This is a genomic window from Pseudomonas sp. Soil_N_39, assembly GCF_057655955.1.
This window is the reverse complement of record NZ_JBDGLI010000018.1, coordinates 56067-111022: the sequence shown is the minus strand read 5'-3', so window position 1 is coordinate 111022 and position 54956 is coordinate 56067. Positions and strand designations below refer to the sequence as shown.

Genomic DNA, 54956 nt, shown 5'->3' with positions numbered 1-54956 from the left:
TTCGCCAACCTGCGTACAGTTGCCACCTTCGTTTGGCGACGATTAGGTGGTGAAACTTTTCCAGTGGAGCTTACTTATGAATCAATACATGGGCCTTACCAGCAACGCCGACGACCAACCCCTCTACGTCGATACCGCCGCCCCGCTACACATCCTGCTCGACTCAGCCGCCTACCGAATCCGTGCCGCCACCCAGTTCCTGGAAAACTTGGCAATGCGCGATGAACTGACCATCGACCCCGCGACTTTGCAAGATTTGGCACAACTTTGCTGCATCCCGCTGCGTGACGGGTGCGACGTGATGGATGTGATTGCACGACGATTGGATGCGGCACCGGCAGGTTCCACTCTATAAGCCTGCCAACCGACAACCCGTGGCGAGGGAGCTTGCTCCCGCTGGGCTGCGCAGCGGCCCCTTTTGTGAGCGCTGCGCACTCAAACGGGAGCAAGCTCCCTCGCCACTGACTCATCGTTTTCTTAAGCACACAGAATTACGACCGCACCACGACATTTTTGAAACAAGCCATTGATCTATACAGCACACCACGGAGATGCTTTACCCATAGCCCGTGGAGACAGAAAAACAGCCCCATGCTATGGTTTGGCCGTGAGTAGAGGACTTTCCAATGACCCAAACAGCTACTGCTAGCGTCGCGACTCAGGTCCGAAAGCTTGCTAAAGCCCACAATGTCACTGCTGAACTTGACGGTATGAGTCGCATGGCTGCGACCATCACTCGTCTGGCTGGGGATGTCGTCGAGCTGGATGGCATCGAACAGTTGCTTGTCAATCTCAAGAGAAAAGGTGTTCTGAGTAAGTCGCAGATCCTGACGCTGCAAGGCGAGTACCTTCAGGAGAAAAGACGCGCCAAGAAACGTAGCGCATGAGTTTTGATCCGTTCGGTGATTTCGGAACCGCCGGGTATCTTCAAAACTCATTGCGACTTAAAGATCCTATAGAAGTAAAAGAATCTGAGCATCTTTCCTTCGAGGCAAGTATCGAAGATGCTCTTGCTTGTCTGGCGAAAAGGAGACCCATTACCTTCCAGACAGTGCTCGAAGTTCACAAAATTTTATTTTCGGGCTTTTATCCTTGGGCAGGGAAAGATCGAAACGAGCTCGTACCTCACCTAGCCGTCTTCAAAGGTTCCCATAACGATCCCCGCAGTACGGCTTTCGAGCGCCCGGAACTCATTAAGAGGTCTGTCGACTATGCACTTAAACTGGCAGCCGATAAGAAACACTTCAAAGAGCATCCTGGCGAGGTGATGGGTCAACTGGCTTTCGCGCACCCCTTTCTTGACGGCAATGGACGTACGATTCTATTAGTCTTCATGGAGCTCTGCTATCGAGCCAAATTTGCTATCGATTGGTCAAAAACGAACAAAGACGATTACCTACGAGCACTCAGCGATGAGATCCGCGAGCCTGGCCAAGGGCATCTCGACAACTACCTGAAACCATTCAGAGTAGCCATATCCAGCCGCGACGAGTGGCCGGAAACCATCAGTGGCATCCGAGGCCTAGATGGCCTGGACAAAGAAGACATCACGTACGAGAGCCTGGACAACCCAGAAGTCCAGCAAATTTATAAGACACACAGGGTAAAGCCCCTCGACCCTTAACCTTCTACGTGCCGGAAGTACAAAATGCTTGAGGTAAAACCTTCCACAACATTGCAAGCGGACAGCTTCTGGATGGCAATCTGGCAAAGTGGAGCCTTGAGTATCCAAGAAGCCGAAAGGCGGGCGCAAGGCTCGCAAGGTTTAAAAGAGGCTTACTCATCGGTCCCTTTCTACGCCAGAAAAGCGGCTCGAGATCCACAATTTTGGAGCAAGTTTTACGCGAGCCGCGTGAATTCGTAGAGCACTCAAGCGGGAGCAAGCTCCCTCGCCACGAGTGCATCGTCTACCTGAACTACTCAACAACCCCGTTATAAACAACCATCGCACTCCCCTCCTTCTTGACCACGAGCTTATTCCCCTGTGCCATGGCCTCGACCAGTTCAGAACATCCCTGCACCTCACGCTTTCCATCAACGCGCTCGGCCTGGGTGTCGAAACTGAATACATAGGTCGAAGCAGGGCACGCATTCCCCCCCTCTCCGGTGGAAACAACCAGCACATACTTGCTCGGGCCAAACGTATAAGCCTTTTCAATCGTCACATAACCGGTGTACTCGGCCTGCTCAACAATGGATTCCATGACGTTCATCACGCCCGCCCGCGACTGATAATTCAGTGCGGTCCCCATCGCCTCGGTCTGGGTCGTGAAAGGCCCTGCACGCTCGGTGTTGACGGGCAACGGTTGATAGGCGACACCCGGGGGCGCGGGAGGCGCGGCTTGAGTCGTGGCGGCGGATTTTGCAACAGGGCTTCGCTGGAGTTGAGGGCTATCGCATAGGCCGTTTTTGCAGATGAAATCCCCTTGGCAATCGATGTCTTCCGAACACTGGTTCGTTTCTTCAAAGGTGCTTTGATCGGCCTTGGCGTAGCCAACAACGGCCAATGTCAGAAGAGCGCAGGCAAACAAATGCTTCATCGGTGAAGTCCTTTTCTTGGATGGTGGCTGGATGATAACTGCAAACCTTCCGGGTTTGTCTCTGGTCGCCGCCAATTTCCAGTCTCGGGTGGCTCTACGTTGGTTTGAATACTAGCCTTGCAAACGTCCCCACAAGGAAGTCGAGGCCACCATGGCTGACCGCGAACAACTCCATCGAGATGGCTACACCTTGCTCCGTCAAGCGATCCCGACCGAGTGGCTGGCTGACCTTCGTGCCGTGTTCGATTCAGGTGTGCGACCGTCGGATCAATGGCCAGTGCCTCGCGGCATGGACTGGCGCTATTCGATGCTGGACGATGATTCGAAGATTCAGGCGGTATGTCGTCTCCCCCAGCTACTGGCGGTGGCAGGTGAGTTGATCGGCGACCGGTTCTTTCTCTCCCAAGTCGAAGGTCGCGAACCCCTTGCCGGTAGCGGCCAGCAACAACTGCACCGTGACTTGTCAGCTCAACGGCCAGGCGACATCGCCATCGCCCTGGCTTTCTTCGACGATTACGGCCCCGAAAACGGTGCAACACGGATCGTCCCCGGCAGCCATCGCTCCGAGCTGGGCGCCCCACCCTTCGACTTCAATGACGAGTCCCGCGCTGTACAGCTGTCAGGCGGCGCCGGCGACATCCTGGTGTTCGATGTCGATCTGGTGCACGCGGGCAGCCTGAACGTGATCGGCGCACGCCGTCGCTCCATCCTGATCAGCTATTTCTCGGAGTCGCTCTACCCGTCACACCTGGAGACCGTGGCACTGCGCAATATTCGCATGGACACCCGCGACCGATTCGCCCCCGCGGACTTTGTTTTCGGGGGCTAGGATTTTTGCTCGATGAAAGTGATGCGCAGCGCTTCGAATCTGAGCTTTAATGCCCGTGCTTTTAGAGAACCCTATTCGTCCAATCAAGGAAGAAACGACATTGAAAACAGCTTTCGGCGCCCTGTTGTTGGCCTGCCTGACGACTACCGCATTGGCTGACGAAAACCCCGTCGGCTTCCAATCCTCCACCCTCCCGGATCCAAACAATGGTCGGGCACTGGAGATGGTTGTTTGGTACCCCAGCGCAACGACCGCAACCCCGCAACTGATCGCCGATAACGCGGTATTTGTCGGTGCCTCTGCCGTGCGCAATGCGCCCCCCACTGCCGGCGAACATCCACTGGTGGTGCTCTCCCACGGCTACAGGGGCAACTGGAGTAATCAGATTTGGCTCGCCAGTTCCTTGGCCCAGAAAGGTTACATCGTCGCCGCCCTCAACCACCCCGGCAGCACCACCCATGACCGTAGCCCGCAAGCAGCGGCGCAGTTATGGCAACGGCCGGTTGACCTGCGTCGAGCCATCGATGCGGTCACGACTCAACCGGAAAAATTTGGCCAAGTCGCCAATGATCGAATTGCAGCCGTGGGCCATTCACTCGGCGGCTGGACTGCCCTGGAGATCGCCGGCGCCCGCTTCGACCCCGAGCGCTTCGCCCAAGACTGCAAAACCCATTCGCAGTTAGCCAGTTGCACCGTTTACCAGCAGATGAACCCCGCCAGCACCGCTGAAGCAAAAGCCGAGCTGGCCGCCGACTGGCGCGACAAACGCGTGACTGCGGTGGTGACATTGGACCTGGGCCTTTCCCGGGGCCTGACGGATGAAAGCTTGGCCGCGCTGCCTGTCCCCGCTCTGGTGATCGCTGCCGGTGTACCGTCGCAAGAACTTCCGGCTGAGTTGGAGTCTGCCAACCTGGCCAAGCGACTGCCCCCGGCGTCAAGCCGTTACGTTGAGATCAAGGACGCGAGCCATTTCAGCTTCATGTCGATGTGTAAGCCCGGTGCGGAGGAAATGCTTGAAGAGGACGTGCCGGGGGATGGGATCATTTGCCGGGATGGCGATGGCGGGCGTGCTCGGAGGGTGATTCAGCAGCAGGTTGCATCATTGATCGCAGAGTTTCTTGCGCAATCACCTGGAGCGATTGATAAGGAGGCTAGATGACGATCAAACGCCCAGTATTACCAGGATATTCAATGAGTCGAGGCGACTAATGCAGCGTGTCATGATTATCGGCCAGCCCGGGTCAGGAAAAAGCACGCTGGCTCGGGAAATGGGCAAACAGACCGGACTGCCGGTTATCCATATCGACACTATCCATTGGCAACCTGGGTGGATCGAGCGAAACGCAGACGAGAAGACTCGATTGTGTTACGAGGTCGAAGCTCGCGATCAATGGATTTTTGAAGGTGGTCATTCTGCTACCTGGGACAACCGTATTGCCCGAGCCGATCTTTTGGTATGGATTGATCGCTCATCGGTGCTTCGGTTCTGGCGTGTATTTCTCAGGACGTTGACCCAGCGAGGCCGCCCGCGCCCCGACCTTCCAGAGAATTGCCCAGAGCAGCTTGGAAACCTCCCGGAGTTTTTCAGATTCATGTGGACGACTCGTAAATCGGCGCGTACGAAGATGAAGCAGCTTGTAGCAACGGCCCCACCGACACGTCGCGTTATCTGTCTGCGGTCCAACCGCCAGGCCAAACTGTTTCTGTCGAGTGTCGGGAAGACGCCTCGCGTAGAGCCGCCGCGAAAAGCCCCCTTTCCCCAAGGCACGCGGGAGCCTCGACGTGGCTGATGGCGTGGATTTCGCAGCCTGGGCTCGCGTCTGGGCAGAGCTTGGCGTTGTATGCGCGCCACCAGAGACGTACGAAGAACTCGTTCGACACTACTGCGAGCCGCACCGTGCCTACCACAACCTCCAGCATCTGAAGGAGTGCCTTCAAGTGCGCCGATTCGTCAACGCTACCTGCCAGGCCCCCGCCGAAGTCGACCTCGCGCTATGGTTCCATGATGCGATCTACGACCCCCTTCGCAGCGACAACGAGCTGCGCAGTGCGCAATGGTTGGATGACGTGGCACGCGACAGTGGGCTGGGCGATGAAACGCGACGCAGGCTTTACGATCTGATCATGGTGACGCGACACGACGGCGCCCCAGCGTCGACAGACCAAGCGGTGCTGGTGGACACGGATCTGGCAATCCTTGGGGCATCGTTCGAGCGGTTCGAGGAATACGACCAACAAATTCGCCGCGAGTATCAGTTTGTGCCTCTACCTGTGTACCGCCAAAAGCGGCGCCAGGTCCTTGAAGGCTTCCTGGCACGCGGACGCATTTATACGACCGCACCGTACTTCGACGCATTCGAGCAGCAGGCACGCGCAAACCTTGCACGCGCCATCGGCCGCCTCGACTGAGGACTGGATTCAAGCGGAAAAGGGATAACTTACTCCCCTGACTGCACTCGCTTCATCGCTTCGAGAAGCTGGCCCTCAAAGTACTCGCTCCCATCTCGTTCCTGCTCTTTTATGCGGCGCTTTGCTTCGATAAGCATCTGCGTGACAGCGATGTTCTGATTCAAAAAAGTGGCAACCATCAGGTCGTTCAAATTTGCTAAAGGGGTATCCCAGGCCTCCCTGCAACGCTGCATCAGACCTGTAGGTGAATCCCCACACCACGGACCTAAAAGATTTGAGACTGTAAGATTCGAACTCATTAACCGACCTCTAAAAGAAATCGAAGGGTTAGTCATTTCGCACCACTAGGAGATAGCCTAAAAACGAGATCGGATGAGCACTTTTGGCCGTTTGCTGCCTGTCGTGAAGGGCGACTACCGGCCAATAGCTGCCTGTCACGATTAGCCCGGTTGTCGCGATCAGCCGATTTAGAACGCACAGCTAAGATTGTTCCCCCATCCGTTGAAGATGCCCACTAAAGGTACCTTTTTTTCAGTTCTCTCCTACATGTGGCCAGATTCAAACCAAGTCTTCAGGCTGCATGGTCAAAATTATTTTCCCAACATTTTCGGAAGACTCCATCCGGCGATGCGCATCGGCAGCCCGTGCTAGCGCAAAGGTGCTATCGACAACCGGCTCAAGGCTTCCGGCCCCCTCGAAGCGATCAAGCCAGTGCTCGCGGAAGCGCTTGATCATGGCGTGTTTCTCCGGTTGCGTGCGCGACTTCATGACCGTACCGATGATTTGCAGGTGGCGATAAAGAATGTCCTCCAGCGCCACCGTGACGTTGCCGCCACCGCCGAGAATCCCCACCTGAATGAGGCGGCCGCCGCGTGCAAGGGACGCGACGTTGCGGGCGAAGTAGGGCTCACCGATAAAGTCGATGATCACATCGACGCCGCGACCCTGAGTTTTGTCGGCGATCACTTCAGCGAAGTCCTGCGTCTTATAATCGATCGCCACGTCAGCGCCCAAATGCTCGACACGCGCCAACTTGCTGCCTTCGGTCGTCGCATACACCGTGGCGCCGGTGGCGTAAGCCAACTGCACAGCGGCAGACCCGACGCCGCCGGCGGCCGCGTGAATCAGCACCGAATCGCCAGCCTTGAGTCGAGCTAGGTGCATCATTGCTTCATGGGCCGTGACGAAGACCTCGGGAATGGCTGCCGCGTGTACATAGTCAAGCTGCGCGGGGATGTGCATCGCCATGCGGTAATCGATGCGTGCCAACTCGGCGTAGGCACCGCCGCCGACCACGCCCATGACTCGATCTCCGACCTCGAACCCCGTCACCGCGTTACCTTTGCCGATCACTTCGCCGGCGATTTCCAGGCCGATGATCAGCGAGTCACCGAAATTCGGATGGCCGTACCCTCCGGTCCGGTGAGTCAGATCCGCACGGTTCACCCCGGCGGCATAGACACGCACCAGCAGGTCGTCAGGACGCACTTCAGGATTGGCAACTTCTGCGAGTTCAAGGACGTCTGCTGCACCAAATTTTCTGATGTTGATGGCTTTCATTCAGTTGTTCTCCGTTTCGCTGAACGTGGCGTTGGCGATAGCAGACGCGGTGATGGCGCCAGGGAAGCCCACGTAGAAAGCCAGGTGCGTGATCGCTGCCGCCAGTTCATCATGGGTCACACCGTTGTCAGCCGCCCGGCGTAAGTGGGCGGGCAACTCTTCCGAGCGACCAGCGGCTATCAATGCCGCCACGGTGATCAGACTACGGTCGCGCGGGGACAGCGCCGGGTCACTCCATATCTGCGGATAAAGCGTCGAGTCGACGAATTGCGACAGCTTTGGCGTGAACGCGCGCGCGGCTTCGCGAGGACTGTTGAAGTTGAGCTTGGACATGGGCGAGTTCCTTAAACCTGACTGATGAATTTGTGGGTGAGATAGTGCTCTATGCCTTCAATGCCACCTTCGGAGCCGTGACCGCTTTCTTTCATGCCGCCGAACGGGAGTTCGGTTGCGACGATGCGGTATTGGTTGATGCCGATCATCCCGGCCTCCAATCCGTCAGCGACATCAATGGCCGTGCGCGCGTTGGAGGTGAATGCGTAGGCCGAGAGTCCGTACGGCAGGCGGTTGGCTTCTTTCAGCCCATCGGCCAGTTCATCGAACGCCATCAGCACGGCAATGGGGCCAAAGGGTTCTTCGTGCATGACGCGGGCATTCATCGGCACATCTGCCAGAACCGTGGGTTGAAAGAAGTGGCCTTCGCCTGACAAGGCTTCACCACCGACCAATACCCGTGCACCTTTTTCGACGGCATCGGCGACCAGTTCTTCCATTTTTGCCAATTGCCTTGGGTTGGCCAGGGGGCCGACCTGAGTGTCTGGATGCAGGCCGTCACCTATTCTCAGCGCTTGGGTCGCAGCGACAAAGTAATCGACGAAGGCTTGATAGGCGCCACGCTGGATGAGAAACCGAGTAGATGAAATGCACACCTGCCCGGTGCCGCGAAACCGGTTCGCGACGCCTTCGATAGCGGCTTTTTCAATGTCGGCATCTTCGAACACCAGCACCGGTCCGTGCCCACCCAGTTCAAGGGTGATGGGCTTCACGCCTTCGGCAGCTCGTGCAGACAGCAGGCGCCCGATCGGCACTGAACCGGTGAAGGTCACTTTGCGAATGATCGGCGAGGCGATCAGATGGCTGGACACTTGATCCGGTACGCCGAAGACCACTTGCAGTACACCTTTGGGCAATCCAGCATCGTCGAGTGCACGCGCCAGGGCCAGCGCTGTGGAAGGGCTTTCTTCACCGGGTTTGAGAATGACGCTGCAACCCGCGGCCAGCGCTGCCGAGAGCTTGCGTGCCGGGGTGATGGCCGGGAAATTCCACGGTGTGAATGCGGCCACTGGGCCGATGGCCTGGCGTTTGACCAGTTGCAACACGCCTGGACGGTTGGCCGGGACCACACGGCCATCGATACGCCGGGCGCTTTCGGCAAACCATTCGAAATACTCCGCCGCGCGGGTCACTTCATCCAGGCTTTCACCCAGCGGTTTGCCTTCCTCCAGGGTCATCTGCGCGGCAATCTGCGGTGCACGTTCGAGGATCAGGTCGGCGGCACGCTTGAGGATTTTTGCGCGTTTGTCAGGCACGGTCTGGCGCCATTGCTCGAAGCTCAGGCGAGTCACTTCCAAGGCGTGATCAAGGTCGCCTGCGGTGGCGAGTGGGACGCGTCCGATTTCCCGGCCGGTAGCCGGGTTAACGACGGCGGCAGTATCGCGCCCTTCGGCACTGATCCATTCACCACCGATGAAAAGATAAAGCGGGTCGTAGGAGGTTTTCATGATGTGCCCTTCAGTTGGTTGTCGGAGATTCGGATGAAACCCGGCGCCTGTTCAGGCGTCCTGTGCAACCAAGTCTATGGAAGGAGGGCACATTGATTTAGACGGGCCAAAGGGAATCATTGTTGTCGCCAGAGGTAATATCGAGCCGCGGGCCGAACGTGTAGCATCCGGAAAAAATGCGCGTTATCACGGGTGAGCGTCAGATCTACAGGAAGGTCGCGATGGATAAGCTTTCGAACATGTCGGTGTACATAAAGGTTGTCGAGATGGGCAGTTTCACGGCCGTGGCCAATCATCTGGACTCAACGGTCGGTAACGTATCGCGTGCTGTCTCTGCGCTGGAAAACGTGCTCGATGCGCGCCTGTTGCAACGCTCGACCCGACGCCTGTCGGTCACCGATGCGGGGCGACGGTTCTATGAGCGCTGCACGAAAATTCTCGCTGATCTGGAGAGTGCCGAAGCCGAAGCCAGCAATGCCGCCCTGGAGCCTCGGGGAACACTGAGGGTGCATTGCGTACCCGGGCTGGCTCGGCATCTGGTCACGGGGGCGGTGCTGGAGTACCGCCAGCAATTCCCGGAGGTGACGGTGGATTTATTGCTCTCGCAACGCATGCCTAACCTGTTGGAAGACCAACTGGACGTCTCGATTCTGATCGCCCGCGCGCTACCCGATTCTGCGTATGTCAGCCAGAAGATCGGCGTCAGCCATTGTGTGCTGGTGGCGTCGCCAGACTACCTGGCCAGTCATGTGGTCCCCGAGACGCCTGAAGACCTGCGTGATCATCATTGTCTGCTATTGGGCACCGTCGACTATGTGCGGGATGAGTGGCAGCTGAAGAGCAAGGCGGGGGACGCGACATTTGTTCCGACAGGGCCAAGTTTCAGCGTTAACGATATGGATGCGATGGCACATGCCATTCGAGAGGGAGCAGGGATTGGCTTGCTGGCCGGGTTCACAGCCGTCGACGATTTGCGTTCCGGCAAGCTAGTGCGGGTTTTGCCTGACTACCATACCTATGAGCGCAACGTGTATGCCGTCTATACCTCTCGGCAGTTTGTCGATGCAAAAATCACCCGGTTTATTGAAACGCTGAAAGATCGGGTTGGCAGTCAACTGGCCGCCACGGCCAAAGAACTTATCGATTGAAATGCCGCAGGGCAAAAAGGTATTTGCGCCTCGATGAAACAACGCTTCGAGGCGCAATGATTGGCGAACAGCTGACTTAGCCCTGGCTGCAACGGCCCATGACGTTATAGGCCAGTACGTGCTGTTTGCCTTGTGAATCCTGGTAGGTCATGTGCGTCGGCACTACAGCGCAAACATCTGGCACCGGGTCTTCAGAGATGACCTTGGCGACATCAAGGTGGGTGCCATAACCATATTGCTCGACAGGTTGAGTCTTTGCAGTACCGTCCTGTGCCGCTACCACAGAGCTGAAGCCCAAGAGTGCGACGATGATCATTGCCGTTTTCATAATGAGATTTCCTAAAGTAAGTGTGATGTTGCCGGCAGGACGTACTTTAGGTTCGAGGGTTTTCTGGAAACAGGAGCGAATCAGGGAAAGACTTTTCTAAATTCCGAACACAATGTGGGGATGTCTGACGTAAAGGCAATTCGTCTGTGACCGTCCGCTCTTGGCCGAAAGCGATCACTCATGACCGCTCCTTTCGATTCAAAAGCAGCCCGCTGTATGTATGCATAAAAACGGAATCCCTCCGCCTATTAGTCATTAAATCGTCCGATCCAAAACCCTCGCATTCCACAACCCCCGATACCGCTCCCGCCACCCCGGACTCCCCTTATCCAACCACTCCAACGTCGCCTCAATACTCTCAGGGCTGATCATGAAGTGATTGATATGCTCCTCGATCCGCTCTTCCGATAGGTGCAGCGAATCCAGATAACCATTGAAAGAATCCGCCAGCACCACATACTCATCGCCCTGCTGACGGCGCCCAGTCCAGGCGGGTAAGCCCGCTACCATCGCCGCCACGTCCTGGCGTCCTTCCCGCAAATCCAGCAGCAAGATACTCGCTCCGCCGTCGCGACCGATCGGCAACAATCCCGCCGCAGGGAAGCCGGGCTGCGCCCGCAGTTGCTCCAGTTCGAAGGGGTTGGATTCGTACTCTTGGTCCGGATCCAGCCCGTACAGCGAGAAACTGAGCAACTCCTCATCGCCATTGGCGAGCGTGGCCAACACATCGTATTCCACATAGGCGCCGTTGCAGGTCTTGAGGAACTGGCGATAGTCGTCCGGCAAACGGGCACCCAGGCTGGCTTCCAGTTGTGTGATGGCAAGGTCGGTGGCGCCTTCACGGGTGTCTTCGAGGATGAGTCCGCGGTAGTCAGTCATTGATGTCTCGAAAGGGGATTGGGTGGGACGCGGTATCAATCGTTCTTACAAAAAACGACCGCTCACTCAGGTTAGTTTTTTGGCCGATGCCGTCCGGCATCACACCACGCTCGCCCGATGCAAGCTGCTCAGATGCCCAACCCCCGCCGCCGTCAAACGGCTCACCAGATCCTCCCGCGCCGCTCGCCCTCCCGAACGCACGTACTCCAGCTCCGCCGCCGTAATCAATACCACCGGCACCAATCTGACCGGGGACAAGGGCATGTCATCCAGTTGGGTTGGGAAATCCGGCGCCGGGGCGCCGATTAGAACGCCGGTGGAGTCGTCATCGGTCACGAACAGCTTGGGCAGTTGATCGCTCATGTGGTGCGATTGGCTGAGCCCTGGAAGCTCAAGGGATAGCGCTCCGTGTTGGTCGAGTTGGTGGGTGATGCCGCCAGCGTCGGCCACTGTTTTGGCGACGTGTTCCAACAACTCGAATGCCCAACTGCGCTTGAAAGGATCGACCTCTCCCACAGGACCACGGGCGTGCTCGGGGATATCCGCGGTTTCGACGAACAATTCCATCTCGAAGCCGTTGCCCATGCCTTCCGTATCATCGAACGGATCGGACAGGCCTTCAGTGGCGAGAATGATCGTGTCGCCACGGCGAACCACGCGGTAGGCCTGACGGGTCGAAGGCCAGTACGGGCCGCCGGAAAAGGTCGGGCTGATCAGGTAGGCAAGGACATCCCGCTCGACCGTGCCGACGGCGCTCCAATGACGATCCAGGCACGCTGCGCCGGCTTCCCGGACGGCCAGGTTGGCTGCTTCAGCCTCGGTCAGGTCGCCTAGCTCGGGGGATTGTGGCGCGGGCTGGTCATCTTGGGTTTCAGGGGCTTTCGATGAACCGAAGAGCTTCTTGAAGAAATTCATGGGCGTTCCTTGCTGGATTTTCGCTCGGCTTCACCGGTGTCAGCACTCGCTGATCCGATGGCAGGCGTCGGGGGCATTGTGGTGTGTTGGCGTTGAGATGAAAACCAAGACTGCGCCTTGTGCGCAGTGTCGACGAAAGGCGTGACAATCAGGCTATACACCGTCAGGTAACGCTGGTGGTCCTGTTCTCCGGTGCCGAAACGCAAGTGCTCGGGCTGCGAACGGGTGACATAGAGCGTGCCGAACATCCAGTCCCACAGTGACAGGTTGACGCCGAAATTGCGGTTGAAATGACGCGGTGCATCGCTGTGGTGGATCTGGTGCTGGGCCGGACTGTTCAGCACATGTTCAAGCACCGGGCCAAAGGACAGCCAGACATGGGTGTGACGCAAATTGGCTGCCAGGCTATTGAAGATGAACACCAGGTAGGTCACACCGAACAACGTGTAGCGGCTGATCTCACCACCACAGGCGTACCAGAAACCACCCGCGAAGAGGCCCAGGCAGGCAGTGACGCCAAGCTTCTCGACGATCTTCTCCACAAAATGCACCCGACTCGCCGTGGCCGGCACCAGCACGGGCGCCGAATGATGCACCTTGTGAAACGCCCAGAGCCAGCGCGAGTGAAACGCCCGGTGCGCCCAGTAGTGGACGAAATCCTTCACCAGGAACACCCCCAGCCCATAGAGCAAAGCGAGCGTAAGGTTCTCCCCCAGACGCGGACGCGCGCCCCAGAGGTTGCTGAAAAAAGCCAGGTAATCCCCGGAACGCAGGATGTACGGATCGACCAGATGGACAATGGGCAGCACCAAGGCAATCTTGAGAATGGCCCGGACGAAGTAGTAGCGATAATCCAGCAATGCCGAACGATGCAGATACACATGGCTGCCGCCGATGAATTGCCAGAATGAATGGGCGTCGGTCAGGCCGCGGTGTTTTCTGAAACGGAACAGGCCATAGGCGACACCGTAGGAGGCGCAGAGAAACAGGATTCCGAGGCGGCCGTTCAGGTTGAAGATGCCGAGGAACTGCTGGGTGATCGGTGCGATTACCCATGCGCTCAGGTGTTGATAGACAAGGGAAAACGCATCCACGAAATGCCGGCCTCTGTCGAAGGAGCGCTATTGTAGATCAGTGGGGTTGGGCTGGGCTTGGGTTTTCAGGTATGTATATCAGTCGCCAGGACCGGATTGATTACAAAAAGGATGAACATGACATTGACAGTCGAAACCTTGGTCAGCACTGCAATGACCAACCCAATCAACGCCCAAATCACTTCGCGCTTGCCTTCACTCGGTTTGAATCAATGCATGCTTACGGCCGGCTGCCTGTTCCAAGCCGTCTGGAATCATCAGACGCAGCAGCCACCCGCATGGGGCGTGAAGGACTACGATGTTTTTTACTTCGACCCTGACCTGTCTTGGGAAGCCGAGAATGAAGTGATCAACGCCGCCCAACTGCTCTTTCAGGACCTGGACGTCAACATCGAGGTCAAGAACCAGGCCCGCGTCCACCTTTGGTACGGTCAGCGGTTTGGCAAGCCTTATCCTCAGCTTCAGTCGGCCAAGGATGGCATTGATCGTTACTTGATTGCGGGGACGTGTATTGGGCTGGATGTTGAAACAGGTGAGGTCTATGCGCCCTATGGCCTGGACGACATAGAGCAAGGCGTTCTTCGCATGAATCCAAAAAATCCCCAGCCGGATTTGTTCGATGAGAAAGCCAAGAGTTATCAAGCTCGCTGGCAATGGCTCAGAATTTATGGATGACCTTCACTGATCCGACTCACTCCAGGAGCGAAGCCGACTTGAGCAAATCGTAAAGTCCTTCAGGCACCAGCGGTGATAGAGCGGTGAAACTGGCACTGGAGCACCACGTTGCCCTGAATGATGCTCCGTTGCTTTCAAAGCCTTCCAGCCAGGGTTTTTCGTAGAGATCAGTGTCGTCAAACCTCGCATCGTAAACCTGGACGATCTCGTGCCCAGGCTTGCCGTCGTAGGTAAAAATGCTTTCCAAAGTGCCAACCAGCCGAAGGTCACTGATCGAGGCGCCCAGTTCCTCTTGCACTTCTCGGACGATGGCATCGTGGCTCCTCTCGCCGAATTCAATGCCACCACCAACCGGACGAAAAAACATCTGCTGTTTGATGGCATCGTAAAACTGGTTGACCAGTATTTTTCCATGATGATGAAAGATACAAAGAGCGAGGGGGCGAATGCGTTGCTCCGACATGAATAAAACTTCCTTCTGATTTAATGATCAACAACGTCCTGCAAATCTCAGTATCAGGGTTAAAACGCCCGACTCAGCCTTGACTCATCGTCCCCGAAAAACTCGCCTCCACCGGCCCGATAAGAACGACCGCGCCTACACCATCCCATTGCACCGTCACGCTGCCGCCATCACATTCAACCTCGACGGTACTGTCCAACAAACCAAGACGAATCCCGTTAACAACGGCACCGCACGAACAGGACCCCGACCCCAGCGCAACACCCGCCCCGCGCTCCCAGATACGCAAACGAATATGCGTGCGATCAATGATCTGGACAAAATGAACGTTGGTCTTGAGTGGAAATAGCGCGTTGGTTTCGATGGCCGGTCCGATCGTCGCGATATCAACGCCAGCCAGGTCATCGACAAAGTAGGTGCAGTGGGGATTACCCATGCTGCACGCAGTTGGACTGCCGGCCAGTGGCAAGACAGCGGTGTCCAGTTCTTGCGCCAAGGGAATGTCCGACCAGCCGAAAAGCGGCACGCCCATGTCGACGCAAATGTCGCCGGTCGGGGTACGTTCGCAAGTAAGCAGACCACGGTTGGTGCGCAGGGCTACCGAAGTCACATTGGCTTCGCGCATGAGCAAGTCCGCCGCCCCCCGCGTCGCGCTGCCACAAACGTCCAGCGCAGAGCCATCTGCGTTCCAGAACATTACCCGCGCATCGGCATCATCGCAATCGAGCAACACCGCGAGTTGGTTGAAGCCCACGCCTCGGTACCGATCCCCCATTCGCTGGACGATGGCGCTTGTCACCGGGTTGGCCGAGTTTCGCGAATCGACAATAACGAAGTCATCGCCATTGGCATGCATTTTATGAAAGGTCAGTTGCATGCAAACGCTCTGCTGGAGACGGAATTACCGTAATAAAAATTGCTGATCGCTTGGACGTCTCGGACATACAGGATGATTCGATCGGGTGACGGTTGCATGTGTTCTTCCTTGATCATTGTGAGTGTTGCGCCTGCTCATATGCCTTGGTCATGACCTCCCAGGTCTTGGCATCGGCAGGAATCAGATGCTCGATACGCAATGAACTCATCGTGATGTCGAGCGGCATGCCGAAGGTTGTGAACGTTGACATGAACGTCAGCTCACCCTGGGGAGACTCGACTCGCGTCAGCAATAGCGGAGGCAGCTCGTTAACCAGCGCCGCAGCGCTGTACGGGGCCGGCAGGCACTTCAGAATCTCAGCCAACGCGGGATTGTTCAAGGCTTCCCGGGATGCTCGTTGCCAGGCCACTAATCTTATTTCCTCGGCGTTGCTCAAATGGTCACCCAAGCCACCGGGTTGCAGCAATGTCACCAAGAGGTTGAGTCCCTCTGCCGCCTCTCTGGCAAACCCAACCAGATCGAACAGAACACCCGCGCTGGTGTTGGCGGCAAGGATGTCCCATTGGGCACCCAGAACAATCGCAGGAGCGGGGTTGTTGGCGTGAAGTACATGATCAATGGCATCACGTACCACTTCCATTGACGACGACGTGAGCGGCGTCGTTTCGTAGCGCGGGGCATAACCACTGGCTAGGAAGATGTCGTTGCATCGCTCCAAGGGCACATCCAGGGCAGTCAACAAGTTATGCAGAGTGCCGGGGCTTGGCTTGGCGCGTCCCGTCTCAATGCAACTAAGGTGACGCTGAGATAGCCCTGTGATCAGTGCACAGTCCAGCTGACTCAGTCCGGCCTGTTGACGCAAGTGACGCAGTTGCGCTCCAGCTGAGGTGGGTGGCGTTGTTCGAGAGAAAGGTCGACTGGTCATCCGTTGACTCTGGCATTGCGGGTGAGCGGCGTCGATGACCTCAGAGGTCATTGAAACCATGACGATTAAATCACTAGCCTATTTCCACTGATCAATGCACTTGTCCGAGGAAGCACAGTGAAAAAACCTTACATCGCACTTGTCACGTTGCTGCTTTTTTCCGTGTACACGGCGGGCACTTTGTTTTTCGCCGAACAATCGCTCCTGGCATTCGGTCTCGGGCTCATGTCCCGCCCAGACACCGCGCAGGTCGTCATCGACCTTTATCTGCTCGCTTGCATGGCGTGCATCTGGATGTACCGGGACGCACGTTCGAAAGGCAGGTCGTTCACATCGCTGCTGCCTTACCTCCTGATCACGGCCATCTTCGTATCAATCGGTCCGCTGTTGTACATCGTCGTTAACGGATTTGGACGCCAATCGCCGGTGACTGGTACTCCTGATTACCCACCTCCTTAAGCAATGCACCAACAGCGTCCCCATCAAGGCCAATCAACAAGCACCGCTTTCGGATCGCCCTGGCGCATCTGGGCCAACTCAGCATCCGCCTTGGCTTGCGTCGCGTGGCAGAACTCGAAGGCGTTCTGGGTCTTGCCGGTCGGCCCCTTGGCCTCGGCCATGCACACCACCGCACCTGGTGCACAAATGGCGCTGTTAAGTTTGAAATCCCCCCAAACGCCAGGTTGTTCCCGCTTCACCTTGGCGATGTAGTTTTTGAGCGAGGGTTGCATGTCGCTCGCGGCCCCGGCGATCAATTTGACCGGGCTGACGCTAGCACCGTAAGTATGCTGGGTGGACAGCACGGCGGTGCAATACATTGCATCTGCCGGGATCGCAGCCGCTACACCGTTCGCCATCACCGTCGGGGTCACCGAGACTTGAGTGCCGCCAGCCCCCACCAGAACCGGAACGATGCTAAACGCGTTGTTTCGCCATATCTTCAGGTTCACCCGCGAACCAATTGGCGCTTTTGCAACGGCCACCCTGAAATCGATTGAGTCGGCGATAAGCCCATTGTCCACTGCCACGATCACGTCTTGAGGCAAAATCCCGGCCTGCTGCGCACCGCTCCCCGGAACGGTCGCCAGCACCACGACCCCAGCGGGGGGAAGTGACAGGGCCATGGCCCGCTTCGGATCGATGGTGTCGATGCTGGCGCCGATCCGACCGCGAGGTAAGTTGGCCGGCTGGCAACCCTTTTCAAGCCATACCTGACTGGCCGCTTCTTTTCGAGCCGTGGCGACCTGCTTCATGATCGGCTCAGCGCTCGCCTGGTACATCGGCACCTCGCTGAGGGACATTTCGATGTACTCACAGGACTTGGAGCGATACCGGTCAGGCGTTTCCCGGGTCACCAGTTTCTGCAGGTCAATGGGCGGCAGGCCTTGGGGCGCGGCGACGGTGGAGGTCGCGGGAGAGACGCTGGCAGAGTCCGCAGTCGCAACCGAGGAGACCACGTAGGCGCCGGCCGCCAGGCCTACGGCACTGGTCATTACGCTGGTGTCGACGCCACCCGGCATGGGAAGCAGCATCGCACCAACTACCGCCGCCTCACCGAGACCGCCATCAGAGGCACAGCCAGCCAAGGCAGTGAGCGAAAGTGCAACGGCGAGCCTGGTGCTTGATTTGAAGGCAGGAGCAAACATTTCGCGTCTCAGTGATTGGTTCGAAAGGATCGTGCCACATAATGGCGAAGTGCCTTTAAGTTGTATATCGAATGCACGTTTGCCCGAATGCCGCTCGTCTCAATCACAGGTTGGACAGGATGATGGCCAAATAGTACCTTGCCTGGACCTGCCTAAACGCCACGACCTCAGAGAAGCCCATGTCAACAAAGTGCCTTGCCGCAACATTGGTGCTCTCCCCTCTCCTGGCGTCTTGCGTCAACCCCATGTACAGCGCCGCCGAGCGAGCCGAAACAGCGGAATACCTGCGCAAGGTCAGAGACCCGGCGACCTACTACGCCATGGATTGTGAAACGTTCCTGGCGACCAAACGGGGCTGGGAAAAATACCCCAACATGGCGACCGACCCTGTCAACCTCGTGATCCAACAGGTCGCCACACAGCGCGATTGTTCAGCCGACAGCGTTCCTGCGCCCAGTGCGGCCACAGTGCAACCGACTCCCGTAGCGTCAGCGGCAATGCCCGTACCGGTGTCTAATCAGTCGGGTGTGTTGGGCCTGCACATCACCCCTGTTACACCAACGGTGGCTCGGCAATTCGGCTTAGCCGCTGTCAGCGGCGTATTGGTCTTGGGGCCCGTGCCAGGAAGTGGCGCTGAAAAAGCAGGCATGTTGGCCGGCGATATCGTTTTGCAAATTGCCGGGACCTCGGTCAATAGCCCGGCCGAGCTGACCGCTGTCGCCAGCCGTATTCGACCTGGTTTCACGGCGCCGCTGAAGGTATGGCGTTACCGGGCGGCCATCGATGTACTGGTGGAAATAGGCGACTCCTCGGGCTTGGCACCCTCGGTAGCGCCTGCGGCAGCCGTCACGCCGACGCCGGGCCTTCCCTTGGCCGCCCCCGTTACATCCCCAGCGAGCAATAGCGCGACCAATACTTCGTTCTGTTTTGCCCTGTTCGAGGCCAGGCAAGTCCAGGGGCTGAGCGACTATCCATCAAGGGGGCTTATCACCCCCGTCTGGCAAGGCCCGGCACTGAGCGGCACACCGGCTCGTCTTGCCATGCCTGAGTTCCAGGCATTCACTCGGGCCCAAGGCTACGACGTGAAAATGCAACCGATGTTCTGCCAACCCATCGGCGCCAGCGAGCAGTGCCAGGCGCTGGGCTCGGAAAGCTTCATGCTGACCACTCGCAGCTTTACCACGATGGTCAATTGCACTGAAACCTTACAGGGCGTAGAAACAACGCGCGGTCTACTGCTCAAACAGTGGCCTTATTTACAGACCACCGCGTGGCGTCCTTTGGCGGGTAACTAATGGCTATCTCTCAAGCCAATCTTCCCGCGTCATTTCCCAGACTTCCTTAAGCAACGCCCCACAAACGAAGTCCCCCTGCTGCGTCGCAATCATGCGCATGCCTTCATGTTCCGAAACTTTACGTGAAGCCAGGTTGCCCACTGCCTTGGGCACCTGCATGACGGGGCGCCCCAGGGTTTCAAACCAATAGGCGTTGATCGCCTCGCACGCTTCACGCATGTAGCCTTTCCCCTGCCATGGCGGCGACAACCAGAAACCCCGGTTGTTGCCAGGCTGATCGTAGAGGCTGATGCTGCCGATGCGCTGTGTCGGCTCCTCGGCAAGACGGATCATCCAGTGCCACTCGCGTCCGGCGGCGACAGCGGGGAGCGCATGGTCACGAACGTACGTCAGCGCGCCATCATCCGGGTAGGGCCAGGGCACGCGGCTGTCGAGGTAGCGAACCACTTCCCAGTGTGGGAATAATCGTTGAATCGCTGGTGCATCCGTCAGTTCCAGGGGTGTGAGGATGAGGCGGCTGGTTTGGAAGGTGGGGATAGGTTCCAAAGTGAATTCCTTTTCTAACGTTATGGCGTCCAGGGAAACTTCCCTATTAGAAATTATCCGTCGCCTTGCGGAGCGAATGTCGGAAAAACCAAGTTGCACACTCAATCACATCACTGCCTACACTGGATGCGCTCAATCCCATTGAACCGCATAAGGACATCACCTTGCGACAACTTACCCTCAGCGACAACAAACTCCGAGGTTTCCCCCATGAAATCGACGTTCATGGGTGGTGCATCGGGGAACCTGCGTGATAGTGAAGCCCCACTCAAACCTCATCACCGGATTGGCCCTCGCGGTGGTCGCGACGCTGAGCTGGGCGTTGAACTTCATTGCGCCCTACGTCACCGGCGCCTACACGATCTATGACTTGATGATCGTAAGGTTCTTGATCGCCGGTGCCCTGGGCCTGGGTGTCGTGCTGCTCTATCGGAGCCAGCTGCGGCTGCTGCGCCGCAATCAGGTGCTTCTGGCCGCAAGCCTGGGCGTTGTCGGCTACCTCGGCTATAGCGCCTGCATCGCCGCCGGCATCATTTTCGGCGGGCCGGTGCTGACCCCGGCGTTTATTGGGATGGTGCCAGTCTTGCTGGCACTGCTGGGCAACGCCACAACCAAAACCCTCCAGTGGCGCAAACTGGCAATCCCTCTGGTTTTCTTGACGGTGGGTCTTCTGCTGTCGAATCTCGGCGCTGTCCATCAACCCGTTGCAAACGATGGCTCGTGGCTGATGGGCTTGTTGTTTTCAATCGGTGCCGTGGTCTTGTGGCTCGTATTCAGTTGGTTGAACCAGCGCGCCTTGCTGGCGCTGCCACCCCACGCTTCAGGCGCATGGACCGGCCTCATGATGGCTGGCGCCGGGATCGGCACCTTGTGCTTGTTACCAGCGGTACAAGCACTCGACCTGCTCAAACTGCCGAGCCTGGGTTTTAGCGTTTCCGTTGCGGGGGATTTATATCTCTGGGGTTTGGTGATTGCGCTGATGTCATCCGTTGTCGGAGCCTGGGCCTGGAACGCCGCGTCACGGCGTTTGCCCATGGTGCTTTCCGGACAATTGATCGCCTTGGAGTCGCTGTTCGCGACGCTACTTGGCTTGTGGTTTCATGGTCGGCTACCGACACTTCTGGAGACGTCAGGTCTTGCGACTGTGCTTGTTGGGGTGATCATGGCGGTGCAGATCATCCTCAATTCCCGCGGATCGACAAGCGCCTCTGCCCCTTGATCAACAGACGATTGCCCTACTCCTTGTCTGGCTCTTTGGTTGTCTTTTTGCGGCCCTTCGAAGTCACCGTTTTGTACTCACCGATGCCGACCTCTTTCACTGAATATGCGGTCAGAGAGCCCTCGTGCAAACGGTAGAGAGCTGAAGTTTTACTGCCGGAAAGAGGAACAGTTTCGATATGAGCCGCCATCTTTGCCGAGGACGCTGACAAGAAAGCACTCGGCTCCATCGCAAATCGCTCTGCCAGCGCGTACGCCATCTTGTGACTGATAGGCCGATCGCCATTGAGCACCTTGGACACCGCCGTTTTATCACCGATTTCAGGAAGGTCTGAACCGGTCAGCCCGAGTGTCTCCATCAGGTCCTTGATCAATTGCACAGGCGTGCAGGTCGCCTCAAAAGCGGCATTCGATTCGCGAAACTGATCGGAGTCGCGCTGGTAGGCCAGGATTTCATCCTCGAGTTCAACGAGAATTCTCTCCTCGGTCTTGCTCAGCTCGCGCCCGTCGGTGAGTTCATCGAGCAAGTCCGTCGCACGCTCATAGTCGGCAGAGGTCTTGATGCCATGCACAAACTCACCGCGCAGGCGATCCAATACCGCGTATAGCTCGCCAAGCGTTGCGATCACGGTTTGAAAGTCGTTCCGGGCTGCGCTCATCGTCTTACCCCTTTGTTTCTTGCATACCAGACGTTGGCAACGTCGTAATCGGCATGCGTGTAGATGTGTTTGACGTAGAACTTCTGCCGGGTGTAGTTGACGCCACCTATCACCCTGAGATTATTGCCGCCTACGTCGATCACTACCCAATTCATTGCGACCCTGGGCTTGAACAAGTCGACACCCTGCGTACCGAAAAGCTTTTGCAGGTCCGCGAACGCCTTGGGGCGAGCCATCCTCAAAATGCGCAGGCAACGCTCAAGCCCGGCCTTGTCGTTCGGGTACAAAATCGCAGCGTCGTCAAAACGTGATGGCGTGAGTATATCCATGGGCTTCCTTGTCTTTGAGCCGATGGTACTCTGGTTGTGTTTTTTCACAACTCGAATTTATTGGCGGCAACGGGACTCACACTGTGGCAAGCAGGCGATTTGGCCGGCACCATTGGGCCAAATGGGTTTATCACCTACACATCCCGAGACAAAAACATGAACCCTGCCGACCCGACCCGCCTGAAAATCTGGCAAGCCCTTTCATCGCTCTTTCTCGACACTGAGATGGACGACCTGACCTACGATTACATCGCCCGCGTCGTCCTTGAAAGCGGCTATTCGCCCAGTGAAATACGCAGCATCCTGTGGAATGAAGTATTCCCGGTGCTCGAAGCCAACCTCAGATCCGTCGCGGGCGAATGGGTGGGATGGACAGATGAGTGGTTGCTGGAGCACCTCATCGCAAGCGATGGGCTCGAGCCCAGGAAAGGCAGCGGCAGCATTGCCAAGGAGGTCGACAGGTGTTGGAACCAGGTCGCGACGCGGCTCCCACCCGGATATGACTGACGCGATTGCATCGCCACTTCAAGCTTCCCTGAAGTGGCTCCCGTTCAACCCGTCACACACCCCTGCGGCACCTTCCCAGCAAAACTATCCACCAGACTCGCCACCACCATCTCCCCCATCCGCGTGCGGGTCTGCAACGTCGCACTCGCCCGGTGCGGTTGCAGCACCACCTGCTCATTGCCGAACAACGCCTCGGGCACATGCGGTTCATCGACGAACACATCCAAAGCCGCACCGGCGATTTCCCCGGCGGTCAGCGCAGCTACCAGATCGGCCTCGTTGACCAGTTTGCCGCGAGCCACGTTGATAAGATATCCGCCCTGGCCCAAGGCACGCAGTACCTCGGCATCGATGATGGCCTCAGCCTTGTCGGCGGCCGCCGCGAGGATCAAGGCGTCGCTGTCGCGGGCCAGTTGTTTGAGATCGGCGACAAAGGTGTGGTTCACGTCGCTCATGGGCTGCAGGTCGGTGTAGCTGATCGGACACCCGAACGCGGCGGCGCGCGTCGCCACGGCGCGACCGACCCGACCCATGCCGACGATGCCGATGCGCATGCCGGACACCTGCCGGGCCAATGGCAGCGGAGACAGTGGCGTCGGGCTCTGGGGCCATTGGCCGGAGCGCACGTAGCGATCACCGGTGCACAGCCCCCGGCACACGGCAATCAATAGGCCGATTGCCAGGTCGGCGACATCTTCGGTCAGCGCGCCGACGGTGGCCGTGACGCGGATTCCGCGATCCCTGGCGTAGGCCAGGTCCACCGCATCGGTGCCCACGCCGTTGACCGCGACCACTTCCAGTTGGGGCAGTTGTGCCATGAGCGCCTGGCTGATGCCGGTATGCCCACCGGTGATCACACCGCGAATGTTGACGCCGTGTTCTTGTAGATAGGCTTGTTTGTCAGCCTGTTCGAAATAGCGCCGCACCGTGAACAGTTCGTTGAGCCGGACATTGATTTCGGGGATCAGGATTGGGCTGAGCTGCAAGACTTCTGGCTTCATGTAGACCTCGTAACGAAATAGGAAAAAACGGATTCAAGCGCAACCAAGACGTGCTCGAATCAGTGTGGCGAGTGCATGTCCTCAAAATGAACCGCGCAGGCTCAACCGCGACCGGCAAATGGCATGGCCGTGGCCATGACGGTCATGTTCAAGACGTTGGCCGACAACGGCAGGCCAGCGATGTAGCGCACCGCGTCGGCCACGTGTTTGACGTCCACCATCGGCTCCACCGCGATGCTGCCGTTGGCCTGGCGCACGCCCTTGGTCATGCGCACGGACATTTCGGTGAGGGCGTTGCCGATGTCGATCTGGCTGCAGGCGATGTTGTATTCGCGTCCGTCCAGGGCCAGGGATTTGGTCAGCCCCAGCACCGCGTGTTTACTGGCGGTGTAGGCGCTGCTGAACGGCCGTGGGGTGTGGGCCGAGATCGATCCGTTGTTGATGATCCGTCCACCCTGGGGCTGTTGCCGGCGCATCAGGCCGAAGGCACCACGGGCGCACAGGAAAACGCCGTTGAGGTTGGTGTCGATCACGTTTCGCCACTGCTCGAACGTCAGCTCATCCAGTGGCACGGCGGGCGCATTGACGCCGGCGTTGTTGAACACCACGTCCAGGCGTCCGAAGGCCTCGGCGATGGCGGCAAACAGCGCATCGACACTGGCCGGATCGCGCACATCGGTGGGTACCGCCAGGGCTTCGCGCCCCTCGCAAGCCGCTAACTCGACCAATGCCTGCAAGGGCTCGGGGCGGCGCCCGGCCAGCACCAGCGTGTAGCCGTCTGCCATCAGGCCCAGGGCCACCGCTCGGCCAATCCCGCTGCCGGCGCCCGTCACCAAAGCTACTTTCAATGTGTTGGACATGTGGATTCTCCCTTCTCGAATTCAGTCAGACAAACGCGGACCGACGCGCATTTCCAGTTCGCCGATGCCATCGATGCCGGCCGTGATGACATCACCCGGCTGCAGCACATCGACGCCTGCCGGGCTGCCGGTCATGATCAGGTCGCCGGCCCGCAGCACCACTGATTGGGAGATGCGGGCGATCACTTCGCTGACCGACCAGATCTGGCTGTCGAGGCTGTCACGCTGGCGTTCTTCACCGTTCACGTTCAGCCACAACTCGCCCTCGGGGTGCCCTGCCCGCGACACCGGCACGATGGCCGTCATCGGCGCGGCGCCGTCAAACACCTTGGCGCCCTCCCACGGTAACCCGTTGCGCTTGGCCTGGCGCTGGACATCACGCCGGGTCAGGTCCAGACCCGCCGCGTAGCCCCACACATAGGCCAGCGCCTGGCCCTCAGGGATATTGGCGCCACCCTCGCCGATGGCCACGACCAATTCGATTTCATGAGCGAACTCCTCGGTCACTGGTGGAAACGTCACGTCACCGACCGCGTCCACTACGCAACTGGCAGGCTTCATGAAAAACACCGGTGGCACGCGGGATTCACCCTGGGTATCGGGCCAAGGGTAGTTGCGACCGACGCAAAAGACCCGGCCGACGGGAAAACGCTGCGGGGTGCCGACAACCGGTAGGGTTACTGGCAGGTCCGGGGTAAAGACATACTCGGGCATGTTCATCCTGGTAAAAGTCCTGATAGAAGCGTCAGCGTACGGCGGCAATCCCTGGCTAAGTTGGAGGAATGCCGCCTCGTGTTGGAGAAAAACAGCTTTTTTCCGGGCTCAGCGCGCCTTGAGTTCAATGCGATACAAACGGCCAAGCAGCAACGAATAGGACAAGGTGCCGATCAGCGCCACACCGCCGATGAACCAGAAGGCCAAGGCAAATGAGCCAGTCTTGTGAACGATCGCGCCAATCACGATGGGGGTGACAATCCCGCCGATGTTGGCCGCCAGGCTGGTGATCCCACCGGTCAGTCCGATCAGTTCCTTGGGCGCCACTTCCGACACCGCCGCCCATGAGGACGAAGCGATGCCCTGGGCGAAGAAGGCAATCGTCAGCACGGCGATGCAGATCACGTTCGAATCGGTGAAATTCACCAGCACGATGGACATGCCCAGCATCGAGCCGACCACCAGCGGTAGCTTGCGGGCAAAGGACAGCGAATAGCCGCGACGGATCAGCAGGTCGGAGACGATCCCGGCGAGCAGGATGCCTACCGTCGCGCCCACGAACGGCAACACGGCGAAGATCCCGGCCTTGATCATGGTCAGCTGACGTTCTTCGATCAGGTACGTGGGGAACCAGGTGAGAAAGAAGTACAGCGCCGAGGTGCTGGCGAACTTACCGATGCAAATCGCCCAGACCTGCCGATAGCTGAACAGCTCGGCGATCTGCCGCCAGTTGAACCGGGTGCGCTCTTGGCTGCTTTTGACCAGCCCGCCCCCGGCCTCGATGTACTTGAGTTCTTCCTGGCTGACTTTCTTGCAGTTCATCGGGTCGCGATACAGAAACAGCCAGGCCACCCCGAAGACGATGCCGAGCGCCCCGGTGCTGTAGAACACATGACGCCAGTCATAAGCGGTCGCCAGCCACAGCAACGCACCGGTAAACAGCGCCGTGCCCAGGTACTGGCCGCAGACGTAAATGCTGCTGGCCAAGCCCCGTTCACGCGCCGGGAACCACACCGTGACCGCCCGGCTGTTGGCCGGAAACGCCGGCGCTTCCATTGCGCCGACCGCCAGGCGCAGGCCAAACAGCGAAGCGAAACCCGTGGCAAAACCCTGGCACACGGTGACGGTCGACCAACTGATCAGCGACACCCCATAGGTGAACCTGGAACCGAAGCGATCGGCGATGAACCCGGCGGGCACCAGTGCAATGGCGTAGGTCCAGGCAAACGCAGAAAAAATCAGGCCCATTTCGATCTTGTCCAGGCCCAGGTCCTTGGCGAGGAACGGTGCGGCAATCGAAATATTCACCCGATCGATGTAGTTGATGATCGTCGCGATCAGCAGCAACGACAGCATGAACCAACGCCGCCGCGACGGCAGGCGCTCAGGCACCGCGGCGTCCCGAGCGCTGGCAATTTGGGAAGTGTGGGAGTTCGACATGGTGGACCTCGTTATTGTTAGAAGCGTCGAAATGTTTACGAGCAGCCGAAATCAATGCCCTCGATGCCGGGGCAGAACAATCGCTACAGGAATGAGAGGCGCGAACAGCCGGTGTCAGGTGTTCAAAGAGGCCTTGCAACAGGATCCGTCGCAGGCGCAATCGGGAGGGTCAACGTGAAGCAGGAACAGGTTCATGATGTGCGCACCTTTGATTGTTTTTGGAGGGAGAGTCGGGTTGCGTGGCCCCAACAGTGGTCGTACAACCATTCAAAATCAACTGAGGTGTTAGATCATTTTTCCCGGTCTAAACCGGGTCCAAGAAACCTGTCCAAAAAAACAAGCTCACTGAGTTTTTTAAAACTGTTTTTACATTGTAAATAACTATATGTTTTTAAAGGATAAATACTCTAAATACGAATTTTTCGTTTTGGACAACCGCCCTCCATCCTCGGGCTACAGAAAATTCAGTCCAGGCGCCAAGTCATCGTATAACACCTTGAAAATAGGCCATATGCACCGCCACAATCGCTATCACCGCCATGCCCCGCAGAGGATTCCCAGGAGATGTCATCACCGAGCCGAGTCCCCACCTATGTCATGCAGCAACGCAGCGAATTGACCGACTTCTACATCCGCGACAAAAAGGGCCGGCGCGCGGAAACCAGCCCACACCGCCATGAGTACTTCCAGATCCAGATCAACCTCGGCGGCGACACCGTGCAACACATTGGCAACGTCGAACGTCCGTTTCCACACAATACCCTGGCCTTCATCCTGCCCCACCGCGTGCACGTGATTCCGCACCCGACGGACAGCAATTTCATCGTGATCAACTTCTCCCAGACGTTCCTGCTGCCGCACTTGCAGTGCGATCCCATGGATCTGGAAGAGGTTTCGATCCTGTTGGCGCCCGAGCTGTCACCGTTCCGCTTTCAAGAACATCTGGACTTCATTCTCGGCGACGACGATTTCGCCAAGGTATGCGCGTTGATCACGCAGATGCGCGCACTGGACGAGAATCGACAATTCGGCACCCGCGAGATGCTCAAGGGCCTGCTGCTGCAACTGATCGGCAGCGTCTGCGCCTTGTATGCCGAGCCGCTCAAGCGCTTGGCCGAAGAAAATGCCGCTGAAGTCAGCCGACGCGATGCGCTGGGCAGAATGTCCGAGTACTTGCGCAAGAACATCGCCGACCCCGATCTCAACTTGATCAAGGTGGCTGCCGCGACGTACCTGTCCCCCACGTACCTGACTCACTGGTTGCGCAAGGAAATCGGCAAGACCTTCACCGAACTGGTACTCGAACGTCGAATGCATGCGGCGCGCAATTACTTGCTCAATGGCACACGGCCAGTGGGCGAAGTGGCGAGGTTGTGCGGGTTTGCCGACGAGGCTTATTTTTCCAGGCGCTTTCGCCAGATACATGGCCAGCCGCCGGGGCAGTTCAGGCGACAACAGTTGAATCCGGACAGTCCGCAGTTGCCGTTGAACAATGGCTAGGTATTTCGACGCCATGAGCCGGCATCGTCAGGTTATCTATACTGGCTTTCCGGACGCAAACCAGAGCATGAAGAATGGCCCTCAAGCCCAATCAAAATCATCCAGTCATTTTGGTCCCCGCTCAACAAAGCGACTCGGATTCCCTGGTGAGTATTCGAATCGAGGCTATGCGCGAAAGTCTGGAGCGTGTGGGGCGATTTGATCCAATACGCGCACGCGAGCGGTTTATTAGTAGTTTCGAACCTCGTAACACGCACCACATTGATGTGTCGGGAAAGAGGGTTGGATTCGTTGTGGTCAAGCATCACAACAATGAGCTCTTACTTGACCACTTGTATGTGATACCAGATGCGCAAGGGTCAGGAATAGGCTCTGCTGTCCTCGATCATATTTTCAAGGAAGCGGATGCGGCCGCGCTCCCGATAAGGGTTGGCGCCCTTAAAGAAAGCGCCTCGAATCGCTTTTACATTCGCCATGGTTTCCGATTCGTCGAAAGCAGTGAGTTCGACAATTATTATGTTCGGCGGAACGTTTGTGCGGCTCGCTAGCTGACCACCCAAATGCAATCAGCGCAGGATCAATATCGCGGCCACTGCGATCACGGCCACCACGCCAAAAACCATGCGTGCGATCCAGGGCGCGGTGAGCCAGACGCCAGTCACCCCGGCAATCTGCCCCACGTTTTTCTCCGTCAGACGGAAGCTCGGTTCGCGGAAAGGGTTGCCGCAATGTGGACAGGCGTAGGCCTTATCGGAAATTCGCGAAGCGCATTCAGGGCAATCGATCAGACTCATTGTGCAACCTCAGGATGAGTGGAATTTCGGCTCTTCAAAAGACTGCTTATATGCAGTTTTTGTTCGGGATCAAGCTTAGCTTTTGATTAGCGCTATGCGAAAAAACGAACGGCTTCACAAAAAACACAGCCGTGGACGCTCGAACACCAATCGAACCCCTCGCAATACCATGGGTCTGCTCCTGTATGACCTCTTCGGAATCTGCTCCTATGTCCCCACACCAAAGCCTCGTTTTACTGGCACGAGGTGGCTATGCCGCTCGGGGCGTTATCTATCTGATCATTGGTATCTTCGCTTTGCTGGCGGCTCAAGACTCGAGCAAATCGAAGGATAGCCACAGCAGCCTGGAGGCATTGTTAAGCCAGCCATTCGGCCATGCTTTAGTCGGCCTGGTGGTGATGGGTTTACTTGCTTTCGCCGGATGGCGCCTGTTACAGGCAACCCGTGATGTTGATCATCACGGTAAAGAGCTCAAAGGCTTGGTGATTCGGGCAGGCTTGTTGGCTGGAGGCTTGATCAACGGCGCCCTGGCGTTTTTTGCGTTGGGGTTGCTCATAAGCGGTCTTAAAAGCTCAGGCAATTCCGGAGGGGGAGAGACTCAGGATTTACTCGCGCGCCTATTGTCCTGGGATCATTCGAATGTGCTGATATACCTCATCGCACTGATACCGCTTGGCGTCGGCATCGCTCACATCATCAAGGGCTGGAAGGCGTCGTTCGAGAAGTATTTCGAAGCTGACGAAGACGTTATGCGCTATGTGCGCCCGGTGTCGCGCTTTGGCCTTATCGCCCGCGGGGTCGTATTCATTGAAATCGCCCTGCTGCTCATCATCAGTGGTTCGACTTATAAAGCCATGGACCCACCCGGCATGAAAGACGCCCTCGATGCACTGCAAAACCTGCCAGCCGGCGGTGTGGTTTTAATGGTGATGGCGTTGGGGCTGATCGCGTTTTCGGTCTACAGCTTTTCCGAAGCGGCCTGGCGCAAGATCAACATGGATGTGCCTGGAATGTCGGACACATAGCGTTGCTTATTGCTGCACAGGTTTTACACGACGCAAAAGATCGCCCAGTACGTAGGTATCCAGAAAAGCTGTTACTTCAGTGACCCGGCCGTCCTTGAAGGTCATGTGCCATAGGTAGGTGTTGTTGTAAGGCCTTTGATCAAGGGCTGTGGCCTTTCCGTTCCATAGAACGACCACGACATCGTCCTCGGCAATGATGCTTCGGACGGTGGGAGAGATAGGGGTGGCCAGCCGAGCGCTGATCGGCCTTACGGCCCGCTCCATTAAATCTGTCTTGCTGTTATATACAGTAGACACCGGGCTTGATCCGGCAACGGTCCATATGGCGTCAGGCGCCAGCAGATCGAACACGGTGCCTTTGCCTTGTTGCCAGTTCGTGAACGCTTGGCGGACCAGATCCGTATTGGCATGTTCAGCGTTTTCCGAAGCCCAGACGTTGTTGGTTAGAAACACTAAAGACAGTGCAAGAGCCTGGACGCGCCAAGCCAAATTTATCCATGTGGTCATGATGTTCTCTCACGGCAGTGCAGTGGATAAGACGCTCTTCCAAGAGAACCTTAACGGCATGTGCCCAGAAGCTTTTGCCCGATGCTGCTGTGAGGTTGCCTGATGCTGTTTGGTAATCAGGCCACTGTGGGAGCGAGCTTGCTCGCGATAGCGGTGGGTCAGTCACTTTGATGTTGGATGCATGGCCGTCATCGCGAGCAAGCTCGCTCCCACAGGGGTAGCATGCTTATTCCTGGATCTTCCACGTACCTTGTGTATTTTCCAGACGCCAGAAACCAAAAAGCCCCTGGTTTCTTGGGAACCAGGGGCTTTTTGTGTATTGAATGTGGCGGTGAAGGAGAGATTCGAACTCTCGATACAGTTTCCTGTATACACACTTTCCAGGCGTGCTCCTTAAGCCACTCGGACACTTCACCGTATCTCGACAAACTGTTCAGTCTGTCGAGGCGCGCTAATGTAGTCGAAAGCTTTTCCGATGGCAAAGGTTTTTTTCAGAATTTTCATGCGGTTAAGCTTGGTCGGATATTTCAAACGCGCCTGGGCAGGGCAAACCGGCCAATCTTCGGGGCTATGCAGGCGCTGCTCTATAGATGAAGGCGAAGCGGGATGGGCGGGCCAGGCTATTTGCGGGGCTTGGAGCTGACCGATGAGTCAGTCACGGCGCTTTACCTGGCCTGCGGCGGTGGGTAACGTCTGCGTCACTTCTCTTACAAGGAATAGCGTCATGAGCGACTTGATTGCCTACCATCTCGAAGACGGTATTGCGACCCTGACCTTGAACAACGGCAAGGTCAATGCCATCTCGCCGGATGTGATTGCCGCGTTCAACGCTGCGCTGGACCAGGCGACGAAGGATCGGGCGGTGGTGATCATTACCGGGCAGCCGGGGATTTTGTCGGGCGGCTACGATCTGAAAGTGATGACCGCCGGTCCCAAGGAAGCGGTAAGCCTGGTCACGGCCGGCTCGACGTTGGCCCGTCGCCTGCTGTCGCACCCCTTCCCTGTCGTTGTTGCTTGCCCCGGGCATGCGGTGGCCAAAGGTGCGTTCCTGCTGCTGTCGGCGGACTACCGCATTGGTGTGGAAGGGCCGTTCAGCATTGGCCTGAACGAAGTGCAGATCGGCATGACCATGCACCATGCCGGTATCGAACTGGCTCGTGATCGTCTGCGCAAGTCGGCGTTTCACCGCTCGGTGATCAATGCCGAGATGTTCAATCCTCAGGGCGCTGTGGATGCGGGCTTCCTCGACAAGGTGGTGTCGGCCGAGGAACTGCAAGGCGCGGCCCTGGAAGCAGCGCGTCAGTTGAAGAAAATCAACATGTCCGCCCACAAGAACACCAAGCTGAAAGTTCGCAAGGCGTTGCTGGATACCCTGGACAGCGCGATCTTGCTGGATCAGGAGCACATGGGCTGACGCTCTCTGGTCACTCAAGGCTTACAGGGAGCTTGCTACCGCTCGGCTGCGCAGCAGTCGTAAAAACTTGCCAGCCGTTTGTTCCTGATGCACTGCGGCGTATGGTTTTGGGGCTGCTGCGCAGCCCAGCGGGAGCAAGCTCCCTCACCACGGGTCCAGCCCTTCCCTAGAGTTGGGATTTTTCCTACGTACAGAGTTTAAAAGTCCGCAACCGCTCTAGGCCGCTTCTGTCGCGCCATGTGGAAACATGCGCTTAAACATCGTCCATTTCCTACCTCTGTAGGGGCAATTGCCGAAAACAGTGCACATCCGTACACTGCGCCACCTTTTGTCCCGACGGGGCCCTGTAGATGCTGTTTGTACTGCGTATGTTGTTGATGGGCCTGCACTTTGTCCTGGCGGGTGTGCTCGGGGTGATGCTGGGTCTGTGCCGACCGTTCAATCCGGACAACAGTCGTTTATGCGCAAGGCTGTACGCATTGCCGGCCATGTTCATTTTGGGCCTGCGGGTCCGGACACAGGTCGACACGCTGATGGATAAGCCCAACGGCTGCGTGATCATCGCCAACCACCAATCCAACTATGACCTGTTCATGTTCGGTAACGTGGTGCCGCGCCGTACCGTGTGCATCGGCAAGAAGAGCCTGAAATGGGTGCCGCTGTTCGGGCAATTGTTCTGGCTGGCCGGCAATGTGTTGATCGACCGTGGCAACGCGATCAAGGCGCGGCAGTCGATGCTGACCACCACACATACGTTGCAACACGAGGACACCTCGATCTGGGTTTTTCCGGAAGGCACGCGCAACCTGGGCGAGGACCTGCTGCCGTTCAAGAAAGGCGCATTCCAGATGGCAATCGCCGCCGGGGTCCCGATTATTCCGGTGTGTGTCAGCAGCTACATCACGCACATGCGCCTCAATCGCTGGCGCAGCGGTGACATCCTCATACGCTCATTGCCGACGATTCCTACGGCCGGATTGAGCATGGAGGACATGCCCCGGCTCATCGCCCAATGCCGTGAACAAATGCGCGAATGCATCGCGACAATGGACCGGCAGTTACAAGCCGCGTAATGGAAAACCCGCCCCCTCGGCGGGTTTTCTTTTACCGCCGAACTCTTCAGATTTTGCTGACTCACAAGCAACAGGGCGCGCTAAGCTGGACGTCGCCTGCCACTGCCATTTTCCAATAAGAAGTGAACCACCATTATGGGTAGAGTCGTTGCCGCTGCGGTCTACAGCGCCGGTAAGAAAGTCACCAATATCACCCTCGACGAAGGCAGTGCCTGGGCTGCCAAACCTGGTCATTTTGTGTGGATCGGCCTCGAAGAGCCCAGTGCCTTGGAGCTGACCAACCTGCAGCGTCAATTCAACCTGCACGAATTGGCCATCGAAGACGCCATGGAGAAACACAGCCGGCCCAAGCTGGAGACCTTTGGCGATGCGCTGTTTATCGTCACGTATTCGCCGATACGCGAGGACGGCAAGCTGGAATTCATTGAAACCCATATCTTCGCCGGCAAGGGCTACATCATCACGGCGCGCAACGGTCACTCAGCGTCCTACGCCCATGTCCGACAGCGTTGTGAGGCACGTCCGCTCTTGCTGAAACATGGGGAAGATTTCGTCCTCTACGCCATCCTTGATTTCGTGATTGAAAACTACCAGCCGGTGGGTGAAGCCATTCACGCCGAAATCGATGAGCTTGAACGCAATGTGTTGTGCAGTTCGCTGAATGAGCGGGATATCCAGAACCTGCACAGCTTGCGCCGCGACGTGTTGCGCCTGCGTCGCTATGCAGCGCCGATGGTGGAAATCAGCGAAGAGTTGCAGCGACTCGACTTCCCCTTCATCGACAAGAACATGAGCCCGTATTTCCGCGACGTGCAGATTCATGTCACGCGGCAAATGGAAGACCTGGCGACCCTGGCCGACATCGCCAGCCAGACCATCGAAGTCGGCGTACTGCTCGAAGCGTCGCGCCAGAGCGTGGTGCAGCGCAAGTTCGCGGCGTGGGCGGCGATCCTGGCATTTCCCACGGCAGTGGCCGGGATCTACGGGATGAACTTCGAAAATATGCCGGAGTTGACCTGGCACTATGGGTATTTTCTGGTGCTTGGATTTATCGGGGTGGGGTGTACGGGGTTGTGGGCGAGTTTCAAGCGGTCGGGGTGGCTGTAGGCGGGCGCTCTTCGGTGAGGTTTATGTGGCATTCATCGCGAGCAAGCTCGCTCCCACACTGGATCGGTGTACGACGCAAATCCACTGTGGGAGCGAGCTTGCTCGCGATGACGGCGGCACATCCAACATCAACGCCAACTGATCCACCGCTATCGCGAGCAAGCTCGCTCCCACATTAGACCTCAGTGAATTAGCCTTGGCTGGTCTCGGCCTGCGGCTTGTGCGCAACGAAACGCATCATCCACTCCGCCACCGTCGTGCCGTGGTGCTCGTGGGCCAGGCTCGCCACGCCTTGGCTGTAGATCTGCTCGCCGAGGTGTTGCTGGCGAATCTCCAGCAAGGCCCGGGAATAATCATGGATGAACTCCGGATGGCCCTGGAAGCACAGCACCTGATCGTTGATGTGGTAGGCGGCGAACGGGCAGAAATCGCTGGAGGCGATGACGGTCGCGCTTTCGGGCAGTTCGGTGACCTGGTCCTGATGGCTGATCAGCAGGGTCAGCTCTTCCATCACCGGGTTCATCCACGGCGCCTTGGCCGCAAGTTTGTAGCGATGGGTGCCGACGCCCCAGCCCTGGGTGGCGCGTTCGGTCTTGCCACCCAGCAACAGCGCCAGCAGTTGATGACCAAAGCACACACCGAGCAGTTTATCGCCGCGCTGGTAGCGCTCCATCAGGTAGGTCTTGAGGGTTTGAATCCAAGGGTCGGTGCCAAAGGAGTCAGCCTTGCTGCCGGTCACCAGATAAGCGTCGAACACCTCGTCATCGCTGGGGTAATGCCCCTCCATCACGTTGTACACGATGAATTCGGCCGCGATGGGCTGCTGTGAAAACAGGCGCTGGAACATCTGCCCGTAACCCTGATATTGGTCGACCAGTTCCGGACGCAGGATATCGGTTTCCAGAATGCAGATGCGTAGCGACATAAAAAATACCTGACACGTGATGGGAATATTGCACACCCCAGAGCCTGCCCTGAAACAAGGTTCCAAGGCAAGCCCCTTCCCAAGTCTGTCAGAACAGTTCGTGCCGGGCGGCTTTCTCCAACAACAAGGCCGGCGGTGAGAAGCGCTCACCGTATTGCTCGGCCAGATACTGGGCGCGACCGACAAAGTCTTGCAGGCCGTATTGGTTGATGAACTGCAACGCACCGCCGGTCCAGGCGGCGAAACCGATGCCGAAGATCGAGCCGATGTTGGCGTCGGCGGTCGAAGTCAGCACCCCCTCCTCCACGCAGCGCACGGTTTCCAAGGCCTGGATGAACAGCAGGCGATCACGGATATCCTGGGGTGAAATCTGCCCGTCGGCTTGCTCGAAGCGGCTTTTGAGCTGCGGCCACAGGTACTTTTGCCCATTGGCCGGGTACTCATAGAAACCGGCACCGGCGGACTTGCCCGACCGCTGGTATTCGTTGAGCAGCAAGTCAATCACGGCGAACGCCGGATGCTCAATCGGCGTTTTCCCTTCTGCGTGCAGGTCCTTGGCGGTTTGCGCGCGGATATGGCTCATCAGGCTGAGGGAAACTTCGTCAGAGATCGCCAGAGGCCCGACCGGCATCCCGGCCTTACGGGCTTCGGTCTCGATCATCGGCGCACTCACGCCCTCGCCGAGCATGGCGATGCCCTCGTTGGTAAAGGTGCCGAACACCCGCGACGTGAAGAAACCGCGACTGTCGTTGACCACAATCGGCGTCTTGTTGATCTGCAGGACAAAATCGAAACACCGGGCCAAGGTCGCGTCACTGGTGCGTGCACCCTTGATGATCTCCACCAGCGGCATCTTTTCCACCGGGCTGAAGAAGTGCAGGCCGATGAACTTCATCGGGTCCGGCACGGCCGTGGCCAGGCCGGTGATGGGCAAGGTCGAGGTATTGGAAGCGATCACCGCATCATCGCCCACCACCGCCTGGGCCGCAGCCGACACGCAGGCTTTCAGGGCGCGATCTTCAAACACCGCTTCGATGATCAGGTCGCAACCGGCCAGGTCTGCGTTGCTGTCGGTGGGGTGAATCCGTGCCAGCGTGGCTTCGCGCTGCTCGGCAGAGAGTTGGCCGCGGGCGACCTTTTTATCCAGCAACGCCGCCGAGCGGGCCTTGCCCTTCTCGGCCGCCGCCAGGTCGACATCCTTGAGTACCACTGCAATGCCGGCCACGGCGCTGACATAGGCGATTCCCGCCCCCATCATACCGGCGCCGAGCACGCCGACTTTTTTCGTCAGATAAGGCGCCAAACCTTGTGGGCGAGAGCCGCCAGCCTTGATCTCGTTGAGCTGGAACCAGAAGGTACCGATCAGGTTCTTCGCCACCTGGCCGGTGGTCAGCTCGGTGAAGTAGCGGGTTTCGATCAGGTGGGCAGTGTCGAAATCCACCTGGGCGCCCTCCACCGCTGCGCAGAGGATTTTCTCCGGCGCCGGCAGGCAGCCCTGGGTCTTGTTGCGCAGGATCGAGGGGGCGATCGCCAACATTTGCCCGACTTTCGGGTCGGACGGCGTGCCGCCCGGAAGCTGATAGCCCTTGGCATCCCAGGGCTGCACGACGCTGGGGTTGGCAAGAATCCAGGCCCGGGACTTGGCCAGCAGTTCGTCACGATCCTTCGCCAGTTCATGGATCAAACCGGCCTGCAGCGCTTGTTGTGCACTGACCTTCTTGCCTTCGAGCAGATACGGCAGGGCCTTTTCCAAACCGAGCAGACGCACCATCCGCACCACCCCACCGCCGCCCGGCAGCAGGCCGAGGGTAACCTCGGGCAGACCGAGCTGCACCGATGGCAGGTCCAGCGCCACACGATGATGGCAGGCCAGGCAGATCTCCCAGCCACCGCCGAGGGCCGCGCCATTGATGGCCGCCACCACGGGCTTTCCCAAGGTTTCCAAGGCACGCAGTTGCGCCTTGAGCAGCAAGACCATCTCGTAGAAAGCCTTGGCTTCAGGCTTGCCGACCTTGACCAGTTCGTTGAGGTCACCGCCCGCGAAGAAGGTGTGCTTGGCCGAGGTGATGATCACACCGGCAATCGAGTCCTTTTCTGCCTGCAAACGGGCGACGCAGGCGGCCATGGCCTCACGGTACACCGCATTCATGGTGTTGGCGCTCTGGCCTGGCATGTCCAGGGTCAGGACGACGATCCGGTCCTGGGCGATTTCGTAACGGATGGCAGCGGTCATGAATAAGTGTTCCTTGAAATCGGGACTCAGAGGCGTTCGATGACGGTGGCAATGCCCATGCCACCGCCGACACAGAGGGTCGCCAGGCCATAGCGCAGGCGACGCGCCTCCAACTCGTCGAGCAGCGTGCCAAGGATGGCGCAGCCGGTGGCCCCCAAAGGGTGCCCCAGGGCGATGGAGCCACCGTTGACGTTGACCTTGGCAGGCTCGATGGCCATGTCCCGGATGAACTTGAGCACCACCGAGGCGAAGGCTTCGTTGACTTCGAACAGGTCGATGTCCTCCACCCGTAGCCCGGCCTTGGCCAGTGCCTTGCGCGTGGCCGGCGCCGGGCCGGTGAGCATGATGGTCGGGTCGGTACTGGTGACGGCCGTGGCGACGATTCGTGCCCGGGGTTGCAGGCCCATGGCGCGCCCCTTGGCTTCGGAACCGATCAACATCAACGCCGCACCGTCGACGATGCCGGAACTGTTGCCCGGCGTGTGCACATGATGGATTCGCTCGACATGGCTGTAGACCCGCAGCGCCGTGCCGTCGAAGCCCATCTGGCCCATGGCTTCGAAACTCGGCTTGAGCTTGCCCAGGCCTTCGAGGGTGGAGTCGGCGCGGATGAATTCGTCGTGGTCCAACAGCACGATGCCATTTTGGTCCCGCACGGCCACCAGGGATTTATCGAACGAACCGTCGGCCCGGGCGCGTGCGGCTTTTTGCTGGGAGTGCAGCGCGTAGCGGTCGACGTCCTCGCGACTGAAGCCTTCCAGGGTGGCGATCAGGTCGGCGCCGATGCCCTGGGGAATGAAGTGACCGTGCAGGTTGGACTGCGGGTCCAGCGCCCACGCACCGCCATCGCTGCCCATGGGCACCCGGGACATGGATTCGACGCCGCCGGCCACCACCAAGTCTTCGAACCCCGAACGCACTTTCATGGCCGCCAGGTTCACCGCTTCCAGGCCCGAGGCGCAAAACCGATTGAGCTGCACGCCCGCCACGCTGACATCCCAATTGGCTACCAACGCAGCGGTCTTGGCGATATCGGCCCCCTGCTCGCCCACTGGCGTCACGCATCCGAGCACGATGTCGTCGACCTGGCTGGTGTCCAGATCCATGCGCTGCTGCAAGGCGCTGAGCAGCCCCCCCATCAGGTTCACCGGCTTGACGCTGTGCAGGGCGCCATCGGCCTTGCCCTTGCCACGAGGCGTGCGTAATGCGTCGAAAATCAAAGCTTGGGTCATGACGTCCTCGAACCACGGGGTAATACGATGCCTCCAACCATAAGCCCAGCGGCGCCGGATTCAATGACCACAGCGCTCAATGGCGTTGACGGCCACGCTCAGACGAACGGTAGCGAGCTATCGGGTTAACCGATTCAGGTGGGCAAGCTGTCTAGCAAAAGGGCAGGCAGGAAGGTGGCAATAGGCCTCATGCCGTTTTAATAGCGACACGTACCAAGCTGATACGAATTGGATCTAAGCCAAGGCGGCCGCAGCCCCTAATGTAATCCTTGTACAAGTCAGTCGTCGGGTTTTGCCGAGGCGCTTGTCGGAACAGGAAGTGCACCGCCAGCCGTCATGGATATGCAGGCTGGTTTTCAGGACATAACAAAAAAGGCGGATCAGCCATGTTCAAACATTCGAAAGTTCGTCAAGCCGGACTCATTCTCTTTGCCACGACGCTGCTGTTGATTTTGCCGAATATCACCAAAGTGATTGGCTGAAATCCCGCGCGGGGGCCTCTGCATCATCCAATACGTTGTGTCGCCAAAAAATGTGATGGGTTCACTGTTCGAGCTGCGATGGCTGTGCCAACCTTTGCGGCCCCCCCCCTCGACATGGAAGGCGATCGATTTGAAAGCTCTCATTGTGTTCGGGGCGTTGCTGCTCAGCACGCCCATTTATGCCGCGCAACTGGTGCTGGAGTTGGGCGCGAGCACGCGTACCTGGCAAACCGAGGAACTGCTCAAGCACCCGGACGCTCGAACGGTCCAGATTGCTGAGGACGTTTCCTACAAGAAACCCATGAGTTATCGAGCCGTGCCGCTGACGTCACTGTTGACAGGCATCCAACCGGACGACCACCTGCAGGCCGTTGCCCTGGACGGCTTCGCCGCCGAGATGCCCGCGGCGCCATTACTCAACAAGAGCGGGGCCCGGGCCTGGCTGGCGATCGAGGACCCGACCAAGCCCTGGCCGTCGCTGGGGGAAGGCAAATCCAGTGCCGGGCCTTTCTATTTGGTCTGGACCGACCCGCAGGCGGGTCATATCAGCCCGGAACAATGGCCCTACGCGGTAGCGACCATCAAGCGCCTGTCGGCGGTGGCCGAACGCTTCCCGGCCCTGCTACCAGCGCCCAACCTGGCCAAGGACGACCCGATCAATAAAGGTTTCGCGCTGTTCCAGAAGAACTGCCTGGCGTGTCATCGGCTCAATGGCGCTGGCGATGCACAGTTCGGCCCTGACCTGAACATTCCTTTCAATCCCACCGAATACTTCTCCGGGGATTTCCTCAAACGCTACATTCGCGACCCGCAAGGCATGCGGCATTGGCCCCAAGGCAAGATGCCCGGGTTCTCGGCAGCGGTGCTACCGGACTCGGAGCTGGATTTGCTGGTGGGTTATTTGAAGCATATGGCGGGGCGCAAGCAGCCATCGGCCCCGTAAGATTGCTTTTTTTGTGGCGAGGGGATTTATCCCCGTTGGGCCGCGAAGCGGCCCCCAAACCAGGCAACTCGGTGTGCCAGCAAGATTGAGTTCACTGCTTTAGGGCTGCTGCGCAGCCTAGCGGGGATAAATCCCCTCGCCACAAAAGCTCGCTCACCAAGCGGTTATTGTTGTTGCACCGTGATCACTGGCGCCGGTGTCACGACCAGCTTGGCGTGCATCTGCTCGCAACCACCGCCACGGCGCATGCCACGCACCGGGCAGGCGTCCAGGTAATCCAGGCCCACGGCCAGTTTCAGGTGACGCTCCGGGCGTGCCAACTGGTTGGTCACGTCGAAGCTGTACCAGGCGTCGTCCAGCCAGGCCTCTGCCCAGGCATGGCTCGCCAGGTGCTCGCTCTCTTCACTGAACAAATACCCCGACACATAGCGCGCCGGCACGCCCAGGCTGCGCGCGCAGGCCAGGAAGGCGTGGGTATGGTCCTGGCACACCCCGCTACGACCGGCGAACGCCTGGGCCGCACTGGTCTCGACTGCCGTGGTGCCGGGGGTGTAGATCATGTGCTGGTTCAACCCGTGCATCAGGTCGATCAGCGCCGTGCGATCGCGACGCTGCTGGCATTGCTGCGCGGCGAAAGTTCGAAGGGCCTCGTCCGCTTCGGTCAGCCGGGTGAAGCGCAGGAACGGCAGCGCCGACTGGCTCTCGTGTTCGGCTTCGCGCAACGGATCAATATCCACTTGTCCGCGAGCACCGATGATGACCGTTTCGTGGGGCTCATCCAGGGTCAGCACATGGAGGATGTTGCCGAACGGATCCAGTTGCGCCCGCACCGGCCGGGGCAAATCCAGTTGCCAACTCAGCACATGCTGGCGTTCGCTGTCGTGGGGCGTCAGGCGCAGGTACTGGATGCTGGCGCGAACCTGGTCTTCATAGTGGTAGGCCGTTTCGTGGCTGATCGAGAGTCTCATATGACCTCCAGGTAGGAACTGTGAATGGCATTGCCCAGTTCACGGACCAGTGGGATGAATTCGGTGAGCCAGGCATGCAGGCCCCCGTCGAGGATTTCGTTGATGCCGGTGTAGCGCAGGCGTGCGTCCATTTCCGCCGCCAGCCGTTGTGCCTGCCGGCCGTTGGTGCCCGGCAGGCTCGCGAGGATCTGGTTGATTTCTTCGGTACAGGCGCGCAGCGAACGCGGCACGTCGGCGCGCAACAGCAGCAACTCAGCCACATGGCGAGCGCCCGGGGCCTCACGGTAGATCTCGGTGTAGGCCTCGAAGGACGACAAGGCCCGCAACAACGCGCTCCATTGGTAGTAGGCGTGGGCCGTACCGTCGCTGACCGCGTCGGCCTGGTCGCCGGCCATTTCGTAGCGGGCGTCGAGCAAGCGCAGAGTGTTGTCGGCCCTTTCGATAAAGGTTCCCAGGCGAATGAACCGGAACGCGTCGTTACGCATGATGGTGCCGTAGGTCGCGCCACGAAACAGGTGCGAGCGCTCCTTGATCCACTCGCAGAAACGGCTCATGCCGTAGCGATTCAAGCCTTGCTCGCCGATACCGCGAATTTCCAGCCAGGTGGCGTTGATGTTTTCCCACATGTCGGCGGTGATTCGACCACGTACCGCATGGGCACTGACGCGCGCGGAACCGAGACAGCTGTAGATGCTGGCCGGGTTGGCCGCTTCCAGGGCAAAGAAATGCAGCAGGCGCTCGGCGTGCAAGTCACCGTGTCGCTCCCGGTAATCGTCCAGCGTGCCAGTAATCAGCAGCGGCATGGCCAGCTCGTGCAGGCCGTCGCCACGCCCGTCCTGGGGCATCAATGACAACGAATAACTGACGTCGAGCATCCGAGCGAGGTTTTCGGCCCGCTCCAGGTAGCGCGACATCCAGTACAGGTCCGAGGCGGTTCTACTCAGCATGGCAGCTCCTCAATCCTCGACCACCCAAGTGTCCTTGGTGCCGCCGCCCTGGGATGAATTCACCACCAGGGAGCCTTCGCGCAACGCCACCCGCGTCAGCCCGCCAGGGACCACGCGGGTCTCGCGGCCAGCCAGCACAAACGGCCGCAAGTCGATGTGGCGCGGGGCGATGCCGTTTTCGACAAAGGTCGGGCACGTCGAGAGCGACAGCGTCGGCTGGGCGATGTAGGCATGCGGCTTGGCCTTGATCCGCTCGCGAAAGGCATCGATTTGCGCCGTCGTCGCGGCCGGCCCCACCAGCATTCCATAACCGCCGGAACCCTGGGTTTCCTTGACCACCAGGTCGGGAAGATTGGCCAGTACGTGGGAAAGCTCAGCAGGATTACGACACTGCCATGTAGGAACGTTCTTCAGGATCGGCTCTTCGTCCAGGTAAAAGCGGATCATGTCGGTGACGAACGGGTACACCGACTTGTCGTCCGCCACGCCCGTGCCGATGGCATTGGCCAGCACCACGTTGCCGGAACGGTAGGAGGACAACAGGCCCGGTACGCCGAGCATCGAATCCGGATTGAAGGCCAGTGGATCAAGGAACGCGTCGTCGAGGCGACGGTAGATCACATCCACCGCCTTCGGCCCGTCGGTGGTGCGCATGAACACTCTGTCATCCCGTACGAACAGGTCGGCGCCTTCCACCAACTCCACGCCCATCTCCCGGGCCAGGAACGCGTGCTCGAAGAATGCGCTGTTGAAACGCCCCGGCGTCAGCACCACGACGCTGGGGTCGTCCAGCGGACTGGAGCTTTTCAGGGTGTCGAGCAGCAGGTTCGGATAGTGGTCGATGGGGGCGATGCGCTGGGCGGCGAACAGTTCGGGGAACAGGCGCATCATCATCTTGCGGTCTTCGAGCATGTAGCTGACGCCGCTGGGCGTACGCAGATTATCTTCGAGCACGTAGTAGGTGCCGTCACCGTCGCGTACCAGGTCGACACCGCAAATGTGCGCATAGATGTCACGGTGCAGGTCCAGCCCTTGCATCGCCAGTTGGTACTGTTCGTTGGCCAGCACCTGCTCGGCGGGAATGATACCGGCCCGGATGATCCGTTGTTCGTGGTAGAGGTCGGCCAGGAACATGTTCAGTGCCTTGACCCGCTGGATGCAGCCGCGCTCGACCACCCGCCATTCGCTGGCCGGGATGCTGCGCGGGATCGTATCGAACGGGATCAGGCGCTCGGTCCCTTGCTCGTCGCCGTAGAGCGTGAACGTAATGCCGGCACGATGAAACAACAGGTCGGCTTCACGCCTGCGTTGCGCCAGCAACTCGTCGGGCGTTTCGGCCAGCCAGCGGGCAAACGCCTGATAGTGCGGGCGGACCTGGCCGTCGGCATCGTACATTTCATCAAAACCGCTGCGGATCATGCCGTACTCCTTGTCACCCTGGCAGCAAGGCTTCGCAAGCCCCGTGCCATCGGCATAAACGCTTTATGATCAACGGGTTGGAATCTCCATTGAGAGGCCGTGCACTTTTACAGTGCAGCAGATGCCCCCAACCCGCCGCCCCCGCTTCATTGCGACGCAGGGGCGTCGCTCTCCTGAGCATAGCCATGGAAAAACGAAGCGGCGCGGTCTGGATACAGTTAGGTACAAACCGGGCGGCGGTGGTGTTACTCACATATTCGACATCTGCCACAAATCCCTGTGGGAGCCGAGCTTGCTCGCGATGGCGTCGGTGCATTCAACATTGATGCAAGCTGACCCACTGTCATCGCGAGCAAGCTCGGCTCCCACAAGGATTTTCGGGTAATCCGCAGACATGAAAACGGCCGACACAAAGGTCAGCCGTTGCTGTGGTTGCGGTGAGAGACTGTCAGGCCTGCAGCCGCCGGATCTCTTGCTTGACACCCCAGCCCTCGATAACGCCACCCAAGGGTTCGACGACTGCCTCAAAGTCTTGCTCGAAGTCTCCTATGTCATCGTAAGTGGCATACATCACCCGGCTCAGTTCCAATGACCAAGCCCCGTCGTCCCGTGCACTGATCTGCGCGTTCAACGATTCGCCCCGAAAATGACCTGCCGCCCTGCGCGCCCGCTCCTCGTCCGGGAAAATGGCGTAGAACTCAATGGGATGGAATCGGGAAAAATCGAAACCGCCTTCTTTCATGCGGCGCAATACGCTGGTGCTGATGTCTTCTTGATAGGCTGTGCTCATGAAACGTCCTCCTAAAACCGATGGATAGACTTTCCGTCTTCCCGTGCGAGAAGCCCTCAGGCTGCAAGCGATACGGCATCAAATGGCCGTCGGGACACAAGCATGTAGCTGACAAGACCGGACCTTGGCGATCCTTTCGCTGATCTCAATTGCAGAGTAGCCGCAAGTGATGGCCACTGCCAAGCGAGACCAGGCAAGGTTTCATGAAATCGGTGTAATGCTGAGGATTTCGATGCTGTTCTGGGACTTGAGGTTCTTGACTGTCGGGTCTTCGGTTCGGTTCTCCAAGTCATTCATATCCAGCTTGTTGAGCACTGGAAGCAATCTTTCGCGAATCAGTTGGGCAGCCTGCTCCATGGTGGGTTTCTGGTCATAGTCGAATTGCTGAACGGTTTTTACACCGTGATCGTCAATGAAAGTGATTTCCCACTTTTGCATCAGTGTCTCCTTGATCAATTCAGGGCCTGGCTTACCTTTATCTCGACATTGAGGGCTGGATAATCGTTCCGCTGGATGCCTGGACGGCACACATGAAAAGACCGCCTCAAGGGCGGTCTCTTTTGTGCAACCTGGCCAATCACTTTTCGGCGCGTTCCTTCAGGGCCTTGAGGGTGTTGAACGGCGCATCCACCACGAACTTGTTAGCCACCATGGACGGTACGCTACCACCCGGCTCGGTGTGCACTTGATAGATCACTTCGACCTGGTCCGCGCCCTTGGGAGTGAACTTCCAGAAACCGTCGACCTTTGTCACACGCACAAAGCCCTTCTCCTCAGGCAAATACTCAGGTAAGCCCTTGAGCTTGCGGGTCAGGCTGCCGTCCGCGCCCTCCTCGGTGATGACTTCCAGCACCGAGTCCCGAGGCGTGACCGGCCATGGCGTGTTGAATTGGGTATAAGTCCAGCTCTTGTCGCCTTCGTGCTTGAGCAGTTTCTGGCTCTTGCACTCATGGATCCAGGCGCAGGCGCCAGCAACGTCCTCCTGCAGGCTCCGCAACTTGGCCATGGTGGTTTTCATCACCGTCACGCCGCGATAGGCCTTGTACTTGGAGCCCGTCACTTCACTGAGGGAAACCTTGATGCCGTCCTTCTCCTTGGCAACCTGCCAGTCCTCTGCCTGAGCGGTGGCCGTTGCCAGCAACACGGTCAACCCACACAACACAGCCATACGATGCAGCGAACCCATAGTCTTTTCCTTATTGTCCAAGTTCGTTCATTTCGGATCCGTTCACTACGCTGCCGTGACTTGCTCCCACCAACCGATCAACCGGATGGCCTCTTCACTGCTGCTGCCGCACACCTCGACGTCGGCTTCAAATGCCGAGCACACCGCCGGACGCCCCGGCTGGCCGAAGATCCGGCACAGGTTATCGACTGACAATTGCACGCAACGTTCTCCCGCCGGTTTGCCTTGGGGCATGCCAGGAATCGGTGAGCTGATGGAAGGGGCGATGCAACAGGCGCCACAGCCTTCACGGCACTTCATGACGAGAACATCCTCACGACAGGTAATGATGAATAACAGCACACAGAGTAACGGCTAAAACACTCGTTTTAAATTACCGTCTGCGTGTTTTTTTGCCCTTGGCGAGATGACCGAACGGTCAGCGACGAGCTGCATACCTGTGGAAGGTTTACTGCTTGAACTCGAAATCCAGTGCCGCACCTTCCACCTCGTTGCGCTCCTGATTGCGCAACGGCAGCTGCATTTCATTGCTCAACAACCGGCCATTGAGCTGGAACGGTCCGGGTTTCTCTCCGAACATTGACGGTAAAAGCGGTTCCCGCTTGGGCAGCGGTACCTTACCCGGTGGCTGCAGTTCCTCGACCATGTCATGGGGCAGGCTCAGGTCCAGCTTGGCCGGTGGCAATGGGGTCTTGGCGATCTGGTGGGCGGATTTGCTCTTGGAAGCAATGGGGGCACGCTTTTTTTTCTTCGCCGCAACCGCCTTTTTAGCGGACGGCTTCTTGGCCACCGCGGTTTTTTTCGACGCATTCTTCGTGGCACTAACGGCCGGTTTTTCCTGCGCCGGAGCCGCCACGGCGACGCCTTCCATTTGGAAGGCACTGAACAGGCCGATCAAAACCCAGGCAACAGGAACAATGGCTTTCATAGACACAACGGCACTGACGGCAGATATCCCCATGCTCGCCTGATAATGAGGCGCTGACAAGCACATCAAGCTAAGCCGCTGATTCCTATAGAAACCCGTTGGCGGTCTCTTGACACAATTGCGTCGCCAACAACCCCAGCGTCATCAAGGCCCGCTCTGCCTCGCGGTTCCAGGGTGTACCGCAATTCAAGCGAATGCAGTGGTTGAACTGCTCGGTGTTACTGAAAATCAGTCCAGGCGCGATACTGATGCCTTGTTGCAACGCCCGCACATGCAACTCCTGGGTATTGACCCGCCCCGGCAGGCTGACCCACAGGATGAAACCGCCGTTGGGACGGCTCATTTGCGTGCCTTCGGGGAAGTATTGTTGCACCGCCAGTTGGAAGGCACTGAGGTTCTTGCGGTACTCCTGGCGGATATAGCGCAGGTGCCGGTCATAGCCGCCGTTTTCCAGGTAGGCGGCAATGCCCATCTGCGTAACGCTGCACGCCGAGTGAGTGCTGAAGGTCTGGAGCCGCTGGATTTCCTGCTGGAATTTCCCCGCGATCATCCACCCGATGCGCACTCCTGGCGACAAGGTCTTGGAAAAACTCGAACAGTAGATAACCCGGTCCAGTCGGTCATAGGCCTTGAGGGCCTTGGTACGCCCCTGCTCGAACATCAACTCGCCATAAATATCGTCCTCGACGATCTGGATGTCGAAGTCCGACGCCAGGCGCAGCAGTTGCTTTTGTCGTTCTTCCGGCATGGTGCCACCAAGCGGATTGCTCAGGCGCGTGGTCAGCACCAGCGCCTTGATCGACCACTGGTTGGCCGCCAACTGCAAGGCTTCCAGGCTCATACCAGTGACCGGATCGCTGGGGATCTCGATGACCTTGAGGCCCAATAGATCCGCCAGTTGCAGCAAGCCGTAATAGGTCGGCGACTCGGCGGCAATCAAATCCCCCGGCCGCGTGAGCACCCGCAAGGACATCTGCAGCGCATCGACGCACCCGTGGGTGATCACCACCTCGGAAGGGTCCACCACGACACCGGCATCGCGCATGCGAATCGCCACTTGGCGGCGCAACGGCTCGAAACCCGGGCTGAACATGTAGCTGAACGCCCGTGGGCTGTGGAAACGCGTGACCTTGGCCAGTTGCTGATGCAAGGCTCGAACAGGCAGATAGTCGACGCTCGGCACCGCCGCGCCCAGGGGGAACACCCCTTCGCGTCGCGACTCGACCAATACCTGCTGGATGATGCTGCTGCGCGTCACCAGCCCCGGACGCTCTACCCGGGCAATGTCCGGCGTCGGTGCCGTCAGGGCCGGCGTCTGGTGCACGTAGTAGCCTGATTGCGGCCGCGCGCGAATCAGCCCCTGGTCTTCAAGGTTGGCGTAGGCCTGCAGCACCGTGGCATGGCTGACGTTGAGCTGCGAGCTCATTTTGCGCACCGAAGGCACGCGTTCACCGGGCTGATACACACCACGCCGGATGTCTTCAGCCAGCTGTTGAGCAATACGTTGATAGAGCAGGAGGTTGGTCATGACGCAGCACTCGATTTCACGGGCATTTTATTCTTGTTGGAAACGATACCGGAACAGTTTAGAAGTGTACTGGGACAGTTGCCAGATTACTCGACAGTACAGTGGAGTGACAGCTCTAACTGTACTCATCCTGCGTCGACTGCAGGGCCAAAAAAACCCGGCGCCTGTTACAGGGGCCGGGTTTTCCAGTGACGCAACCCTTAGCGGGCGGCGCCGAGCTGGCCTTTTTCGTCGGAGAACACAATTTCAACGCGACGGTTCTGTGCGCGGCCCCGCTCGGAAGCATTGACGTCCACCGGGTACTCATCCCCATAGCCTTCGACCTGAATGCGCTTTTCATCAATCCCCAGGTCCACCAGTACATCCGCTACCGACTGTGCACGGTCGCGGGACAGCTTGAGGTTTTCCTGCTTGCCGCCGGTACTGTCGGTATACCCCTCGATACGCACCACGCGCTTGGGGTTGAGCTGCAAGAACTGCACGATCTTGAGCACGACCCGGTTGGCCGAGTTCTTCAGTTCCGCTTCACCGGTGTCGAACAGCACGTCGCCCAGGGTCATCACCAGGCCGCGATCGGTCTGGGTGGTCGCCATCGCCATGATCTGCTCTTCGAGCCATTTGCCCTGCTGCTGCACACTCAGCAACTTGGATTCACGCAAGGCCAACTGCAGGCGCTGGCGCTCCAGTTCGAGCTTCGCCGCACGTTCTTCGTTGAGCACCTGGTTACTGTGTTCCCGGGCGATCGCACTGTAGCGTTGGCTCAGGTAGGCGTAATGCTGCACGTCCTCGCCGCTGCCCCAGTAGCTGGACAAGCGATCGGCACGAGCCAGGGATTCACCGGCGCGGATCAAGTCCCGGGGTGCGGCACGCAACACGTTGGCGTCTTCCTTGACCTTCTGGAAATCGGTGCTGGCCTGCTCGAGCGCCGCTTCGCTGCGCTGGCCGGCGCAGCCATACAAGCTGGCCAGGCCGGCGAGGACCAAACCGCCCAATACGTGGGAGTGCTTCATTGGGCGTCCTCCCTCAACTGTTTGCGCAAGCGCTTGATGCGGGTGTCGAGCACGTTCAATTGCTCCTGGCTCTTGAGGGTCAGCACCTTCGCTTCGGCCAGGCGGGCGTCGAGTTCAGCCTGTTCGGCCCGCATGCGCGCCTTCTTGTAGGATTCGTCGGCCATGTTGGATTTGGCGCGGGCGAATTTTTCTTCAGCCAGTTTCAATTCGGGCACTTCGTCGGCAGTGGCGCCAACGGCCCGGGCTTGCTCCAGTGTCTGTTCGGTCAGGCGGATCTGTTCATTCGGCGCCGGATCGGCTGCGCAGCCCGCCAGAGCCAGAACGGCCAGGGCAGCGAAAAGAGGTCGAATAGTCACTAATGTTCCCTACTGTTTTGGGGCACTGACAGGTGGCTGCAACTGTGTGTTCCAACGCTCTAGATTGCGCTGCAACACAGCCTCCGTCAGACCGGACGCGGCCAATTCTGTCATCTTTTGCGCCAGCTGTCCGCGTAACCATGGGTCATTGCAGGCGGAGTTATGGGAAACCGCGAGGAACAACCCGGGTTTGTCCACCGGTTGTGCCGCGGCTTGCAGGTCGCTGGCCATCCCCAGTGTCTGCGCCATCGCCAGGCCTGAATAGCGCCCCGCCAGGACATATTCCACCTCTCCCAACAGCAATTTCTGAAAGGCCTGGGTCAGGTTGGGCGTGCGCACCAAGGACAATTTCTGCTCGGCAAAAACGCCGAATCCTTGGGTCATGCGAGACTTTTCCGACAAGGCGCCGGGATGACCGTGAAGATCCTCGGGCTGGTTGATGACCAAAGTCGAGTCCTGGCGGGTCCAGACAAGGTAATCGTTTTCCAGCAAGGGCGGATGGACGTAATCCAGCGCCTCCAGCCCGGTGACCGTCAGCGGAGCGTCGGTGAGCAGGTCCATGCGTCCACTGCGCACTTCGTCCAGCGCCTGGGCGCGCTTGCCGGCATACAACAATTCGATCTTGATCCCCAACTCCGCCGCGACGTGCCCCAGCAGATCGGCGCCAGCGCCAATCAGGTGCTTGGGGTCCTGGGGGTCTTGCCAGAGGTAAGGTGGCGCATCCGGACTGCCGGTGGCGATCAGGCGTTCACATTTGCCGGCGGCGACAGACAGGCTCGGCACGAGCGCCAACGTCCACAGCAACGACCAGCCGGTCAAACGACGCAGATCCATGGCGATATGCTCCCCTTGCAGCGAAAAAAACAGTGCAGAAAATAAAAAGCCCGGCCAAAGGGCCGGGCTCTTTATAAGTGAAGACGCCGGATTAGACCAGCTTCTCCAGCTCAGGGATGGCTTCGAACAAGTCCGCTACCAGGCCGTAGTCGGCCACCTGGAAGATCGGCGCCTCTTCATCCTTGTTGATCGCCACGATCACCTTGGAGTCTTTCATGCCAGCCAAGTGCTGGATCGCGCCGGAGATACCGACGGCGATGTACAGCTGTGGCGCAACGATCTTGCCGGTCTGGCCGACCTGCATGTCGTTGGGCACGAAACCGGCGTCGACCGCGGCGCGGGAAGCACCGACGGCGGCGCCCAGCTTGTCGGCCAGGGCATAGAGGTGCTTGAAGTTGTCACCGTTCTGCATGCCACGACCGCCGGAAACGACGATCTTGGCCGCGGTCAGTTCAGGACGGTCGGACTTGGCCAATTCTTCGTTGACGAAGCTGGAGATGCCGGCGTCATGAGCAGCAGCGACTGCTTCAACGGCAGCCGAACCACCTTCGGCGGCAACCGGGTCGAAACCGGTGGCTCGCACGGTGATGACCTTGACCGCAGCGTTCGATTGCACGGTGGCAATGGCGTTACCGGCGTAGATCGGGCGCTTGAAGGTGTCGGCGCTTTCAACCGAGATGATTTCGGATATCTGGTCGACGTCCAGTGCGGCGGCCACGCGCGGCAGGATGTTCTTGCCGTTGGAGGTGGCGGCAGCCAGGATGTGGCTGTAACCCTTGCCCAGCTCGGCGACCAGCGGAGCAACGTTTTCCGGCAACTGATGCGCGTAGGCGGCGTTGTCGGCCGACAGCACTTTTGCCACGCCAGCGATTTTCGCAGCGGCTTCGGCAACGGCGCCAGCGCCCTGCCCGGCTACCAGAACGTGGACATCACCACCGATTTTAGCAGCGGCAGCAACGGTGTTCAGCGTGGCCGGAGCCAGCGCTTTGTTATCGTGTTCGGCGATTACCAAGATAGTCATAGTCAGATTACCTTCGCTTCGTTTTTCAGTTTCTCGACCAGTTCAGCCACCGACTTGACCTTGATGCCCGCGCTGCGTGCAGCCGGCGCTTCGACTTTGACGGTCTTGTTGGTGGAGGCGGTGGAAACGCCCAAAGCGTCCGGAGTCAGCACTTCAAGCGGCTTCTTCTTGGCTTTCATGATGTTTGGCAGGGACGCGTAGCGCGGCTCGTTCAAACGCAGGTCGGTGGTGACGATGGCCGGCAGTTTCAGGGAAACGGTCTGCGCGCCGCCGTCGATCTCACGGGTCACGGCAACGCTGTCGCCGGACACTTCGACTTTCGACGCGAAGGTGCCCTGACCGTAGCCGCTCAATGCCGCGAGCATCTGGCCGGTCTGGTTGTTGTCGCTGTCGATGGCCTGCTTGCCGAGGATCACCAGCTGTGGCTGTTCCTTGTCGACTACGGCCTTGAGCAGCTTGGCCACGGCCAGGGAAGTCAGGTCTTCGGCGGATTCGACGAGGATGGCGCGATCGGCACCCAGTGCCAGCGCGGTGCGCAGTTGTTCCTGGGCGGTGGTCGGGCCGATGGAGACGACGACGATTTCCGTTGCCACGCCTTTCTCTTTCAGGCGTACGGCTTCTTCCACGGCGATTTCGCAGAAGGGGTTCATCGACATCTTGACGTTGGCGAGGTCGACGCCGGAGTTGTCCGCCTTGACGCGAACCTTGACGTTATAGTCGACCACTCGTTTGACAGCTACAAGAACCTTCATGGATTCCTCGTTACTCTCCGGTGAAAAAAAGTCGCCTAGGCGAACCTGGCGGTTGATGCTCATGGGCGCAAGGGCACCTCTAAAAACGCCGGCATGAACCACACATGACCTTGCTCACGGGAGTGAAGACCATTGGTCAGTGATGACCGATGAGTCATTCATTATCGCGGCGTGTAAACTGCGCCTCGGAACCGCGCAATACGTCACTTTATGCTGCCTTCGCCCTGTCTTTAGAGGTGCTCTTGAAACCAACAGTCAGCCTACGGCGAGCGCAAAACCGCCCGTATCTTGACCGGAACGCCTATTCCGGTCAATACGGCAAAATGGTCAGTCATAAGCCGTACGTCAGTGATTTATCTGGGCTGCGGCAATTTCAAACAAACGTTTGTATTGGACCCTGAGAGTGGTGTAGATATAATGCGCCGCTTAAGAGAGACCCGCGGTTCATCCATTGTCGATTTCGTCGCTTTTTGCGAAGCAAACAAGGATGCAACGCCAAACCTCCAATTAGAAAAACTGTGAGCCTTGAGTAGGAGATAGCCTGTGGAACGCGAATACATGGAATTCGACGTGGTCATCGTCGGTGCCGGCCCCGCTGGCCTGTCTGCCGCTTGCCGACTGAAACAGAAGGCCGCCGAAGCCGGTAAGGAAATCAGCGTCTGCGTGGTCGAAAAAGGTTCCGAAGTCGGTGCGCACATTCTCTCCGGCGCGGTGTTCGAGCCCCGCGCCCTGAACGAACTGTTCCCCGACTGGAAAGAGCTCGGCGCGCCGTTGAACACGCCCGTCGTTCGCGATGACATTTATGTCCTGAGAAACGCCGAGGCCGCGAGCAAAATCCCTGACTTCTTTGTGCCCAAGACCATGCACAACGAAGGCAACTATATTATTTCCCTGGGCAACCTGTGCCGCTGGCTGGCCCAGCAGGCCGAGAACCTGGGCGTGGAAATCTACCCGGGCTTCGCCGCCCAGGAAGCGCTGTTCGACGAAAACGGCGTGGTTCGCGGGATCATCACCGGCGATCTGGGTGTCGACCGCGAAGGCCACCCGAAGGACGGCCTCTACACCCCCGGCATGGAATTGCGTGGCAAATACACGCTGTTCGCCGAAGGCTGCCGTGGTCACATCGGCAAACAGTTGATCAAGCGTTTCAACCTCGACAGCGAGGCCGACGCCCAGCACTACGGCATCGGCCTGAAGGAAATCTGGGAAATCGATCCGGCCAAGCATCAACCCGGCCTGGTGGTGCACACCGCTGGCTGGCCGCTGGACATCATGGGCACCGAGAACACCGGCGGCTCCTTCCTCTATCACCTGGAAAACAACCAGGTGGTGGTCGGCCTGATTATCGACCTGTCCTACAGCAACACCTTCCTGTCGCCGTTCGACGAGTTCCAGCGCCTCAAGCATCACCCGGTGCTCAAGCAGTACCTGGAAGGCGGCAAGCGCGTCAGCTACGGCGCCCGTGCCATCTGCAAGGGCGGCCTGAACTCGTTGCCGAAAATGGTCTTCAAGGGCGGCGCGCTGATCGGTTGCGACCTCGGCACCCTGAACTTCGCCAAGATCAAAGGCAGCCACACCGCCATGAAATCCGGCATGCTCGCCGCCGAAGCCGTGGCCGATCGCTTGTTCGCCGAGTCCGAAGGCGGTGACGAACTGACCGCCTACGTCGACAACTTCAAGAACAGCTGGCTGTACGAAGAACTGTTCGCCAGCCGCAACTTCGGTGCCGCGATCCACAAATACGGCGCGATCATCGGTGGCGGCTTCAACTGGCTCGACCAGAACATCTTCGGCGGCAAAATACCGTTCACCCTGCACGACAACAAGCCTGACTACGCTTGCCTGAAACTGGCGGCCGATTGCAAGAAAATCGACTACCCGAAACCGGACGGCAAGCTCAGCTTCGACAAACTCAGCTCGGTGTTCATCTCCGGTACCAACCATGAAGAAGAACAACCCTGCCACCTGAAGCTGACCGACCCGAGCATCCCGATCAGCAAGAACCTGCCGCTGTACGACGAACCGGCCCAGCGCTACTGCCCGGCTGGCGTGTACGAAGTGGTGACCAAGGAAGACGGCGAGAAGCGCTTCCAGATCAACGCCCAGAACTGCGTTCACTGCAAGACCTGCGACATCAAGGACCCTGCACAGAACATCACCTGGGTATCGCCGGAAGGCGCTGGCGGGCCGACTTACCCGAACATGTAAGCCACACGCTGAACATCGAGGCTCCCGCAATGGGGGCCTTTTTGTTGCCTACATTTCAAGGCACACCACAGTCCAAATGTGGGAGCGAGCTCGCTCGCGATGGCGGTTTATCATTCAACACAGATGTCGGCTGACACACCGCCATCGCGAGCAAGCTCGCTCCCACAAGGGATTTGCGTGGATCACGCCACGCGCTCTTCCCCGGGGTTGCGCTCGAAATAGCGCTTGTACTCGCGACTGAACTGCGACGGGCTCTGATACCCCACCTGATGTGCAACCTGGGCCACGCCCATGCCCTCGATCAGCAGCAACCGCTGAGCCTTGAGCAGTCGCAGCCGCTTGAGGTACTGCACCGGCGACAGCAAGGTGCTGCGCTTGAAATGCTCATGGAAGGTCGAAGCACTCATGTTCGCGCAACTGGCCAGGGTCTCGACGTTCAGCGGCTCGGTGAAGTGCGCATGCAAATGACTCAAGGCCACGGCGATCCGGGCGAACTGGCCTTGCTGCTCCACCAGTGCCCGCAGCACATCGGCCTGGGGCCCGCGCAACGCGACGAACAGCAACTCCCGCAGCCGTGCCTGGCCCATGACCTGGCATTCCAACGGATCGTGCAAGCAGCGCAGCAAGCGTTCAACACACCCACGCATGGCGTCATCGAGCACTGCGCAGGTCATCGATTCCGGCGTCTGCGGCGCCAGGTTCCGACCCGGTACCAGCCCCATGGCCAGCACCAGCTCCCCCAGCATCGCCCGATCGATCGCAACGGAAACCCCAAGCAGTGGAGCATTGGGCATGGCGTAGGTTTCGCATTCGAACGGCACCGGCAAGGCCTGGATCAGATAATGCCCGGCGCCATATTCCAGCGTACGAGGCCCCAGGTACGCCAGTTTGCTGCCCTGGGCAATGATCACCAGGCTCGGCTCGTAGAGCTGCGGGCCACGGGCGACGTCCTGGCTGGCCCGAAGCGTATGCACGCCGGGCAGTGGCGTCGGGACGAAACCGTCGCGGGTCGCCAAGGGTTCTATCAATGAAACCAACGTGGCGTTGGCATCGAGATGGCGGGTCAACAACATGGGTGAAAACTTCACGAAAAAGGGGATGAAACCATCATCGCAGGTCTCGCGCCACAGAGGATC

61 protein-coding genes and 1 tRNA gene are annotated in these 54956 nt (G+C 58.6%); 21 read left to right on the top strand and 41 right to left on the bottom strand.

Annotated features, from left to right (window positions below; all coding sequences use genetic code 11):
* Positions 1-76: 76 nt before the first annotated feature.
* From AC3A5O_RS23345 to AC3A5O_RS23335, 3 genes are all read left to right on the top strand, one after another.
* On the top strand, positions 77-355 hold the full coding sequence (locus AC3A5O_RS23345) for a short-chain dehydrogenase (RefSeq protein ID WP_212801254.1): 279 nt from the start codon (positions 77-79) through the stop codon (positions 353-355).
* Between the two features lie 271 nt (positions 356-626).
* A complete protein-coding gene (locus AC3A5O_RS23340; protein ID WP_122568683.1) occupies positions 627-887 on the top strand; it encodes a hypothetical protein in 261 nt (86 codons plus the stop codon).
* Positions 884-1624 carry a Fic/DOC family protein gene (locus AC3A5O_RS23335; protein WP_305482365.1) on the top strand — a complete coding sequence of 247 codons (741 nt, stop codon included), beginning with the start codon at positions 884-886 and terminating at the stop codon, positions 1622-1624. The genes AC3A5O_RS23340 and AC3A5O_RS23335 overlap by 4 nt, the downstream gene beginning before the upstream one ends.
* Before the next feature lie 292 nt (positions 1625-1916).
* Here AC3A5O_RS23335 and AC3A5O_RS23330 read toward each other — a convergent pair whose 3' ends face one another.
* The gene (locus AC3A5O_RS23330) at positions 1917-2540 is read right to left on the bottom strand and encodes a hypothetical protein (protein WP_487753785.1); all 624 of its coding nucleotides are present in this window, start codon (positions 2538-2540) and stop codon (positions 1917-1919) included.
* A gap of 151 nt (positions 2541-2691) precedes the next feature.
* Between AC3A5O_RS23330 and AC3A5O_RS23325 the strand changes: the two genes are divergently transcribed.
* The 4 genes from AC3A5O_RS23325 (at position 2692) to AC3A5O_RS23310 (ending at position 5778) form a co-directional block, all read left to right on the top strand.
* The gene (locus AC3A5O_RS23325; RefSeq protein ID WP_305467801.1) at positions 2692-3369 is read left to right on the top strand and encodes a phytanoyl-CoA dioxygenase family protein; all 678 of its coding nucleotides are present in this window, start codon (positions 2692-2694) and stop codon (positions 3367-3369) included.
* Between the two features lie 100 nt (positions 3370-3469).
* Positions 3470-4528 carry an alpha/beta hydrolase family protein gene (locus AC3A5O_RS23320; protein WP_487753789.1) on the top strand — a complete coding sequence of 353 codons (1059 nt, stop codon included), beginning with the start codon at positions 3470-3472 and terminating at the stop codon, positions 4526-4528.
* Positions 4529-4577: 49 nt separating this feature from the next.
* Positions 4578-5159: a P-loop NTPase family protein gene (locus AC3A5O_RS23315; protein ID WP_487753784.1), complete on the top strand. Its 582-nt coding sequence runs from the start codon at positions 4578-4580 to the stop codon at positions 5157-5159.
* Complete coding sequence (locus AC3A5O_RS23310) at positions 5152-5778, top strand: HD domain-containing protein (RefSeq protein WP_487753783.1); 627 nt, start codon at positions 5152-5154, stop codon at positions 5776-5778. The genes AC3A5O_RS23315 and AC3A5O_RS23310 overlap by 8 nt, the downstream gene beginning before the upstream one ends.
* A gap of 29 nt (positions 5779-5807) precedes the next feature.
* Here AC3A5O_RS23310 and AC3A5O_RS23305 read toward each other — a convergent pair whose 3' ends face one another.
* The 4 genes from AC3A5O_RS23305 to AC3A5O_RS23290 form a co-directional block, all read right to left on the bottom strand.
* Entirely contained in the window at positions 5808-6077 is a 270-nt protein-coding gene (locus AC3A5O_RS23305) for a hypothetical protein (RefSeq protein ID WP_487753782.1), read from the bottom strand.
* Between the two features lie 259 nt (positions 6078-6336).
* Positions 6337-7338: an NAD(P)H-quinone oxidoreductase gene (locus AC3A5O_RS23300; RefSeq protein WP_305467803.1), complete on the bottom strand. Its 1002-nt coding sequence runs from the start codon at positions 7336-7338 to the stop codon at positions 6337-6339.
* Complete coding sequence (locus AC3A5O_RS23295) at positions 7339-7671, bottom strand: carboxymuconolactone decarboxylase family protein (RefSeq protein ID WP_305467804.1); 333 nt, start codon at positions 7669-7671, stop codon at positions 7339-7341.
* An 11-nt stretch (positions 7672-7682) separates the two neighbouring features.
* Positions 7683-9119, bottom strand: a complete 1437-nt coding sequence (locus tag AC3A5O_RS23290; protein ID WP_305467805.1) for an NAD-dependent succinate-semialdehyde dehydrogenase — start codon at positions 9117-9119, stop codon at positions 7683-7685.
* Between the two features lie 221 nt (positions 9120-9340).
* On the opposite strand from AC3A5O_RS23290, the gene AC3A5O_RS23285 reads away from it, so the two are divergent.
* Positions 9341-10267, top strand: coding sequence for a LysR family transcriptional regulator (locus AC3A5O_RS23285; RefSeq protein WP_305467806.1), 927 nt, complete (start codon positions 9341-9343; stop codon positions 10265-10267).
* A 76-nt stretch (positions 10268-10343) separates the two neighbouring features.
* Here the strand turns inward: AC3A5O_RS23285 and AC3A5O_RS23280 are convergent, their stop codons facing one another.
* The 4 genes from AC3A5O_RS23280 to AC3A5O_RS23265 form a co-directional block, all read right to left on the bottom strand.
* Positions 10344-10595, bottom strand: coding sequence for a DUF2790 domain-containing protein (locus tag AC3A5O_RS23280; protein ID WP_305467808.1), 252 nt, complete (start codon positions 10593-10595; stop codon positions 10344-10346).
* Positions 10596-10850: 255 nt separating this feature from the next.
* Complete coding sequence (locus tag AC3A5O_RS23275) at positions 10851-11474, bottom strand: SMI1/KNR4 family protein (protein WP_305467810.1); 624 nt, start codon at positions 11472-11474, stop codon at positions 10851-10853.
* Positions 11475-11573: 99 nt separating this feature from the next.
* A complete protein-coding gene (locus AC3A5O_RS23270) occupies positions 11574-12389 on the bottom strand; it encodes a suppressor of fused domain protein (RefSeq protein WP_487753781.1) in 816 nt (271 codons plus the stop codon).
* Complete coding sequence (locus AC3A5O_RS23265; RefSeq protein WP_487753780.1) at positions 12386-13483, bottom strand: sterol desaturase family protein; 1098 nt, start codon at positions 13481-13483, stop codon at positions 12386-12388. The genes AC3A5O_RS23270 and AC3A5O_RS23265 overlap by 4 nt, the downstream gene beginning before the upstream one ends.
* A 117-nt stretch (positions 13484-13600) precedes the next feature.
* Here AC3A5O_RS23265 and AC3A5O_RS23260 point away from each other — a divergent pair, with 117 nt between their 5' ends.
* Positions 13601-14158: a nucleotidyltransferase family protein gene (locus tag AC3A5O_RS23260; protein ID WP_122568668.1), complete on the top strand. Its 558-nt coding sequence runs from the start codon at positions 13601-13603 to the stop codon at positions 14156-14158.
* Between the two features lie 16 nt (positions 14159-14174).
* On the opposite strand, the gene AC3A5O_RS23255 is transcribed toward AC3A5O_RS23260, so the two are convergent.
* From AC3A5O_RS23255 to AC3A5O_RS23245, 3 genes are all read right to left on the bottom strand, one after another.
* Complete coding sequence (locus AC3A5O_RS23255) at positions 14175-14621, bottom strand: NUDIX hydrolase (RefSeq protein WP_122568667.1); 447 nt, start codon at positions 14619-14621, stop codon at positions 14175-14177.
* Between the two features lie 73 nt (positions 14622-14694).
* Positions 14695-15498 carry a diaminopimelate epimerase gene (gene dapF, locus AC3A5O_RS23250; RefSeq protein WP_305490871.1) on the bottom strand — a complete coding sequence of 268 codons (804 nt, stop codon included), beginning with the start codon at positions 15496-15498 and terminating at the stop codon, positions 14695-14697.
* A 112-nt stretch (positions 15499-15610) separates the two neighbouring features.
* Positions 15611-16423, bottom strand: coding sequence for a helix-turn-helix domain-containing protein (locus AC3A5O_RS23245; protein ID WP_487753788.1), 813 nt, complete (start codon positions 16421-16423; stop codon positions 15611-15613).
* A 117-nt stretch (positions 16424-16540) separates the two neighbouring features.
* Between AC3A5O_RS23245 and AC3A5O_RS23240 the strand changes: the two genes are divergently transcribed.
* Positions 16541-16882, top strand: a complete 342-nt coding sequence (locus AC3A5O_RS23240) for a DUF2834 domain-containing protein (RefSeq protein ID WP_460082608.1) — start codon at positions 16541-16543, stop codon at positions 16880-16882.
* Between the two features lie 23 nt (positions 16883-16905).
* On the opposite strand, the gene AC3A5O_RS23235 is transcribed toward AC3A5O_RS23240, so the two are convergent.
* Positions 16906-18069 carry a PDZ domain-containing protein gene (locus tag AC3A5O_RS23235; protein WP_487753779.1) on the bottom strand — a complete coding sequence of 388 codons (1164 nt, stop codon included), beginning with the start codon at positions 18067-18069 and terminating at the stop codon, positions 16906-16908.
* A gap of 179 nt (positions 18070-18248) precedes the next feature.
* Between AC3A5O_RS23235 and AC3A5O_RS23230 the strand changes: the two genes are divergently transcribed.
* On the top strand, positions 18249-19364 hold the full coding sequence (locus AC3A5O_RS23230) for a S1C family serine protease (RefSeq protein ID WP_305467821.1): 1116 nt from the start codon (positions 18249-18251) through the stop codon (positions 19362-19364).
* Between the two features lie 3 nt (positions 19365-19367).
* Here the strand turns inward: AC3A5O_RS23230 and AC3A5O_RS23225 are convergent, their stop codons facing one another.
* Positions 19368-19910 (bottom strand): GNAT family N-acetyltransferase, encoded by a 543-nt coding sequence (locus AC3A5O_RS23225; RefSeq protein WP_122568662.1) that lies wholly within the window; start codon positions 19908-19910, stop codon positions 19368-19370.
* A gap of 253 nt (positions 19911-20163) precedes the next feature.
* Between AC3A5O_RS23225 and AC3A5O_RS23220 the strand changes: the two genes are divergently transcribed.
* On the top strand, positions 20164-21129 hold the full coding sequence (locus AC3A5O_RS23220) for a DMT family transporter (protein WP_487753787.1): 966 nt from the start codon (positions 20164-20166) through the stop codon (positions 21127-21129).
* Between the two features lie 16 nt (positions 21130-21145).
* Here AC3A5O_RS23220 and AC3A5O_RS23215 read toward each other — a convergent pair whose 3' ends face one another.
* Positions 21146-21787 carry a helix-turn-helix domain-containing protein gene (locus AC3A5O_RS23215; RefSeq protein ID WP_122568661.1) on the bottom strand — a complete coding sequence of 214 codons (642 nt, stop codon included), beginning with the start codon at positions 21785-21787 and terminating at the stop codon, positions 21146-21148.
* Positions 21784-22116 (bottom strand): type II toxin-antitoxin system HigB family toxin, encoded by a 333-nt coding sequence (locus tag AC3A5O_RS23210; protein ID WP_305467825.1) that lies wholly within the window; start codon positions 22114-22116, stop codon positions 21784-21786. The genes AC3A5O_RS23215 and AC3A5O_RS23210 overlap by 4 nt, the downstream gene beginning before the upstream one ends.
* 156 nt (positions 22117-22272) lie before the next feature.
* Here AC3A5O_RS23210 and AC3A5O_RS23205 point away from each other — a divergent pair, with 156 nt between their 5' ends.
* On the top strand, positions 22273-22623 hold the full coding sequence (locus AC3A5O_RS23205) for a DUF7079 family protein (protein WP_305467827.1): 351 nt from the start codon (positions 22273-22275) through the stop codon (positions 22621-22623).
* Between the two features lie 44 nt (positions 22624-22667).
* Here the strand turns inward: AC3A5O_RS23205 and AC3A5O_RS23200 are convergent, their stop codons facing one another.
* From AC3A5O_RS23200 to AC3A5O_RS23185, 4 genes are all read right to left on the bottom strand, one after another.
* Positions 22668-23624, bottom strand: a complete 957-nt coding sequence (locus AC3A5O_RS23200) for a 2-hydroxyacid dehydrogenase (protein ID WP_122568658.1) — start codon at positions 23622-23624, stop codon at positions 22668-22670.
* A gap of 101 nt (positions 23625-23725) precedes the next feature.
* Positions 23726-24484 carry an SDR family oxidoreductase gene (locus AC3A5O_RS23195; RefSeq protein ID WP_487753778.1) on the bottom strand — a complete coding sequence of 253 codons (759 nt, stop codon included), beginning with the start codon at positions 24482-24484 and terminating at the stop codon, positions 23726-23728.
* Positions 24485-24505: 21 nt separating this feature from the next.
* Positions 24506-25204: a fumarylacetoacetate hydrolase family protein gene (locus tag AC3A5O_RS23190; protein WP_487753777.1), complete on the bottom strand. Its 699-nt coding sequence runs from the start codon at positions 25202-25204 to the stop codon at positions 24506-24508.
* Between the two features lie 102 nt (positions 25205-25306).
* The gene (locus tag AC3A5O_RS23185; protein WP_487753776.1) at positions 25307-26638 is read right to left on the bottom strand and encodes an MFS transporter; all 1332 of its coding nucleotides are present in this window, start codon (positions 26636-26638) and stop codon (positions 25307-25309) included.
* A gap of 564 nt (positions 26639-27202) precedes the next feature.
* Between AC3A5O_RS23185 and AC3A5O_RS23180 the strand changes: the two genes are divergently transcribed.
* Complete coding sequence (locus AC3A5O_RS23180; protein WP_487753775.1) at positions 27203-28138, top strand: helix-turn-helix transcriptional regulator; 936 nt, start codon at positions 27203-27205, stop codon at positions 28136-28138.
* 74 nt (positions 28139-28212) lie between these two features.
* A complete protein-coding gene (locus tag AC3A5O_RS23175; protein ID WP_354339633.1) occupies positions 28213-28686 on the top strand; it encodes a GNAT family N-acetyltransferase in 474 nt (157 codons plus the stop codon).
* An 18-nt stretch (positions 28687-28704) separates the two neighbouring features.
* Here AC3A5O_RS23175 and AC3A5O_RS23170 read toward each other — a convergent pair whose 3' ends face one another.
* Complete coding sequence (locus AC3A5O_RS23170) at positions 28705-28932, bottom strand: zinc ribbon domain-containing protein (RefSeq protein ID WP_487753774.1); 228 nt, start codon at positions 28930-28932, stop codon at positions 28705-28707.
* A gap of 209 nt (positions 28933-29141) precedes the next feature.
* Between AC3A5O_RS23170 and AC3A5O_RS23165 the strand changes: the two genes are divergently transcribed.
* Positions 29142-29957 (top strand): DUF1206 domain-containing protein, encoded by an 816-nt coding sequence (locus tag AC3A5O_RS23165; protein ID WP_305490879.1) that lies wholly within the window; start codon positions 29142-29144, stop codon positions 29955-29957.
* 6 nt (positions 29958-29963) lie between these two features.
* Here AC3A5O_RS23165 and AC3A5O_RS23160 read toward each other — a convergent pair whose 3' ends face one another.
* Both AC3A5O_RS23160 and AC3A5O_RS23155 read right to left on the bottom strand, forming a co-directional pair.
* The gene (locus AC3A5O_RS23160) at positions 29964-30464 is read right to left on the bottom strand and encodes a nuclear transport factor 2 family protein (RefSeq protein WP_487753773.1); all 501 of its coding nucleotides are present in this window, start codon (positions 30462-30464) and stop codon (positions 29964-29966) included.
* Positions 30465-30790: 326 nt separating this feature from the next.
* A tRNA-Ser gene (locus tag AC3A5O_RS23155) sits at positions 30791-30880 on the bottom strand.
* A gap of 308 nt (positions 30881-31188) precedes the next feature.
* Here AC3A5O_RS23155 and AC3A5O_RS23150 point away from each other — a divergent pair.
* The 3 genes from AC3A5O_RS23150 (at position 31189) to AC3A5O_RS23140 (ending at position 34058) form a co-directional block, all read left to right on the top strand.
* Positions 31189-31878 carry a crotonase/enoyl-CoA hydratase family protein gene (locus tag AC3A5O_RS23150; protein ID WP_305467837.1) on the top strand — a complete coding sequence of 230 codons (690 nt, stop codon included), beginning with the start codon at positions 31189-31191 and terminating at the stop codon, positions 31876-31878.
* A 350-nt stretch (positions 31879-32228) separates the two neighbouring features.
* Complete coding sequence (locus AC3A5O_RS23145) at positions 32229-32951, top strand: 1-acylglycerol-3-phosphate O-acyltransferase (protein WP_122568649.1); 723 nt, start codon at positions 32229-32231, stop codon at positions 32949-32951.
* A 135-nt stretch (positions 32952-33086) separates the two neighbouring features.
* Complete coding sequence (locus tag AC3A5O_RS23140; protein ID WP_122568648.1) at positions 33087-34058, top strand: magnesium and cobalt transport protein CorA; 972 nt, start codon at positions 33087-33089, stop codon at positions 34056-34058.
* Between the two features lie 190 nt (positions 34059-34248).
* Here the strand turns inward: AC3A5O_RS23140 and AC3A5O_RS23135 are convergent, their stop codons facing one another.
* The 3 genes from AC3A5O_RS23135 to AC3A5O_RS23125 all read right to left on the bottom strand — a co-directional run bounded on the left by AC3A5O_RS23135 (position 34249) and on the right by AC3A5O_RS23125 (position 38448).
* The gene (locus AC3A5O_RS23135; RefSeq protein WP_122568646.1) at positions 34249-34983 is read right to left on the bottom strand and encodes an amidotransferase; all 735 of its coding nucleotides are present in this window, start codon (positions 34981-34983) and stop codon (positions 34249-34251) included.
* A gap of 88 nt (positions 34984-35071) precedes the next feature.
* A complete protein-coding gene (locus tag AC3A5O_RS23130; protein ID WP_460082583.1) occupies positions 35072-37216 on the bottom strand; it encodes a 3-hydroxyacyl-CoA dehydrogenase NAD-binding domain-containing protein in 2145 nt (714 codons plus the stop codon).
* Between the two features lie 26 nt (positions 37217-37242).
* Complete coding sequence (locus AC3A5O_RS23125) at positions 37243-38448, bottom strand: acetyl-CoA C-acetyltransferase (RefSeq protein ID WP_460082581.1); 1206 nt, start codon at positions 38446-38448, stop codon at positions 37243-37245.
* Positions 38449-39060: 612 nt separating this feature from the next.
* On the opposite strand from AC3A5O_RS23125, the gene AC3A5O_RS23120 reads away from it, so the two are divergent.
* Positions 39061-39873, top strand: coding sequence for a c-type cytochrome (locus AC3A5O_RS23120; protein ID WP_305482356.1), 813 nt, complete (start codon positions 39061-39063; stop codon positions 39871-39873).
* Between the two features lie 164 nt (positions 39874-40037).
* Here AC3A5O_RS23120 and AC3A5O_RS23115 read toward each other — a convergent pair whose 3' ends face one another.
* From AC3A5O_RS23115 to AC3A5O_RS23050, 14 genes are all read right to left on the bottom strand, one after another.
* Entirely contained in the window at positions 40038-40841 is an 804-nt protein-coding gene (locus tag AC3A5O_RS23115) for a transglutaminase family protein (RefSeq protein ID WP_305482355.1), read from the bottom strand.
* Positions 40838-41788: an alpha-E domain-containing protein gene (locus AC3A5O_RS23110; RefSeq protein ID WP_122568641.1), complete on the bottom strand. Its 951-nt coding sequence runs from the start codon at positions 41786-41788 to the stop codon at positions 40838-40840. The genes AC3A5O_RS23115 and AC3A5O_RS23110 overlap by 4 nt, the downstream gene beginning before the upstream one ends.
* A gap of 9 nt (positions 41789-41797) precedes the next feature.
* On the bottom strand, positions 41798-43207 hold the full coding sequence (locus AC3A5O_RS23105; protein ID WP_487753772.1) for a circularly permuted type 2 ATP-grasp protein: 1410 nt from the start codon (positions 43205-43207) through the stop codon (positions 41798-41800).
* Between the two features lie 448 nt (positions 43208-43655).
* Positions 43656-43997: a ribonuclease E inhibitor RraB gene (locus AC3A5O_RS23100; protein WP_003179463.1), complete on the bottom strand. Its 342-nt coding sequence runs from the start codon at positions 43995-43997 to the stop codon at positions 43656-43658.
* Between the two features lie 201 nt (positions 43998-44198).
* Entirely contained in the window at positions 44199-44435 is a 237-nt protein-coding gene (locus AC3A5O_RS23095; RefSeq protein ID WP_305482354.1) for a hypothetical protein, read from the bottom strand.
* Positions 44436-44574: 139 nt separating this feature from the next.
* A complete protein-coding gene (locus AC3A5O_RS23090) occupies positions 44575-45183 on the bottom strand; it encodes an START domain-containing protein (RefSeq protein WP_122568638.1) in 609 nt (202 codons plus the stop codon).
* Between the two features lie 45 nt (positions 45184-45228).
* On the bottom strand, positions 45229-45483 hold the full coding sequence (locus tag AC3A5O_RS23085) for a YkgJ family cysteine cluster protein (protein ID WP_122568637.1): 255 nt from the start codon (positions 45481-45483) through the stop codon (positions 45229-45231).
* Positions 45484-45631: 148 nt separating this feature from the next.
* A complete protein-coding gene (locus AC3A5O_RS23080; protein ID WP_305467853.1) occupies positions 45632-46111 on the bottom strand; it encodes a translation initiation factor 2 in 480 nt (159 codons plus the stop codon).
* An 85-nt stretch (positions 46112-46196) separates the two neighbouring features.
* A complete protein-coding gene (locus tag AC3A5O_RS23075) occupies positions 46197-47639 on the bottom strand; it encodes an aminotransferase-like domain-containing protein (RefSeq protein ID WP_122568635.1) in 1443 nt (480 codons plus the stop codon).
* A gap of 200 nt (positions 47640-47839) precedes the next feature.
* Positions 47840-48649: an OmpA family protein gene (locus AC3A5O_RS23070; protein WP_122568634.1), complete on the bottom strand. Its 810-nt coding sequence runs from the start codon at positions 48647-48649 to the stop codon at positions 47840-47842.
* The gene (locus AC3A5O_RS23065) at positions 48646-49005 is read right to left on the bottom strand and encodes a DUF4398 domain-containing protein (protein ID WP_487753771.1); all 360 of its coding nucleotides are present in this window, start codon (positions 49003-49005) and stop codon (positions 48646-48648) included. Before AC3A5O_RS23065 ends, AC3A5O_RS23070 begins: the two co-directional genes overlap by 4 nt.
* Before the next feature lie 9 nt (positions 49006-49014).
* Positions 49015-49839 carry a substrate-binding periplasmic protein gene (locus AC3A5O_RS23060; RefSeq protein ID WP_122568633.1) on the bottom strand — a complete coding sequence of 275 codons (825 nt, stop codon included), beginning with the start codon at positions 49837-49839 and terminating at the stop codon, positions 49015-49017.
* A 91-nt stretch (positions 49840-49930) separates the two neighbouring features.
* Positions 49931-50860: an electron transfer flavoprotein subunit alpha/FixB family protein gene (locus AC3A5O_RS23055; protein ID WP_305467859.1), complete on the bottom strand. Its 930-nt coding sequence runs from the start codon at positions 50858-50860 to the stop codon at positions 49931-49933.
* A gap of 2 nt (positions 50861-50862) precedes the next feature.
* Positions 50863-51612: an electron transfer flavoprotein subunit beta/FixA family protein gene (locus AC3A5O_RS23050; protein ID WP_028620627.1), complete on the bottom strand. Its 750-nt coding sequence runs from the start codon at positions 51610-51612 to the stop codon at positions 50863-50865.
* 543 nt (positions 51613-52155) lie between these two features.
* On the opposite strand from AC3A5O_RS23050, the gene AC3A5O_RS23045 reads away from it, so the two are divergent.
* Entirely contained in the window at positions 52156-53820 is a 1665-nt protein-coding gene (locus AC3A5O_RS23045) for an electron transfer flavoprotein-ubiquinone oxidoreductase (protein WP_122566319.1), read from the top strand.
* A 182-nt stretch (positions 53821-54002) separates the two neighbouring features.
* Here the strand turns inward: AC3A5O_RS23045 and AC3A5O_RS23040 are convergent, their stop codons facing one another.
* Positions 54003-54893: an AraC family transcriptional regulator gene (locus AC3A5O_RS23040; protein ID WP_122566320.1), complete on the bottom strand. Its 891-nt coding sequence runs from the start codon at positions 54891-54893 to the stop codon at positions 54003-54005.
* Between the last annotated feature and the right edge of the window lie 63 nt (positions 54894-54956).

Excerpts from the sequence above, each read along its gene's own strand:
- AC3A5O_RS23345 (WP_212801254.1), top strand. The coding sequence starts at position 77 with ATGAATCAATACATGGGCCTTACCAGCAACGCCGACGACCAACCCCTC.
- AC3A5O_RS23340 (WP_122568683.1), top strand. The coding sequence starts at position 627 with ATGACCCAAACAGCTACTGCTAGCGTCGCGACTCAGGTCCGAAAGCTT.
- AC3A5O_RS23335 (WP_305482365.1), top strand. The coding sequence starts at position 884 with ATGAGTTTTGATCCGTTCGGTGATTTCGGAACCGCCGGGTATCTTCAA.
- AC3A5O_RS23330 (WP_487753785.1), bottom strand. The coding sequence starts at position 2,540 with ATGAAGCATTTGTTTGCCTGCGCTCTTCTGACATTGGCCGTTGTTGGC.
- AC3A5O_RS23325 (WP_305467801.1), top strand. The coding sequence starts at position 2,692 with ATGGCTGACCGCGAACAACTCCATCGAGATGGCTACACCTTGCTCCGT.
- AC3A5O_RS23315 (WP_487753784.1), top strand. The coding sequence starts at position 4,578 with ATGCAGCGTGTCATGATTATCGGCCAGCCCGGGTCAGGAAAAAGCACG.
- AC3A5O_RS23305 (WP_487753782.1), bottom strand. The coding sequence starts at position 6,077 with ATGAGTTCGAATCTTACAGTCTCAAATCTTTTAGGTCCGTGGTGTGGG.
- AC3A5O_RS23300 (WP_305467803.1), bottom strand. The coding sequence starts at position 7,338 with ATGAAAGCCATCAACATCAGAAAATTTGGTGCAGCAGACGTCCTTGAA.
- AC3A5O_RS23295 (WP_305467804.1), bottom strand. The coding sequence starts at position 7,671 with ATGTCCAAGCTCAACTTCAACAGTCCTCGCGAAGCCGCGCGCGCGTTC.
- AC3A5O_RS23290 (WP_305467805.1), bottom strand. The coding sequence starts at position 9,119 with ATGAAAACCTCCTACGACCCGCTTTATCTTTTCATCGGTGGTGAATGG.
- AC3A5O_RS23285 (WP_305467806.1), top strand. The coding sequence starts at position 9,341 with ATGGATAAGCTTTCGAACATGTCGGTGTACATAAAGGTTGTCGAGATG.
- AC3A5O_RS23280 (WP_305467808.1), bottom strand. The coding sequence starts at position 10,595 with ATGAAAACGGCAATGATCATCGTCGCACTCTTGGGCTTCAGCTCTGTG.
- AC3A5O_RS23275 (WP_305467810.1), bottom strand. The coding sequence starts at position 11,474 with ATGACTGACTACCGCGGACTCATCCTCGAAGACACCCGTGAAGGCGCC.
- AC3A5O_RS23270 (WP_487753781.1), bottom strand. The coding sequence starts at position 12,389 with ATGAATTTCTTCAAGAAGCTCTTCGGTTCATCGAAAGCCCCTGAAACC.
- AC3A5O_RS23260 (WP_122568668.1), top strand. The coding sequence starts at position 13,601 with ATGACATTGACAGTCGAAACCTTGGTCAGCACTGCAATGACCAACCCA.
- AC3A5O_RS23255 (WP_122568667.1), bottom strand. The coding sequence starts at position 14,621 with ATGTCGGAGCAACGCATTCGCCCCCTCGCTCTTTGTATCTTTCATCAT.
- dapF (WP_305490871.1), bottom strand. The coding sequence starts at position 15,498 with ATGCAACTGACCTTTCATAAAATGCATGCCAATGGCGATGACTTCGTT.
- AC3A5O_RS23245 (WP_487753788.1), bottom strand. The coding sequence starts at position 16,423 with ATGACCAGTCGACCTTTCTCTCGAACAACGCCACCCACCTCAGCTGGA.
- AC3A5O_RS23235 (WP_487753779.1), bottom strand. The coding sequence starts at position 18,069 with ATGTTTGCTCCTGCCTTCAAATCAAGCACCAGGCTCGCCGTTGCACTT.
- AC3A5O_RS23230 (WP_305467821.1), top strand. The coding sequence starts at position 18,249 with ATGTCAACAAAGTGCCTTGCCGCAACATTGGTGCTCTCCCCTCTCCTG.
- AC3A5O_RS23215 (WP_122568661.1), bottom strand. The coding sequence starts at position 21,787 with ATGAGCGCAGCCCGGAACGACTTTCAAACCGTGATCGCAACGCTTGGC.
- AC3A5O_RS23210 (WP_305467825.1), bottom strand. The coding sequence starts at position 22,116 with ATGGATATACTCACGCCATCACGTTTTGACGACGCTGCGATTTTGTAC.
- AC3A5O_RS23205 (WP_305467827.1), top strand. The coding sequence starts at position 22,273 with ATGAACCCTGCCGACCCGACCCGCCTGAAAATCTGGCAAGCCCTTTCA.
- AC3A5O_RS23200 (WP_122568658.1), bottom strand. The coding sequence starts at position 23,624 with ATGAAGCCAGAAGTCTTGCAGCTCAGCCCAATCCTGATCCCCGAAATC.
- AC3A5O_RS23195 (WP_487753778.1), bottom strand. The coding sequence starts at position 24,484 with ATGTCCAACACATTGAAAGTAGCTTTGGTGACGGGCGCCGGCAGCGGG.
- AC3A5O_RS23190 (WP_487753777.1), bottom strand. The coding sequence starts at position 25,204 with ATGAACATGCCCGAGTATGTCTTTACCCCGGACCTGCCAGTAACCCTA.
- AC3A5O_RS23185 (WP_487753776.1), bottom strand. The coding sequence starts at position 26,638 with ATGTCGAACTCCCACACTTCCCAAATTGCCAGCGCTCGGGACGCCGCG.
- AC3A5O_RS23180 (WP_487753775.1), top strand. The coding sequence starts at position 27,203 with ATGTCATCACCGAGCCGAGTCCCCACCTATGTCATGCAGCAACGCAGC.
- AC3A5O_RS23175 (WP_354339633.1), top strand. The coding sequence starts at position 28,213 with ATGGCCCTCAAGCCCAATCAAAATCATCCAGTCATTTTGGTCCCCGCT.
- AC3A5O_RS23170 (WP_487753774.1), bottom strand. The coding sequence starts at position 28,932 with ATGAGTCTGATCGATTGCCCTGAATGCGCTTCGCGAATTTCCGATAAG.
- AC3A5O_RS23165 (WP_305490879.1), top strand. The coding sequence starts at position 29,142 with ATGTCCCCACACCAAAGCCTCGTTTTACTGGCACGAGGTGGCTATGCC.
- AC3A5O_RS23160 (WP_487753773.1), bottom strand. The coding sequence starts at position 30,464 with ATGACCACATGGATAAATTTGGCTTGGCGCGTCCAGGCTCTTGCACTG.
- AC3A5O_RS23150 (WP_305467837.1), top strand. The coding sequence starts at position 31,189 with ATGAGCGACTTGATTGCCTACCATCTCGAAGACGGTATTGCGACCCTG.
- AC3A5O_RS23145 (WP_122568649.1), top strand. The coding sequence starts at position 32,229 with ATGCTGTTTGTACTGCGTATGTTGTTGATGGGCCTGCACTTTGTCCTG.
- AC3A5O_RS23140 (WP_122568648.1), top strand. The coding sequence starts at position 33,087 with ATGGGTAGAGTCGTTGCCGCTGCGGTCTACAGCGCCGGTAAGAAAGTC.
- AC3A5O_RS23135 (WP_122568646.1), bottom strand. The coding sequence starts at position 34,983 with ATGTCGCTACGCATCTGCATTCTGGAAACCGATATCCTGCGTCCGGAA.
- AC3A5O_RS23130 (WP_460082583.1), bottom strand. The coding sequence starts at position 37,216 with ATGACCGCTGCCATCCGTTACGAAATCGCCCAGGACCGGATCGTCGTC.
- AC3A5O_RS23125 (WP_460082581.1), bottom strand. The coding sequence starts at position 38,448 with ATGACCCAAGCTTTGATTTTCGACGCATTACGCACGCCTCGTGGCAAG.
- AC3A5O_RS23115 (WP_305482355.1), bottom strand. The coding sequence starts at position 40,841 with ATGAGACTCTCGATCAGCCACGAAACGGCCTACCACTATGAAGACCAG.
- AC3A5O_RS23110 (WP_122568641.1), bottom strand. The coding sequence starts at position 41,788 with ATGCTGAGTAGAACCGCCTCGGACCTGTACTGGATGTCGCGCTACCTG.
- AC3A5O_RS23105 (WP_487753772.1), bottom strand. The coding sequence starts at position 43,207 with ATGATCCGCAGCGGTTTTGATGAAATGTACGATGCCGACGGCCAGGTC.
- AC3A5O_RS23100 (WP_003179463.1), bottom strand. The coding sequence starts at position 43,997 with ATGAGCACAGCCTATCAAGAAGACATCAGCACCAGCGTATTGCGCCGC.
- AC3A5O_RS23095 (WP_305482354.1), bottom strand. The coding sequence starts at position 44,435 with ATGCAAAAGTGGGAAATCACTTTCATTGACGATCACGGTGTAAAAACC.
- AC3A5O_RS23090 (WP_122568638.1), bottom strand. The coding sequence starts at position 45,183 with ATGGGTTCGCTGCATCGTATGGCTGTGTTGTGTGGGTTGACCGTGTTG.
- AC3A5O_RS23085 (WP_122568637.1), bottom strand. The coding sequence starts at position 45,483 with ATGAAGTGCCGTGAAGGCTGTGGCGCCTGTTGCATCGCCCCTTCCATC.
- AC3A5O_RS23080 (WP_305467853.1), bottom strand. The coding sequence starts at position 46,111 with ATGAAAGCCATTGTTCCTGTTGCCTGGGTTTTGATCGGCCTGTTCAGT.
- AC3A5O_RS23075 (WP_122568635.1), bottom strand. The coding sequence starts at position 47,639 with ATGACCAACCTCCTGCTCTATCAACGTATTGCTCAACAGCTGGCTGAA.
- AC3A5O_RS23070 (WP_122568634.1), bottom strand. The coding sequence starts at position 48,649 with ATGAAGCACTCCCACGTATTGGGCGGTTTGGTCCTCGCCGGCCTGGCC.
- AC3A5O_RS23060 (WP_122568633.1), bottom strand. The coding sequence starts at position 49,839 with ATGGATCTGCGTCGTTTGACCGGCTGGTCGTTGCTGTGGACGTTGGCG.
- AC3A5O_RS23055 (WP_305467859.1), bottom strand. The coding sequence starts at position 50,860 with ATGACTATCTTGGTAATCGCCGAACACGATAACAAAGCGCTGGCTCCG.
- AC3A5O_RS23050 (WP_028620627.1), bottom strand. The coding sequence starts at position 51,612 with ATGAAGGTTCTTGTAGCTGTCAAACGAGTGGTCGACTATAACGTCAAG.
- AC3A5O_RS23040 (WP_122566320.1), bottom strand. The coding sequence starts at position 54,893 with ATGTTGTTGACCCGCCATCTCGATGCCAACGCCACGTTGGTTTCATTG.